General features: G+C 70.4%; 43 protein-coding genes (2 of these 43 running past the window's edge). 9 read left to right on the top strand and 34 right to left on the bottom strand.

What is annotated here, in order from left to right:
* The 3 genes from AB0J93_RS10740 to AB0J93_RS10730 all read left to right on the top strand — a co-directional run.
* Positions 1-762, top strand: the 3' portion of a protein-coding gene (locus AB0J93_RS10740) for an amidohydrolase family protein (protein WP_363920428.1). The gene continues 120 nt to the left of window position 1, outside the view; 762 of the gene's 882 nt are visible here — the last part of the coding sequence; its start codon lies off the left edge, out of view; the stop codon is at positions 760-762.
* Positions 763-778: 16 nt separating this feature from the next.
* The gene (locus tag AB0J93_RS10735; RefSeq protein WP_093402242.1) at positions 779-1,231 is read left to right on the top strand and encodes a MaoC family dehydratase; all 453 of its coding nucleotides are present in this window, start codon (positions 779-781) and stop codon (positions 1,229-1,231) included.
* A 64-nt stretch (positions 1,232-1,295) separates the two neighbouring features.
* Positions 1,296-2,822, top strand: a complete 1,527-nt coding sequence (locus AB0J93_RS10730; protein ID WP_363920426.1) for a long-chain fatty acid--CoA ligase — start codon at positions 1,296-1,298, stop codon at positions 2,820-2,822.
* Here AB0J93_RS10730 and AB0J93_RS10725 read toward each other — a convergent pair.
* From AB0J93_RS10725 to AB0J93_RS10650, 16 genes are all read right to left on the bottom strand, one after another.
* The gene (locus AB0J93_RS10725; protein WP_363920424.1) at positions 2,819-3,706 is read right to left on the bottom strand and encodes a PaaX family transcriptional regulator C-terminal domain-containing protein; all 888 of its coding nucleotides are present in this window, start codon (positions 3,704-3,706) and stop codon (positions 2,819-2,821) included. The two genes, AB0J93_RS10730 and AB0J93_RS10725, sit on opposite strands and share 4 nt — an antisense overlap.
* A 37-nt stretch (positions 3,707-3,743) precedes the next feature.
* Entirely contained in the window at positions 3,744-4,544 is an 801-nt protein-coding gene (locus AB0J93_RS10720) for an ABC transporter ATP-binding protein (protein ID WP_363920422.1), read from the bottom strand.
* Positions 4,537-5,361 (bottom strand): ABC transporter permease, encoded by an 825-nt coding sequence (locus AB0J93_RS10715; protein ID WP_363920419.1) that lies wholly within the window; start codon positions 5,359-5,361, stop codon positions 4,537-4,539. The genes AB0J93_RS10720 and AB0J93_RS10715 overlap by 8 nt, the downstream gene beginning before the upstream one ends.
* Complete coding sequence (locus AB0J93_RS10710; RefSeq protein WP_363920417.1) at positions 5,358-6,158, bottom strand: ABC transporter permease subunit; 801 nt, start codon at positions 6,156-6,158, stop codon at positions 5,358-5,360. The genes AB0J93_RS10715 and AB0J93_RS10710 overlap by 4 nt, the downstream gene beginning before the upstream one ends.
* A 66-nt stretch (positions 6,159-6,224) precedes the next feature.
* Positions 6,225-7,196 (bottom strand): ABC transporter substrate-binding protein, encoded by a 972-nt coding sequence (locus AB0J93_RS10705; protein WP_363920887.1) that lies wholly within the window; start codon positions 7,194-7,196, stop codon positions 6,225-6,227.
* A gap of 166 nt (positions 7,197-7,362) precedes the next feature.
* The gene (locus tag AB0J93_RS10700; protein WP_363920415.1) at positions 7,363-10,152 is read right to left on the bottom strand and encodes a LuxR family transcriptional regulator; all 2,790 of its coding nucleotides are present in this window, start codon (positions 10,150-10,152) and stop codon (positions 7,363-7,365) included.
* 64 nt (positions 10,153-10,216) lie between these two features.
* Positions 10,217-10,828, bottom strand: coding sequence for a TetR/AcrR family transcriptional regulator (locus tag AB0J93_RS10695; RefSeq protein WP_363920413.1), 612 nt, complete (start codon positions 10,826-10,828; stop codon positions 10,217-10,219).
* A gap of 195 nt (positions 10,829-11,023) precedes the next feature.
* Complete coding sequence (locus AB0J93_RS10690; RefSeq protein ID WP_363920411.1) at positions 11,024-12,304, bottom strand: ABC transporter substrate-binding protein; 1,281 nt, start codon at positions 12,302-12,304, stop codon at positions 11,024-11,026.
* 65 nt (positions 12,305-12,369) lie between these two features.
* Positions 12,370-13,473 carry a branched-chain amino acid ABC transporter permease gene (locus AB0J93_RS10685; RefSeq protein WP_363920409.1) on the bottom strand — a complete coding sequence of 368 codons (1,104 nt, stop codon included), beginning with the start codon at positions 13,471-13,473 and terminating at the stop codon, positions 12,370-12,372.
* A complete protein-coding gene (locus AB0J93_RS10680) occupies positions 13,470-14,348 on the bottom strand; it encodes a branched-chain amino acid ABC transporter permease (RefSeq protein WP_363920407.1) in 879 nt (292 codons plus the stop codon). The genes AB0J93_RS10685 and AB0J93_RS10680 overlap by 4 nt, the downstream gene beginning before the upstream one ends.
* Before the next feature lie 15 nt (positions 14,349-14,363).
* A complete protein-coding gene (locus AB0J93_RS10675) occupies positions 14,364-15,083 on the bottom strand; it encodes an ABC transporter ATP-binding protein (RefSeq protein WP_363920405.1) in 720 nt (239 codons plus the stop codon).
* Positions 15,083-15,865 (bottom strand): ATP-binding cassette domain-containing protein, encoded by a 783-nt coding sequence (locus tag AB0J93_RS10670; RefSeq protein WP_363920402.1) that lies wholly within the window; start codon positions 15,863-15,865, stop codon positions 15,083-15,085. Before AB0J93_RS10670 ends, AB0J93_RS10675 begins: the two co-directional genes overlap by 1 nt.
* 87 nt (positions 15,866-15,952) lie before the next feature.
* Positions 15,953-17,074, bottom strand: coding sequence for an acyl-CoA dehydrogenase family protein (locus tag AB0J93_RS10665; protein ID WP_363920400.1), 1,122 nt, complete (start codon positions 17,072-17,074; stop codon positions 15,953-15,955).
* Positions 17,071-18,228: an acyl-CoA dehydrogenase family protein gene (locus AB0J93_RS10660; RefSeq protein WP_363920397.1), complete on the bottom strand. Its 1,158-nt coding sequence runs from the start codon at positions 18,226-18,228 to the stop codon at positions 17,071-17,073. The genes AB0J93_RS10665 and AB0J93_RS10660 overlap by 4 nt, the downstream gene beginning before the upstream one ends.
* A gap of 116 nt (positions 18,229-18,344) precedes the next feature.
* A complete protein-coding gene (locus tag AB0J93_RS10655) occupies positions 18,345-19,175 on the bottom strand; it encodes an alpha/beta hydrolase (protein WP_363920885.1) in 831 nt (276 codons plus the stop codon).
* A gap of 194 nt (positions 19,176-19,369) precedes the next feature.
* Positions 19,370-21,481, bottom strand: a complete 2,112-nt coding sequence (locus AB0J93_RS10650) for a cellulose binding domain-containing protein (protein WP_363920395.1) — start codon at positions 21,479-21,481, stop codon at positions 19,370-19,372.
* A gap of 323 nt (positions 21,482-21,804) precedes the next feature.
* Here AB0J93_RS10650 and AB0J93_RS10645 point away from each other — a divergent pair, with 323 nt between their 5' ends.
* Positions 21,805-22,887 (top strand): glycoside hydrolase family 19 protein, encoded by a 1,083-nt coding sequence (locus AB0J93_RS10645; RefSeq protein WP_363920393.1) that lies wholly within the window; start codon positions 21,805-21,807, stop codon positions 22,885-22,887.
* Between the two features lie 45 nt (positions 22,888-22,932).
* Here the strand turns inward: AB0J93_RS10645 and AB0J93_RS10640 are convergent, their stop codons facing one another.
* From AB0J93_RS10640 to AB0J93_RS10620, 5 genes are all read right to left on the bottom strand, one after another.
* Positions 22,933-24,561: an isovaleryl-CoA dehydrogenase gene (locus tag AB0J93_RS10640; protein WP_363920391.1), complete on the bottom strand. Its 1,629-nt coding sequence runs from the start codon at positions 24,559-24,561 to the stop codon at positions 22,933-22,935.
* The gene (locus AB0J93_RS10635; protein WP_363920389.1) at positions 24,558-25,157 is read right to left on the bottom strand and encodes a TetR/AcrR family transcriptional regulator; all 600 of its coding nucleotides are present in this window, start codon (positions 25,155-25,157) and stop codon (positions 24,558-24,560) included. Before AB0J93_RS10635 ends, AB0J93_RS10640 begins: the two co-directional genes overlap by 4 nt.
* A gap of 123 nt (positions 25,158-25,280) precedes the next feature.
* Positions 25,281-26,585, bottom strand: coding sequence for a M48 family metallopeptidase (locus tag AB0J93_RS10630; protein ID WP_363920387.1), 1,305 nt, complete (start codon positions 26,583-26,585; stop codon positions 25,281-25,283).
* 81 nt (positions 26,586-26,666) lie between these two features.
* Positions 26,667-27,548: a helix-turn-helix domain-containing GNAT family N-acetyltransferase gene (locus AB0J93_RS10625; RefSeq protein ID WP_363920385.1), complete on the bottom strand. Its 882-nt coding sequence runs from the start codon at positions 27,546-27,548 to the stop codon at positions 26,667-26,669.
* A gap of 15 nt (positions 27,549-27,563) precedes the next feature.
* Positions 27,564-28,877 (bottom strand): MFS transporter, encoded by a 1,314-nt coding sequence (locus AB0J93_RS10620; RefSeq protein WP_363920383.1) that lies wholly within the window; start codon positions 28,875-28,877, stop codon positions 27,564-27,566.
* Between the two features lie 339 nt (positions 28,878-29,216).
* On the opposite strand from AB0J93_RS10620, the gene AB0J93_RS10615 reads away from it, so the two are divergent.
* Both AB0J93_RS10615 and AB0J93_RS10610 read left to right on the top strand, forming a co-directional pair.
* Positions 29,217-31,961: a beta-L-arabinofuranosidase domain-containing protein gene (locus tag AB0J93_RS10615; protein WP_363920381.1), complete on the top strand. Its 2,745-nt coding sequence runs from the start codon at positions 29,217-29,219 to the stop codon at positions 31,959-31,961.
* Positions 31,962-32,496: 535 nt separating this feature from the next.
* Positions 32,497-33,813, top strand: coding sequence for an endo-1,4-beta-xylanase (locus AB0J93_RS10610; RefSeq protein WP_363920883.1), 1,317 nt, complete (start codon positions 32,497-32,499; stop codon positions 33,811-33,813).
* A gap of 120 nt (positions 33,814-33,933) precedes the next feature.
* Here AB0J93_RS10610 and AB0J93_RS10605 read toward each other — a convergent pair whose 3' ends face one another.
* Positions 33,934-34,923, bottom strand: coding sequence for a LacI family DNA-binding transcriptional regulator (locus AB0J93_RS10605; RefSeq protein ID WP_363920881.1), 990 nt, complete (start codon positions 34,921-34,923; stop codon positions 33,934-33,936).
* Positions 34,924-35,622: 699 nt separating this feature from the next.
* Between AB0J93_RS10605 and AB0J93_RS10600 the strand changes: the two genes are divergently transcribed.
* Together AB0J93_RS10600 and AB0J93_RS10595 are read left to right on the top strand one after the other, a co-directional pair.
* Positions 35,623-37,140: a ricin-type beta-trefoil lectin domain protein gene (locus AB0J93_RS10600; RefSeq protein ID WP_363920879.1), complete on the top strand. Its 1,518-nt coding sequence runs from the start codon at positions 35,623-35,625 to the stop codon at positions 37,138-37,140.
* Positions 37,137-38,933, top strand: coding sequence for a family 43 glycosylhydrolase (locus tag AB0J93_RS10595; protein ID WP_363920379.1), 1,797 nt, complete (start codon positions 37,137-37,139; stop codon positions 38,931-38,933). The genes AB0J93_RS10600 and AB0J93_RS10595 overlap by 4 nt, the downstream gene beginning before the upstream one ends.
* Positions 38,934-39,341: 408 nt before the next feature.
* On the opposite strand, the gene AB0J93_RS10590 is transcribed toward AB0J93_RS10595, so the two are convergent.
* From AB0J93_RS10590 to chvE, 12 genes are all read right to left on the bottom strand, one after another.
* Positions 39,342-41,438 carry an RICIN domain-containing protein gene (locus tag AB0J93_RS10590; RefSeq protein WP_363920377.1) on the bottom strand — a complete coding sequence of 699 codons (2,097 nt, stop codon included), beginning with the start codon at positions 41,436-41,438 and terminating at the stop codon, positions 39,342-39,344.
* Positions 41,439-41,821: 383 nt separating this feature from the next.
* Positions 41,822-43,324, bottom strand: a complete 1,503-nt coding sequence (araA, locus tag AB0J93_RS10585; RefSeq protein WP_363920375.1) for an L-arabinose isomerase — start codon at positions 43,322-43,324, stop codon at positions 41,822-41,824.
* Positions 43,325-43,351: 27 nt separating this feature from the next.
* On the bottom strand, positions 43,352-44,341 hold the full coding sequence (gene yjfF / locus AB0J93_RS10580; RefSeq protein ID WP_363920373.1) for a galactofuranose ABC transporter, permease protein YjfF: 990 nt from the start codon (positions 44,339-44,341) through the stop codon (positions 43,352-43,354).
* Positions 44,338-45,408 carry an ABC transporter permease gene (locus tag AB0J93_RS10575; RefSeq protein ID WP_363920371.1) on the bottom strand — a complete coding sequence of 357 codons (1,071 nt, stop codon included), beginning with the start codon at positions 45,406-45,408 and terminating at the stop codon, positions 44,338-44,340. The genes yjfF and AB0J93_RS10575 overlap by 4 nt, the downstream gene beginning before the upstream one ends.
* Entirely contained in the window at positions 45,405-46,946 is a 1,542-nt protein-coding gene (locus AB0J93_RS10570; protein WP_363920369.1) for a sugar ABC transporter ATP-binding protein, read from the bottom strand. The genes AB0J93_RS10575 and AB0J93_RS10570 overlap by 4 nt, the downstream gene beginning before the upstream one ends.
* A 176-nt stretch (positions 46,947-47,122) precedes the next feature.
* Positions 47,123-48,121 (bottom strand): ABC transporter substrate-binding protein, encoded by a 999-nt coding sequence (locus AB0J93_RS10565; protein ID WP_363920877.1) that lies wholly within the window; start codon positions 48,119-48,121, stop codon positions 47,123-47,125.
* A gap of 131 nt (positions 48,122-48,252) precedes the next feature.
* On the bottom strand, positions 48,253-48,945 hold the full coding sequence (locus AB0J93_RS10560) for an L-ribulose-5-phosphate 4-epimerase (RefSeq protein WP_363920367.1): 693 nt from the start codon (positions 48,943-48,945) through the stop codon (positions 48,253-48,255).
* On the bottom strand, positions 48,942-50,612 hold the full coding sequence (araB, locus tag AB0J93_RS10555) for a ribulokinase (RefSeq protein WP_363920365.1): 1,671 nt from the start codon (positions 50,610-50,612) through the stop codon (positions 48,942-48,944). The genes AB0J93_RS10560 and araB overlap by 4 nt, the downstream gene beginning before the upstream one ends.
* 167 nt (positions 50,613-50,779) lie before the next feature.
* A complete protein-coding gene (locus tag AB0J93_RS10550) occupies positions 50,780-52,036 on the bottom strand; it encodes an ROK family transcriptional regulator (protein WP_363920363.1) in 1,257 nt (418 codons plus the stop codon).
* Positions 52,037-52,155: 119 nt separating this feature from the next.
* Positions 52,156-53,403 (bottom strand): multiple monosaccharide ABC transporter permease, encoded by a 1,248-nt coding sequence (gene mmsB / locus AB0J93_RS10545; protein ID WP_363920361.1) that lies wholly within the window; start codon positions 53,401-53,403, stop codon positions 52,156-52,158.
* Complete coding sequence (gene mmsA, locus AB0J93_RS10540; protein ID WP_363920359.1) at positions 53,400-54,947, bottom strand: multiple monosaccharide ABC transporter ATP-binding protein; 1,548 nt, start codon at positions 54,945-54,947, stop codon at positions 53,400-53,402. Before mmsA ends, mmsB begins: the two co-directional genes overlap by 4 nt.
* A 79-nt stretch (positions 54,948-55,026) precedes the next feature.
* A complete protein-coding gene (gene chvE / locus AB0J93_RS10535) occupies positions 55,027-56,157 on the bottom strand; it encodes a multiple monosaccharide ABC transporter substrate-binding protein (RefSeq protein ID WP_363920357.1) in 1,131 nt (376 codons plus the stop codon).
* 580 nt (positions 56,158-56,737) lie between these two features.
* Here chvE and AB0J93_RS10530 point away from each other — a divergent pair.
* Positions 56,738-57,671, top strand: the 5' portion of a protein-coding gene (locus AB0J93_RS10530) for a hypothetical protein (protein ID WP_363920355.1). 377 nt of this gene lie beyond the right edge of the window; 934 of the gene's 1,311 nt are visible here — the first part of the coding sequence; its start codon is at positions 56,738-56,740; its stop codon lies off the right edge, out of view.

Below are 57,671 nucleotides of genomic sequence, written 5' to 3'. Positions count from 1 at the left end.
TACTTCAAGGCCGACGGGCCGCGCCCGGCGATCGAGGCGGTGGCGCAGTACTACCGGGAACGCCAGATGGCGGCCGTCGTGTTCACCGTGGACGCCCGTACCCAGTTGGCGCACCAGCCGCTGTCGAGCGTGGAGATCGCCCGCGCCGCGGCCGAGCACGCCGACGTCCTGATCCCGTTCGGCTCCGTCGACCCGCGCACCGGTGCGGCGGCGCTCGACCTCGCCAGCCGGCTGATCGAGGAGGAAGGCGTACGCGGCTTCAAGTTCCATCCCACCGTGCAGGGCTTCGATCCGAGCGACGAGCAGTACGCGCCGATCTGGGGTCTGCTGGAAAAGGCAGGCGTGCCGGCGTTGTTCCACACCGGGCAGACCGGCATCGGTGCCGGGATGCCGGGCGGCTACGGCTTCCGGCTCGGCCTGTCCAACCCGATGCTGCTCGACCCCGTCGCGGCCGAGTTCCCCGACCTCCAGATCATCATGGCCCACCCGTCGGTGCCCTGGCAGGACGAGGCGCTGTCGGTGGCCACCCACAAGCCGAACACCTGGATCGACCTGTCCGGCTGGAGCCCGAAGTACTTCCCGGCCGAGCTGGTGCGGTACGCCAACTCGCTGCTCAAGCGCCGGGTGCTGTTCGGCACCGACTATCCGCTGCTCACCCCGGACCGCTGGCTACGGGACGTGCGCACCACCGACCTCAAGCCCGAGGTGCTCCCCGGCATCCTGAAGGACAACGCCGTCCGGCTGTTGCGCCTGTCCAGCTGACGACGAGAGGAAGCTCATGACGACGACGATCACCTACGAACAGCTCGCCGACCTCGCCGGCACCGACCTCGGCTACACCGACTACCGGACGGTCACCCAGGATCAGGTGAACCTCTTCGCCGACGCCACCGACGACCACCAGTGGATCCACGTCGACCCCGAGCGGGCGAAGAACGGCCCCTTCGGCGCGCCCATCGCCCACGGCTTCCTCACGCTCTCGCTGGCGGTGCCCTTCTGGACCGAACTGCTCGACGTCAAGGGGGTCACCACGAAGGTCAACTACGGCCTCGACAAGGTGCGCTTCCCGGCTCCCGTCAAGGTCGGCTCGCGGGTACGCATGACGGCGACCGTCGCCGAGGTCGTCGAGGTGGCCGGCGGCTACCAGATCGCCGTCGACCAGACGATCGAGATCGACGGCGGCACCAAGCCCGCAGTGGTGGCCCGCGGCCTGTACCGCTTCTACGCCTGACGGCCACCGGCAGGCCGACCGGTCACGCATCGACGCACCATCCTCCACCACCGGGAGACCGCTGATGCACGAACAAGGAATCGGCGCATGGCTGGCCAAGCGCCGGCTCAAATCCCCCGACAAGGTCGCCCTCGTGCACGGCGAGGGCGACCGCGTGACGTACCGCCAGTTCGCCGACGGCACCGACCGGGTCGCCGCGCTGCTGCGGCGTCTCGGCGTCGGCAGGGGCGACGCGGTGGCCTATCTGGGCGAGAACAGCCCGGATTTCCTCCAGGTGATGTTCGGCGCGGCGCGGCTGGGTGCTGTCTTCGTGCCGGTCAACACCCGGCTGGCACCGCCCGAGGTCGCCCACGTTCTCACCGACTGCGGCGCGCGGGTGCTGATCCACGATCCGGAGTTCGACGGGCGGGTGGTCGCCGCCATCGGCACCGGGCCGTCCCCGCGCGTCGTCGTCACCGGCGAGGGTACGGCCGACCGGCCGGGACTGACCAGGCTGCTGAGCACGACCGCGATGTCCGACGCTGCCGCCGCCGAGGTGGGCCTGGACGACCCGGCCGCGATCATCTACACCTCGGGCACGACCGGCCGGGCCAAGGGTGCGGTGCTGACCCACGGCAACCTCACCTGGGTCGCGCTCAACTGCGTGGTCGACTACGACGTCGTGTCGACCGACGTCGCGCTGATGATCTCGCCGCTGTTCCATGTCGCGTCCCTCGGCATGGGGGCTCTGCCGGTCATCCTCAAGGGCGCCACGCTCGTGCTGGAGAAGGGCTTCGAGCCGGGACGCGCGCTCGCCCAGATCGAGCGGCACGGCGTCACCATGCTCAGCGGGGTGCCGACCACCTACCAGTTGATGGCCGACCACCCGAACTGGGCCACCACCGACCTGTCGACGTTGGGCAAGCTCACCTGCGGCGGCTCGGCGGTGCCGACCCGGATCCTCAACGCGTACGAGGAACGTGGCCTGTCGTTCTCGCAGGGCTACGGCATGACCGAGGCGTCGCCGGGCGCGACGTCGCTGCCCCCCACGATGACCCGCGCCAAGCAGGGCAGTGTGGGCCTGCCCCACTTCTTCACAAGCGTGCGGATCGCCGACGAACACGGCGAGCCGATCGCCGACGACGGCATCGGTGAGATCCAGATCTGCGGTCCGAACGTCTTCCCCGGCTATCACCTGCTGCCGGAGGCGACGGCCGAGGCGTTCACCCCGGACGGCTGGTTCCGCTCCGGCGACCTCGGATACCTCGACGCCGACGGCTACCTCTACATCTCGGGCCGGCTCAAGGACATGATCATCTCGGGGGGCGAGAACATCTACCCGGCCGAGATCGAGGTCCTGCTCGGCGAGATCGAGGGGGTGACCGGGGTGGCGGTCATCGGCGTACCGGACGCGCGGTGGGGCGAGGTGCCGTGGGCGATCATGACCGTACGGGAGGACGCCACCGTCGACACGGCCACGGTGCAACAGTTCCTCGACGGCCGGGTCGCCCGCTACAAGGTGCCCAAGAACGTGATCGTCGTCGACGACCTTCCCCGGACCGCGTCGGGGAAGGTGCGCAAGGCCGACCTGCGGGACCGGTTCGCCGGCTAGTGCGGTGTCCGGCTGCGCCGCGCCGGATCGCCGCCTGACCTCGCCGCGACACCGCCCACGTTCCTGGCCACCGCACCGCTGCCACCGGCGACCAGGGCGGCGAACTCCTCGGCGGACGCCGCGGCCAGCCGCTGGTGCATCCGCCGGTAGACCTGCGTCGACCGGCCGGCCGGCCACTGCTCGTCCATGAACTCGCGGGGCAGCCTCGGGTCCGCGCGCAGCAACGCGAGCCAGTCGGCCACCAGCATCGTGCGTACGGTCAGCGCGCTCGCCGCCTGGGTGGCCGCGCCCGGCTCGCCCCACACCTCGATGAACGCCAGGTGTTCCCGCCGGATCGCCTCGATGTCCCACGCCGCGCGGACACTGTCGGCGATCGGAAAGCCGGGGAGTTCCCGGGCGTGGAAGGCGACTACCGTCTTGGGGGGAAGGTCCCGGCACAGCGGCTCCAGCGACCCGGCGAGGTCGACCTCACCGGGTGCGAGCCAGAGCCCGTCGCGCAGCGGCGCGAAACCCTCCCAGGTGAGGGTGGAACGCAACCGGTGGCGCAGGGTCCGCTGCCCCTCGGGGATCGTGAACGTGACGAGGGTCCAGCCGGTGCCCTGCGGGTCGAACGGGCGCGGACCACGGACCCGTTCGGTGGCCTCCCGCAACACCGCCACCCCGTGCTCGGTCAGCGAGAACAGGATCTCCCGACCGCTCTTGCTGCGGTCGAGCATGCCGGTCTGCACCAGCCGGTCGAGGGTCGCCCGCGTCGCCGGTGCGGCGATGCCGGCACCTTCGAGAACCCCGATCAGGACGCTGGCGCGAATCGGGCCCACCGCATCGTCGACGACGTGCTCGCCGAAGAACGCGAGCAGCAGCTGCTTCGGCTGACGACTGCGCACAGCTTTCCCTCTCGAGCGAATCCACCCCGCGGCACGGTCACGGGGCGACGGTCTGCCCGCGCTTCGCACGCTGGATCTGGTCGTAGACATGCGTACGCAGCTCGGTGAAGCGCGGTAGCGCCCGGGTGGTGATCTGGTCGCGCTCCGGCGGGAGGTCGACCGCCAGATCCTCCTGTACCCAGGTCGGCGACGCGGACAACACCAGCACCCGTTCCCCCAGGTAAACCGACTCGTCGATGTCATGGGTGACGAAGAGAACCGAAATCTTGCGGCTCGCGTGCAGCTCGCGGACGAGATCCTCCAGGTCCGCGCGGGTCTGCGCATCGACCGCGGCGAACGGCTCGTCCATGATCAGCACCTCGGGCTGGTACGCGATGGCCCGCGCGATCGCCACCCGCTGCTGCATGCCACCCGAGAGCTGCCACGGGTGACTGCGGGCCGCGTGCGCCAGCCCGACCGCCTCGATGGCGTCGGTGACGAGCTTGTCGCGGGCCGAGCGGGACAGCCGCTTGTGACGCAGCGGCAGCTCGACGTTGCCCCGGACGGTCAACCACGGGTAGAGACTCCGGCCGTACTCCTGGAACACGACGGCCATCGCCGGGCTCGGGCCGGTCACCGGCTGTCCGTCCATCTCGACCAGGCCGCTGGTGGGCCGGAGCAGGCCGGCGAGGCATTTCAACAGGGTCGTCTTGCCGCAGCCCGACGGCCCGACGATGCAGACCAGCTCACCGGAGCGCATGGTGAAGCTGATGTCCCCGATCGCCTCGACATCGCCGTTCGTGGACTCGTACACCTTGCGCAGGTGCTCCACCCGCAGCAGCGTGCTCCGGTCAGGCACGGTTGACCTCCCTGATTCCGTGGTACCAGCGCAGCACCCGTCGCTCGACGACACCGAAGGTCGCGGCGAGGAGCACGCCGACGAGGCCGAGCAGGAGAATGCCGCTCCACATCTCGGCGATGAGGTAGTTGCGTTGGAAGTAGGCGATCCGATAGCCCAGTCCGGCGGACGAGGCGAACATCTCCGAGATGACCATCAGGATCAGCGCGACCGAGAGGCCCTGCCGGACCCCGGTCATGATCCGCGGGCTGGCCGCCGGGAGCACGAGGTACCAGAGCCGCTCCCACCAGGTGATCTGGAACGAGTCGGCGGTCTCGGACATCACGCTGTCGGTGGCCCGGACACCGTCGATCGTGTTCAGCAGAATCGGCCAGATCGCGCCGGAGACGATCACGACCACCTTCATCGTGTCGGTGATGCCGAGCAGCAGCATCACGACCGGGATCAGCACCGGCGGTGGGATGGCCCGGAAGAACTCCAGCAGCGGTTCGAGCAGTTCGCGGAGCCAGGTGAACAGCCCGATGAGCGTACCGGCGGCGATGCCGATCACGATCGAGGCCGCGATGCCGAGGGCGAGCCGGTAGAGGCTCGGCAGCACGTCGTCGACGAACGCCGGCCCGATCCAGGTCTCCCGGAAGGCTTCGAAGATCGTCAGGGGGCCGGGGAAGAACCGGTTGGTCGACGAGGACGACGCCAGTCCCCAGACCACCAGCAGCAGGAAGGGCAGGCCGAGCGGGTAGAGGAAACCCGCGGCGACGCGGCGCCCGAGGCCGCGCCCGCGCGAGCGCTGGGCGATGCGGACGGTGTGCGCGGTCACAGGACCTCCTCACCGCGTACGGACTGATGCCACGACAACGAACGCCGCTCGATGAATCGGAAGACGAGATTGACCAGAAGCCCGAGCAGCCCGGTGACCACCACGAAGGCGTACAGCCCGACGGAGTCACCGGCGGACCGGGACAGCTCGATCATCCGTCCCAGACCGGGATTGCCGATCACCATCTCGGCGGTGATGGCGAGGATGAGGGCGACCGCGGCGGCGAGCCGGACGCCCGTCATGAGGTACGGCAGGGCGGTCGGCAGCACCAGGTACGACAACCGCTCGCGGCGGGTGAGTCCGAAGCTGCGGGCGGTGTCCCGGGCGACCGCGTCGACGTCGGCGACGCCGTAGATCACCTGCACGAAGACCTGCCAGAACGACGCGTAGATGATGATGAGCAGGGCGGCCTGCATCTGGATGCCGAACAGCAGCACGGCGAGCGGAATGAGCGCCACCGACGGGATCGGCCGCAGGAACTCCACCACCGTGTGGGTGGCGCGGCGCAGGAAGGGCACCAGGCCGACGACCGTACCGAGGACGACCGCGGCGGCGGTGGCCACGGCCAGCCCGATCGCCCAGGAGGTCATGGTGTACCCGAGCCGGCGCCAGAAGGCGAGGTCGCGGGACTCCTCGGCGAGCCGGGCGAACACGTCGGTGACGTACGGCAGGTACTGCGAGTTGATCAGGCCCAGGGTCGGGACCAGTTGCCAGATGACGAGGAACCCGGTCAGCCCGACAACGCCCAGCATCACCTTGCGCAACGAGCGGGGACGCCGGAGGGACAAGACGTGCATGTTGCTCCCGTGGTCGGCGGCGACGCCCTTCCCGGCCGGTCACCGGGAAGGGCGGGACCGCGCCGGCTACTGCTGTTGGATGAGGCGATCGAAGTTGGGCTGCTGATCGAGCACCTTGTACTTGCCCGCGAGCGTGGCCAGCGATTCCAGGCTCGCCCGGTCAAGCTCCCAACCGAACTCCGGCAGCTTCACCGAGTCCGCTACCGGCTCCGGGAGCTCCAGGTTGTCCTTGATCGCCTGGCGGACGGCGGCCTCGTTGGCGGAGTCCTGCGCCCACGCGAGGGTCTCCTTCATCGCCGCGGTGAAGTCGGCGACCAACTCGGCCTCGGAGTCCATCTGCTTCTTCGTCGTGATGGCGGTGAGCGTCGCGAGCCCGGGGGCGACCGCCTGGTAGGGCGCGACGACGAAGGTGTCGCCACGGTTACGCAGCTGGGTGACGAAGGGTTCCGGCACCCAGGCGGCGTCGATGTTGTCGGCTTCGAGCTGCGCCGGGACGTCGGGGAAGGCGACCTCGACGAACTTGATGGTGGACGGGTCACCGCCGTCCTTCTCCACCGCGGCCATGATCGTCACATCGCCGGCCGCACCCAGGCTGTTGACCGACACTCGCTTGCCCGCGAGCTCCGCCGGCCGGGTGATGCCCGACTTGGCCGAGGCCACCACGGCGTTGATGTCGTCGCCCTCGGCGTAGGACGACGCGTAGTTGCCGATGATCACGACGCCGAGATCCTGCAGGTCGGCCCGGAACGGGCCGAACGGCTGACCGATGGCGAAGTCGATGTCGCCGTTGATCAGCGCGGGGATGGCCTGGGCGCCGCCCTGTGCGGGCAGCACCTCGACCGAGAGTCCGTGCTTTTCGAAGATGCCGGCCTTCATGCCGCCCCACAACGCGGCGGTCTCGGTGATCGGCAGGGCCGCGACCCGTACCTGGCGGAGTTCGCCGCTATTCTCTCCCGAGGGGGTGGCATCCGAGTCCGTACATCCAGCGAGCGCGATCGCTACGCTGGCGATCAGCCCGAGCGTGAATACCTTCTTCATCGACAAGGCCCTTCCTGGGGCGGGGGGTGGTGGGCGCGTCAACACCGACGGCGGGTCGATGTGAGTGAGATCACCCGGCCGTGTTGGCCATCGTCAGCCAACCACCCTCAAATGTCAAGAAATTCTGACGCCCGTCATGGATCAGTTGAATATCGGTTTGGACACGTCAGCTCAACGCGCGGACCAGCTCGGTGCGGGAGCGGATGCCGAGCCGGTGGTAGATGTTGCGCAGGTGATGGTCGACGGTCCGGGTGGACAGGAACATCTGGCTGGCCACCTCCCGGTTGGTGGCACCGGCAGCGACCAGGTGGGCGATGCGCAGTTGCTGACCGGTGAGCAGCCGTACCGCGTGCGGGTCCGGCGCACCGACGGACTCCCCCGCCGCGCGCAGCTCCACGGTGCTCTGCCGGGCCCACACCTCGGCACCGAGCAGGATGAAGGTCTGCCGGGCCCGGTGCAGGTGACCGCGAGCCTCGCGGGGGCGGCGGGCGCGGCGGAGTTCCCGACCGAAGAGCAGCTCGGTGCGCGCCCGTTCGAAGGTGGCGGCGTCGGACGGGTGCAGGGACAGCGCGGCCCGGAACTGCTGCTCGGCCTCGGCGCTACCGCGCGGGGCCAGCAACGCGTGGCAGCGGGCCGACAGCGCCCGGCGCAGCGGACTGGCGGTGCTGCCGGCCCAGCGGTCGAAGACGGCGAGCGCGGCGCGGGCCCGGGCGTGCCGACCGGCTTGCGCGGCGGCCTCCACCAGGTGGGGCGTGGCCATCACCTGGACGAGGACCTGACCGCGCCCGGTACCGGGCCGAGCCAGCGCGGTCAGGCGGTCCGCGGCGTCGGCGTACCTGGCGTCGGCCAGGTCCAGCAACGCGAGGGCCCACTCGGCGAGGGCGTGCGGGCGACTGCCCGGTACGGCGGCGTCGCCCAGCTCGGCGACGTGGCCGAGACTGGCGTCGCGGTCGGACCGCACGGCCGCGAGCACGGCGAGCAGGCCGAGATGTACGCCGGCGCTGGTGTGCTGGCCGGCGGCCCGCGCCACCCGCAGCCCCTCCCGGCAGCTCCTCGTCGCGGCCTCGTGGCGGCCCAGCCAGTACTCGCTCATCGCCCGTAGTTCGAGTGCTCTGGGCAGCAGGGACACCTCGCCCCGGTCGGTCGCCAGGTCGACGGCCCGGTCGGCGAGCCGGTACGCCCCGGCGTCCACCGCGACCAGCAGGCCGGCCACGGCAGCACCGGTCAACGCGGTCGGGGTTGCCGCGGCACCGGTCAACCGGTCGCCGAGCACCACCGCCCGACGCAGCAGCGGACCGCCGTGGGCGTGGTCGCCGCGCAGCGTGGCGGCGACCCCGGCGACCAGGGTGGTCAGCAGGTCCGCCCACGGTGGATCTCCGTCGCGGCGAAGTGCCGCCATCCGGCGGGCCACCTCGGCGTAGCGGTACTGGTCACCGCAGAAGCAGACGGCCTCGCCGGCTCGGACCAGCGCGACCAGTGCCGACTCGCGGTCGACCTCGGCCAGTGCGTTGGCGGCGGCCAGCAGGATCGGCAACGCCGCCGGTGCCGAGCCGCAGCGCAGTCGCATCTCGCCCCGCAGCAGGTCGGCGAGCCCTCCGGTGGGAGAGGCGACCGGCACGTCCGCGACGCGGTGCAGCAACGCGCGGGCCCGGTCGGGTTCGCCCGCCTGCCAGGCGTAGCGGGCGGCGGTGACCTGCCGGCTGGCGGCGAGCACCGGATCGTCGCTGAGTTCGGCGGCCCGGGCCAGCGCCGTCGCCGCGGCGGACCGGTCCGCGTGGTCGCCGACCGCGTCCGCCAACTCCGTGGCCAGCGCCGGTGCCGGTCCGTCGGTTGCCGCTGCCAGGTGCAGGGCCCGACGCAACCGGGCTCCGGTGCCGTCGAGCGCGGCGGCGAGCAGCAGGTGGGCGTCACGGCGCGCGGTCAGCGAGGCGGTGGCCTCGACCATGGCGCGGGCCAGCGGCCGGGGAAAGGTGACGCCACCCGGTGCGGTGAGCCGGATCAGACCGGCGGCCTCGGCCGGCGCGAGCGCCGCGACGCTGCCGCCGGCCGCTCGCAGCGCCCGGCCCAGCGTGACCGGATCCACGGCGCGACCGTGGTCGGCCGGATCTCGCTCGGCGGGGGCGGTCGCGGCGAGCGCGGCCAGCAGCAGCGCGCGTCGAGTGTCACCGGGCAGGCGGGACAGCAGGCCGCGGTACGCCCGACCGAGGCCGCCGTCGGCCGGCGGTGCCGTGGGCAGGGGTTCCACCCCGTGCCACTGGCCGGGGGTCAGCGAGTCCGCCAGGTCGACCAGGGCCTGCGGGTTTCCGCCGGCGAGAGCGCTCAGCCCGGCCAGCACCCGGCCGGGGGGTGGCGGCCCCGGGCGGCGAGCCGCCAGCAGGGCGTGACTGTCCGGTTCGTCGAGCGGCAGCAGCCGGCGGCCGGGTATCAGGTCCGCTCCGCTGTCGCTGCCGGCGGTGAGCAGCAGGACGACGGGCAGGTGCGGCAGTCGCCGGGCCACCAGGGTCAGCAACCTCGCCGTCGGGGCGTCGCCCACGTCGAGATCGTCCATGGTGCACAGCAGTGGGCCGTCGTGGGCGGCCTCGGCGAGCAGGCCGAGTACGGCCTGGGAGAGCACGAGCTGGTCCTGGTCGCGACAGCCTTCACCGGCCACCGCCCGGCGCAGCACCTGCCGTTGCCGCTCGGGCAGCGCATGGATGCCGTCGAGCACCGGATCGAGCAGCCGCTGCAACCCGGCGTAGGGCAGCATCGCCTCGTCGGGCAGACCGGTGGCGGCGAGCAGCCGGCGGCCCCGACCGTACCGGTGGGCGTACGCCAGCAGCGTGCTACGCCCGCAGCCGGGCTCGCCGTGCAGCAGCAGCGCCGTCCCGGCCGGTGCGGCGAGCAGGCTGCGGATCTCCCGGCACTCCGCCTGCCGGCCCCGTAGCACATCTATTTGCACCGTCGATGCATGAACCATGCATCGAGTCTCGCCTACCTGTCGGCGCTTGAGAAGAGGGAAATGTCGGGCGGCAGCGGCCCGGTCAGCGCTCGGCCGGCTCGGCGAGCAGCGCGCCGACAGTGCGGGCCATCACCGCCCGGGCGGCGTCCACGCCCAGCCCGAGGCCGTCGCGCAGGGTCGACCACGCCGGCCAGGTGCTCGCCGCCACCACGGCATTGACCACCTGGTCCCGGGCCGACCCGGCGCGGTCCAGTTCGTCGGCGAACAGCTGCTCGACCTCGTCGCGTACCCGGGCGATGTGCTTGAGCCGGTTGCGGCGCAACTGTGCGGAGACCGGTTCGCGCATCTGTGCCGCCCGAGCCGACGGCGCGATCAGTTGCAGCAGTTTCGCCCGCTGCCGGCAGAACGCGTCGACCCGCTTGGCCAGCGGCAAGGTGGGCGAGATCGGCCGCCACGCGGCGTCCTGCTGCCGCAGCAGCTCCGCCCCGCTGGCCTCGAACAGGGTCTCCATGTCCTTGAAGTTGGTCCAGAGCGTACGCAGCGAGATGCCGGCCCGCTCGGCGATGCGCTCACCGGTCGGACGCAGGTCACCCTCGGAGATGAGCGCGAGATGCGCCTCGACGATCGCCGCCCGGGTGCGCTCGGCCCGGGCGGTGCGCCCGTCGACCCGACCGGCCGTCTCGGCACTGACCATCCCCGCCGTCCCCCTCACCCCTGGCGTAGCGTTCGTGCGAGCCGAGTCTAGGCGTTTGCTGAGACCCTGCCCGGACGAGCCTCGTCGAGCGCGCCCCGGGGCCGCTGCGGTCGCGGCGGGCCGGCGAGGGTCGCGCACCTCGCCGGTGTGCACCGCCCGGGGCCCGGGCCGGACGGTGCACACCGGGCGGGCGGATCAGGCGCTCGGCACGCCGTTGGCCGGTGGCGCCACCGGCGGTGCGGTGTACTCGTTGACGGGCCCGTCGGACTCGTCGGTCTCGTACGTCGGGCCGAAGTAGCGCTGCTCGCCCCCCTCGACCCGGCTCAGCCGGCCGCCACCGTACCCGGAGTGGTCGGTGGCGGAGAACCGCAACGGCGCCACGCCGGGCCCCTGGTAACCACCCCTGCCGACGGCCTCGACCAACGACTCCCGGGTGAGGTCCTTGCCGGCGGCCTGGAGCACCTGGACGAACAGGTAGCCCACCGCCATCCCGTAGACGGTGTTGCCGTCGAACTCCGCACCGCCGTTGTGCTCCGCGTTCACCTTGGTGAACAGCTGGATCCACGGATCGTCGCTGTCGCCCTGCATCGGCAGGTAGTTCAGGCCGATCAGGCCCTCCAGCAGTGCGGCGGCCTCGCCGAGCTGCCGGGACAGCGTCGGCAGGTCGGCGCCCACGTTCGACACCACCCACTGCGGGCGGAAGTCCAGCCGGGCGGCGGTGCCGACGGACAGGGCGGTGAAGCCGGGCACGGTGGCGAGGATGACCACCTCGCAGCCGGCGGCCTTGAACGCACCGATCTGCGGCGCGACGTTTGTGTTGCTGGTGACGTAGGTCTGGCGGGCCGCCACGCCGTCGGCACCGAGCACCGTCTCCACGCCGGCCAACGCGTCACGGCCGAAGTCGTCGTCCTGCCCGAGGAAGCACACCGTGCGGCCGGGCATGGTGGTCTTCACATGGTTCGCCAGGATCTTGCCCTCGACCGTGTAGTCGGGGTTGAAGCCGAAGGTGTTCGGGTAGCGGTCGGGCTGGTCCCAGCTGCGGCTGCCGGAGGCGACGAAGAGGTCCGGTACCCGGTTGGTGTGCAGGAAGTCCAGCACGCCGGTGTGGGTCGGCGTGCCGAGGCCGTTGAGGATGGCGAAGACCTTGTCCTGCAACACGAGTTGCCGGACGACCTGCTGGGTGGTGGCGGGGTTGTAGCCGTCATCCATGACCTTGTAGGTGATCTTGCGGCCGTGCACGCCGCCGTTGGCGTTGACGTAGTCGAAGTACGCCTTCGTCGCCGGAGCGATCTTCGAGTAGCCGGCGGACGCCGGACCGGTAAGTGGCATGTGGGTGCCGACGACGATCTCCGTGTCGGTGACGCCGGGCACCGGCGCGCCCGAACCGGGACCGTCGTCGGAGCCGCAGGCGGTGGAGGTGAGCAGCAGGGTGAGGGTGGTGGCGATCACGAGACCGCGCCGTGTCGTGCTTCGCATGGGACACCGACCTTTCATCGGACCGGTTGTGCGAAATGGATGGTTGGGGTGAGCAGGTGTGACGGTTACGAACGCCCGGCCGGCCAGCGGGCGCGCAACGCCCGGACCAGCCGGGACAACAGCCCCTGTACGCCGCCGGGCGCGGCGATCATGACTGCGATCAACGTGCTGCCGAAGATCGCCAGCGGCAGGTTGCCCTCCAGCCGCTGCGCCGCGGCCGGCGAGAGGGTGAACAGGTTGGTCAGCGAGTGCGTCAGATCGGGCAGGGCCACCAGCAGGAAGGCACCCCAGGCCGCCCCGGCGAGTCGGCCGAGACCGCCGATCACCACGGCCATCAGCAGGAACAGCGACAAGGTCAGGCCGAACGCGCCGGGTGACACGCTCTGCGCGAGCACCGCCAGCAGGGCGCCACCGAGGCCGGCGCTGCCCGCGCTGATCACGAACGCGACGACCTGGGTACGCGCCACGTGGATCCCGGCCAGCCGGGCGGCGACCTCGTCGTCGCGTACCGCCCGGAAGGAGCGGCCGTAACGGCTGCGCACCAGGTTCGCCAGCAGCACCAGGCAGAGCAGGGTCGCCACGGTGGCCACCCAGAGCTGCCAGCGCTCATGCGGGAAGTAGCTGCCGAGCCCGGCCGGGGCGGGCGCCACCGGCACCGCCAGGCCCTGCTCGCCGTTGAAGACGCCGTCGAAAGTGACCGTCAACGCGGGCACCACCACCGCCACGGCCAGGGTGAGCCCGGCCAGGTAAGGCCCACGCAGCCGGGCGGCGGCGACCCCGACGACAGCGCCGACGACGACGGTGGCCAGCGCCGCCACCACCAGGGACACGACAAGCAATCCACCGGCGGTGAGACCCCGCTCGGCGAAGGCGTTCTGCACCAGGGCGAGGGTGTACGCGCCGGTGGCCATCAGCGCACCGTGTCCCAGCGAGAGCTGCCCGCAGAGCCCGGTCAGGACGGTCAGGCCGGCGGTGGCGCAGAGGTAGGCCGCCACGGTGGCCAGTTGGAAGTTGCGGAACGAGTCGAGTTGGTAGCTGACCATCAGCACCAGCAGGGCGACGCCGGCCGCGACGACGAGGTGACGCACCACGGTCGGCAGCGACCGGCCGCGGCGGGCGGGATCGACGGCGGCGGCTCGGACGGACGCCGCCGCCCGGGTGGCGCTCACACCCGCCTCGCGGTGACCGGGGCGAACAGCCCGCCGGGGCGTAACAGCAGCACCGTCAGCAGCAACGCGAGCACCGCGAGCGGAATGAGGTCGCCGCCGGCGTACCCGCTGACGTAGGACAGCAGCAGGCCGACACCGAGACCGCCGACGACCGCGCCCGGTGGGCTGTCCAGCCCGCCGAGCACCGCGGCGGTGAACGCGGAGACGAATACCAGGTCCATCGCGTACGGATGCAGCCCCAGTCCGGTGGGAATGACAAGCATCGCGGCCAGCGCGCCGACACCCGAGGCCAGCGCCCAGCCGAGGGTGAGCATGCCGCCCACGTTCACGCCGAGCAGCCGGGACACCTCGGGTGCGAACGCCGCGGCGCGCATCCGCAGCCCGATCGCGGTCCGGGTGAAGATCCAGACGAGGGCCGCGCCGACCACCCCGACGGTGGCGAAGACGAACAGGTCGTACGGGGACAGCACGGCGGTGCCGCCGACCGTCAGCGCGGTCCGGCTGAACGGCGCCCGGGCCGGCAGGTACTCGTTGCCGTACACCATGCCGAGGACCGCCTGGATCAGCAGGACCAGCCCGAGCGCGACGATCACCGGGTTGAGCGGTGACCGGTGGTCCACCAGCCGCATCACCGCGACGTCGACGACCGCGCCGAGCAGCAGCCCGGCGAGCAGCGCCGCGCCGAAGCCCAGCCAGTACGAGCCGGTGGCGGCGGTGACGCTGTACGCGACGTACGCGGCGGCCACCGCCATCGCGCCCTGGGCGAAGTTGACGATCCGACCGGCCCGCCAGATGAGCACCAGGGCGAGCGCGAACGCGGCGTAGACCGCGCCCCTCGACAGGCCGTCGAGGGTGAGGAAGAGGAAGCGGTCCACGGTCCTCCTTGCGTTTCAGAATCCGAGGTAGGCGTGGCGCAGGTCGGCGTCGTCGCGCAGTCGGGCGGCCGGGGCGGCCAGGGCGACCCGGCCGAGCGACATCACGATGCCCTGGTCGGCGACGGCCAGGGCGCTGCGCACGTTCTGCTCGACCAGCAGCACGGTCAGCCCGGTGTCGTCGCGCAGCTGGCGCAGCAACGCCATGGTCTGGGCCACCACCCGTGGTGCCAGGCCGAGCGACGGTTCGTCCAGCAGCAGCAGGCGGGGTCGGCCGGCGAGGGCCCGGCCGAGGGCCAGCATCTGCCGCTCGCCGCCGGAAAGCTGATGGCCGAGGTGACGCCGACGCCGGGCCAGCGGCTCGAACAGCTGGTAGACCTCGTCGAGGGCGCGGGCGGCGGCGGTGCGGTCCCGCCGCCACAATGCGCCGAGGCGCAGGTTCTCCTCCACCGTGAGTTCGCCGATCACGCCGCGCCCCTCCGGCACGTGCGCCACGCCGCGCCGGACGAGCTGCTCGACCGGGGTGCCGCGCAGGTCGCGGCCGTCGAGGAGGATCCGGCCGGCGGTCGGGCGCAGCATGCCGGACAGGGTGCGCAACAGGGTGGTCTTGCCGGCACCGTTGGCACCGATGACGGCGGCGATGGTGCCGCTGGGCACTCGCAGGTCGACGTCGCGCAGCACCGGCACCGGCCCGTAGCCGGCGGCCAGGGCTTCGGCGGTGAGCAGGTCGCCGCCCACTACGCGGCCTCGTCCACGGCCGCACCGAGGTAGGCGTCCACCACGGCCGGGTCCTCGCGGATCGCCTCGGGTGGCCCGGTGGCGACGACCCGCCCGAAGTCGAGCACCACGATCCGGTCACAGACCGCCATGACCAGGTCCATGTGGTGTTCCACAAGCAGCACCGCGCAGGGGTCGGTGGCCCGGTGCGGCAGTTGCCGGATCAGCTCCGCGAGCGTGTCCACGTCGTCCGCGCCGAGGCCGCCGGCCGGCTCGTCGAGCAGCAGCAGCCGAGGGCGGGCGGCCAGGGCGCGGGCGAGTGCGACCCGCTGGCGTAGCGCGAACGGAAGGGTGTCCGGCGCGGCGTCGGCGTACGCCGTGATGCCCAGGTCGGCCAGGACGGCGTGGGCGTGCTCGCGCAGCCGGCGTTCGTCGCGGTCGCTGCTCGGCAGCCCGAGCAGGGCCGACATCAGCCCGGTGCGGGCGGTGTGGCTGGCCCCGGCCATCACGTTCTCCAGCACGGTGAGCCCGGCGAACAGGCCGGTGCCCTGCAACGTCCGGGCGATGCCCAGCCGGGTCAGCCGGTGCGGTCGTGGTCGAAGGGGCCGGCCGTCGAGGGTGAGCGTGCCGGTGTGCGCGGTGACGAAGCCGCACACGACGTTGAACAGCGTGGTCTTGCCGGCCCCGTTGGGGCCGATCACCCCGACCACCTCGCCCGGCCCGACCTCCAGCGAGACGTCGTCGAGGGCGGTGAGGCCGCCGAAGCGGACGCCGACCTGGTGCAGTGCGAGACCGTCCGCCATCAGCCCGCCCCTCGCGTCGCCGCCACATTATTACACTCGGAGTGTACATTTCTCGCGTGTTTCGTCAACACCTTCGATGGCCGATCGTCACCGGTCGGCACCGCCGCGCGGGACGGGCCGGACGAGGGGTGGCGCGGGCAGGTCGACCAGCCGGGCCAGGGCGGCCCGGTGCCGGTCGGCGGTGCCGAAGGCGATCGCGGTGCTCTTGGCCCGCTTGAGGTAGAGATGGGCCGGATGCTCCCAGGTGAAGCCCAGCCCACCGTGCAACTGGACGCAGACCTCCGCCGCCCGGACCGCCATCGGGCCGCAGTACGCCTGGGCCAGTGCGGCTGCCAGCGGCGCCTCGGAGCCGGCTGCGCTGGCCGCCGCGTACCGGGCCACCGCCCGGGCCTCGGTCAGCTCCACCCAGAGGTCGGCCAGCCGGTGCTTGACCGCCTGGAACGAACCGACCGGCCGGCCGAACTGCCGGCGCTGCCGCACGTAGTCCACCGTCGTGTCCAGACACCACTGCGCCACCCCGACCTGCTCGGAGGCGAGCAGCGCCGCGCCCGCGGTCAACGCCGACGTCACCGCCGCGGCGGCCACCGCGCCCACGGCGACCGGGCGGGCGGGTACGGCGCTGAAGTCGAGGTCGACGAGGGGTCGCGTGGCGTCCAGGGACACCACCGGGGTCCTGCGTACCGCCGGTTCGGCGGCGTCGACGGCGTACAACCCGTCGCCGGCCGGGACCAGCAGCAGGCAGTGCGGCGCGGTGTCGGCCACCCCGACCACCCGGCCGGAGAGTGTCGGTCCGGGGCCGACCGTGACCGTCCCGGTGACCGCCTCGGGCGTGGTGGCGAAACCGACCGCCAACGCCACGTCGCGGTCGGCCGCGGCTACCTGGCGCAGCAGGGTGGACTCGCCGCAGGCGAGCAGCGCCCGGGTGGCCACGACGGTGCCCAGGAAGGGCACCGGTGCGACCGCCCGGCCCAGTTCCTCCAGCACCACCGCGACCTCGCGGAAACCGGCTCCGGCGCCACCGAGCTCGGTGGGCACGGCCAGGCCGGTCACCCCGGTCTGGTCGACCAGTCGGCGCCACAGCGCCGCGTCGTACGGTTCCTCGGTGTCGACGGCGGCGAGGGTTCGCTGCCACGGTGCGTGCGCGGCCAGCAGCGCCCGGACGCTGCCGCGCAGCGCCTCCTCGTCGGCGTCGTAGAGCAGGTCGGTCATCGGTCCACCCGGGGCTCGGCGGGCAGCCCGAGCACCCGCTCGGCGATGATGGTGCGCAGGATCTCCGACGTGCCGCCCTCGATGGAGTTGCCCCGAGCGCGGAGGTAACGGTAGGTGGCAGTGCGGCCGAGCAGGTCGGGCGCCTCCGGTCGACGCATCGTCCAGTCGTCGTGCCGCAGCCCCTCGGCGCCGCGCAACTCCACCTCCAGGCCGCTGATCCGCTGGCTCAGCTCGGCGAAGGACAGCTTCACCGCCGAGCCCTCCGGGCCGGGTTGGCCGGCGGCGATCAACTGGCGCAGGCGCAGCGCGGCCAGCCGGGCGGCCTCGGCGCGTACCCACGCGTGCAGGACCTCCTCGTGCAGGCCACCGGTGCGCAGATCCGGTCGTTCCCGCCACAGCCGGGCCAGCACACCGACCATCCCGCCCTCCCGGGGCAGCGGCCGGCCGCCGATGGCGACGCGTTCGTTCATCAGGGTGGTGCGGGCGATCCGCCAACCGTGTCCGACCTCGCCGATGCGGTGGGCGTCGGGTATCCGGACCCCGGTCAGGAAGACCTCGTTGAACTCCGCCTCGCCGGTGGCCTGTCGCAGTGGCCGCACCTGCACCCCCGGCGCCGCCATGTCGCAGACGAAGTAGGTGAGGCCGTGATGCTTCGGTGCGGCCGGGTCGGTGCGGGCCAGCAGGATCGCCCAGCGCGCCTCGTGGGCCAGGGACGTCCACACCTTCTGGCCGTCGACCACCCAGTCGTCACCGTCGGGCACCGCCCGGGTGCGCAGGCTGGCCAGGTCGGAGCCGGCGTCGGGCTCGCTGAACAGCTGGCACCACACCTCCTCGCCCGTCCACAGCGGTCGCAGCCAGCGCCGGCACTGGGCCTCGCTGGCGTGCCGCAGCAGGGTGGGTGCGGCCATGCCGAGCCCGATGCTGTTGCGCCGGGGCTGGTTGTCGGGCGCGCCGGCCTCGGCGAAGGCGTCGTCCACCACCGCCTGAAGGTGCGGCGGTGCGCCCAGGCCACCCCGACCGGGCGGGTGGTGCACCCAGGCCAGGCCGGCGTCGAAGCGGGCGCGCAGGAAACGGGTGCGGTCACCGCTCGGGTCGTGCGTCCGCAGGAACGCGGCGACCAGCCCGCGCAGCCCGTCGGCCGTGTGGTCGGACACTCGCCACCTCCAAGGTTATTGCACTCCCGATGCAATATACGGCCGCCGGTCCACAGGACGGAAGACCGGCGGCCGGACGACCCGGGGCGGACGCGTCGCGTCCGCCCCGGTCGACCTCAGTGCGGGCAGGTGTCGCGGTACTCCTCGATCGCAAGGCCACTCGGCCCCGGGCAGAGGAACTGCTCGTACCGGGTGTCGTCGTCGACGAACCGCTTCAGCCAAGCCACCATCTGCTTGGCCGTCGGGGTGTTGACCGAGTTGGGGAAGAAGTGGCCCTCGCCGTTGAGTTCGAGGTACGCCTTCTCCGCCGACGCCGGAATGCTGTTGTAGAACGGCTCGGAGTGCGACGAGACCGAGGCGACGGTGTCGTACTCGCCGCCGACGATAAGCGTCGGCACCCGCAGGCTCGACCAGTTCTTGGTCAGGTTCCACGGCGCCAGCGGCACCGCGGCCTGCAACGACGGTCGGCTCGCCGCGGCCTCCAGACTGCCGCCACCACCCATCGAGTGCCCGGCCACGGCCAGCCGACTCGCGTCGATCCGCCCGCGCACCGAACTGCGCTCGGTCAGGTAGTCCAGTGCGGCGAGCAGTTGCCGACCCCGGCTGCTCGGCTGGTCGAACCGGGTGATGGTGTCGATGCCGATGACCACGAAGCCGTGCGAGGCGATCCGCGGGCCCAGCCAGTCCAGGCTCGACCAGGAGGCGGTGTAGCCGGGCGAGATGGCCACCGCGCCGAAGGTGCCGGCCGTGGTGGTCGTCGGGTAGTAAATGACGCCGCCGCCGAAGCCGCTGACCAGCGAGGAGACGCTCGTCGACGAGGTCGCGAAGGGGCCGCGGCTGGCCTCCAGGACCGCGTTTGTCGGTGCCGGTCCCCGCTCGTACGGGTTGGCGGCCTGGACCGGGGACGAGGTGGCTACGACGCCACCGGCGGCCACGACGGCGGCCATCGCCAGCCGGGCCAGGAGGGAGACGGAACGGGGACGGGTGGTGGTGGTAGATCGCACGTCGGATACTCCCTTGGGTTGGAGTTGTATCGACTGCGATCAGTGTTTGGGGCGCCCCGCCGGCACCGCATCGGCAAAATCACCAGTCCCGGCGTCGTCGGTGGAGCACAGCGGCCCCACCGACGCCGCCGGTGGCCTCACAGGATCGTGCAGAGGGTGCCGTTGAGCCGGAATGCGGTCGGTGTGACGTTCGGCCCGCTGTACTCCCCGACGAAGCCGGCGCTCGTGCCACCCTCGGCTGGTATCCGACGGTTGTCGTCGGTGCCGGTGACCCGGACGGTGGCGCCGACCTGCTCCCAGTTCGCGCTCCAGCCGCTGCCGACCCGCTGCCAGGTCGTCGGCCAGGTCCAGGTCAGCGTCCAGCCGTCGATCGCGGTGTCGGCGTCGTTGACGATGTCGACGTTCGCCACGTAGCCGTTGCCCCAGTCCGTGGTGAGGGTGAAGCGGACGCCGCAGGTGCTGGTGGCCGGGCTGCCGGTGGTGAAGGTCAACGGCGGTGAGGCCCACGAGATCCGGCCCGCGGTGTCGCGGGTCAGCACGTTGACCGTGTACCTGCCGCCCGGGAGAAGGTTGCCGACGGTCAGCGAGGTGCCCGAGGTCTCGCCGAGCTGCTCACTGACCGCCCCGTACTGCCGGTACACCTCGTACTTGGCGATCGGGCTCGCGCCCCGGGTCGCCGCCGGCCAGGAGATCGTCGCGGTTCGGTCGGTGACCTCGGCGGCCGTGGGGTGCCCTGGTGCACCGGGCCGCCCGGTGCCCGGGTCAGCCGACTCCACCACGAGCGTGGTCAGGGAGTACGGCGGCAGGGTCCGACTGGTCGCGCTGCCCGACCGGCTGGTGGTGATGGCGGTGGCACCGTTGGTGTGGGTGTGCACCGTCGGCTCCCCGCCCGACGGGGCGAAGCCGGCATAGTCGATGACGACCTCCCGGGCGTTGTCCGGATCCCGGTTCACCAACAGCACCGCGACCTCGCCGTTGGCCCGGCGTACCGCGTGCGCGGCGACCAGCGCGTCGTCGCTGGCCGCCCGGATGAACTGGTCACCGGTGCGGGCGAAGCGGCTCATCATGGACAGTCCGTGGTACGCGGCGAAGGGTGTGTTCAACGGCGGCTCGCAGACCGATCCGTCCGAGGTGCAGGTGCCGCTGGAGAGCATGCCGAAGTCGCCGTAGTCGGTCTGCCCGGCCACTGTCGACACCTGCCCGATGCCGTTGCGCACGTTCCACCAGTGGACGGTGAACACCCCGTTGGCCAACAGCCCGCTGTACGCGTCGGCGAGGAACAGCGCCGCCGGCTGGCTGGTCATCCCCTGGGAGGTGACGTTCACCTCGGTGAGGCTGATGCCGATGCGACCGGCGTTCGGGCCGGCGTACCTGGTGATCTGCTCCCGCAGCAGGTGGACCGCGTCGGTGATGTGGCTGGTCCGGGGCAGCGATTCGGCGGCGCTGCCGCCCGGGTACCAGTGCACGTCGACGAAGTCGATCTTCTGGCCGGCGATGGACAGCACGGTCTGGTTCCACGGGCCCGGGTCCTCACCCGCGGTCAGCCCGTCGGGCCAGTTCGCCGGCATGGTGAGCACCGCACCGACCTTGATGCTCGGGTCGACGGCCTTCATCGCGTCCGCGTACGCGACCACCAGGTTCGCGTAGTAGGTGGCGCTCTTGTCGGGGTGATGGTCGGCCTCCCACGCCGACCCGTAGTGCCCGTTGCCGTAGTTCTCGTTGCCGATCGTCCAGTACCGGGCGTCGTAGCCCTTGGTCACGTTGGCGTACCGGACCCACTCGGCCGCTTCCTCCGGGGTGCCGGTGCCGTAGTTCGCGATGATCATCGGCTGGGCGCCGGCCCGCCGCACGCCGGCCATGAAGGTGTCGAAGTCGGTGCCGGGGGCGACGTAGCCGCCGGGCGCGGTGTGGTCCCGCCAGTGGTAGATGTCGGCGTAGGAGCCGCCGGGATAGCGCATCATCTGCACGCCGGCCGCCCGCAGCAGGTCCGACGTGTCGGTGGTGCCGAGTTGCGAGTCCCAGATGGCGTGGTTGACGCCGAGGGCGGTGTCCGGCACGGTGGCCAGCCCGGCCCGCGCGTTCACTGTCACTTCCACCGGCGTGGTCGCCGCGACCGCGCTGGGCTGGTCGATGCCGACCAGTACGGCCGAGCCGAGCAGCAGGCCCGCCACGACAAGGGCCGGCGCGCGTCGGGATGATCGCCGGGGTGGGGCCAGGGGTCGAACGCCGTGCCTGTCCGAGATCTGCATGATCTTCCTTCGTTGGTCACGCGGAGATCCACCGGCCCCGAGCCCTACGTACCGGGCTCGGGGCCGGTGGATCGGAGACGAATCCGTCTTCGGCCGTCGTCCCCCGGAACCGTGGCGGCCCCGGTTGCCCATCGGGCGACGGTCACTCACACGCGCGACAACGCATCGGCGTCCAAGAATCCCACAGCAACCGGCCCGGCTCAACGCCCGGTTCACTGCTCGGAACTAATAGTAAGGTTTACAAACAGTAGGTGTTACTATCACGGATGTCGATGGGCGTTCCGGCTTTCGACGTCCCGCTCCCCCTGGAAAGGAGTGATCCCATGTCGAGATTGCGCGCCCTGGCCGCGCTCGCGGCACTGACACTCACCGGCGCGCTGCTGGCGGTCATCCCGTCGACCGCCGCCTCCGCCGCAGCCTGTGCCACCCCGTGGCAGTCCGCCGCGGTCTACACCTCAGGCATGCAGGTCTCCCACAACGGCCGCAACTACCAGGCGAAATGGTGGACCCAGAGCGAGGCTCCACCCGGCAACACCGGCGTCTGGCAGGACCTCGGTGCCTGCGGCGGTAGCACCCCGCCGCCCTCGGGCGGATCCTGCGACCATCCGAACTGGATCGCCGGCACCTGGTACCCGGCCGGCAGCATCGTGCGGTACACAAACGGCCAGTACTACATCGCCGAACACGACAATCCCGGCTACGACCCGATCATCAGCACCTGGTACTGGGACCCGTACACCTGCTCGGGCACGCCGCCCACCAGCAGCCCGCCACCGACCAACCCGGGTGCCTTCGTGGTCAGCGAGGCCCAGTTCAACCAGATGTTCCCGGGCCGAAACAGCTTCTACACCTACTCCGGACTGATCAACGCGCTGAGCGCCTACCCGGCGTTCGCGCGCACCGGCGGGGCCACCGTGCAGCGTCAGGAGGCGGCGGCCTTCCTGGCGAACGTCTACCACGAGACCGGCGGCCTGGTGCACATCGTCGAGCAGAACACCGCGAACTACCCGCACTACTGCGACAGCGGCCAGTCGTACGGCTGCCCGGCCGGGCAGGCCGCGTACTACGGGCGTGGGCCGATCCAGCTGAGCTGGAACTTCAACTACAACGCGGCGGGCAACGCCCTCGGGTTGCCCCTGCTGACCAACCCGTGGCTGGTGCAGAACGACGCCGCCGTGGCCTGGAAGACCGCCATCTGGTACTGGATGACGCAGAACGGGCCCGGCACGATGACCGCGCACCACGCGATGGTCACCGGGGCCGGTTTCGGGCAGACCATCCGCAGCATCAACGGCTCGATCGAGTGCAACGGCGGCAACCCCGCCCAGGTGCAGAGTCGGGTCACCCGGTACCAGCAGTTCGTGGGCATCCTCGGGGTGCCCGCCGGAGCGAACCTCTACTGCTGATCCCCGGCTCCGGCGCCGCCGCCCACCGTGGCGGCGCCGGACCGGTCAGCCCACCTTCGGGGTGGCCCGGTCGATGATCGCGGCGAAGTCGACGCCCGCGGGCAACGTGCCGTAGGCATGCCCCCGATCGCCGCCGAGCCGGGACGCACAGAAGGCGTCGGCGACCGCCGGGTGACCGTGGCGCACCAACAGCGCGCCCTGCAACACCAGCGCCAACTGCTCGACCACCCGACGGGCCCGTACCTCCAGATCGGCCGGATCGGCCAGGGCCGCCCGCACCTCGCGGACCGCGGCGTCGAGCCGGGCGTCGGCACCCGCGGCGGCGTCCACCTCCGACTGGAACGCCGCCATCACCTCGGGCTGGCCGGCCAGCGCCCGCAGCACGTCCAACGCGGCGACGTTCCCGGAGCCCTCCCAGATGGAGTTCAGCGGCGACTCGCGGAACAGTCGCGGCATCCCGGACTCCTCCACGTAGCCGTTGCCACCCAGGCACTCCAGGGCCTCCGCGGCGTGACCGGGCCACCGCTTGCAGACCCAGTACTTGCCCACGGCGAGGGCGATCCGCTTGAACGCCGTTTCGGCCGCGTCGCCGCGTACCGACCGGTCGGTCGCACCGGCCAGGCGCATCATCAGCACCGTGGCGGCCTCGGACTCCACCGCCAGGTCGGCCAGGACGTTGCGCATCAGCGGCTGGTCGACGAGGTACCGGCCGAAGGCCCGCCGATGCGCGGCGTGATGCACGGCCGTGACGACGCCGTGCCGCATCCCGGAGGCCGCACCGATCACACAGTCCAGGCGGGTCAGGTTCACCATGTCGATGATGGTGCGGACGCCCCGGCCCTCGTCGCCGACCCGCCAGGCCACCGCGTCGTCGTACTCCACCTCGCTGGAGGCGTTGGAACGGTTGCCGAGCTTGTCCTTGAGTCGCATCAAGCGCATCGGGTTGCGGGTGCCGTCGGGAAGCACCCGCGGGACCAGGAAGCAGGTGAGCCCGCCCGGCGCCTGGGCGAGGGTGAGGAAGAGGTCGCACATCGGGGCCGAGGTGAACCACTTGTGCCCGACCAGCCGGTAGCTGCCGTCGGGCGTCGGGCGGGCCGTGGTGGTGTTGGCCCGCACGTCCGACCCGCCCTGCTTCTCGGTCATCGACATGCCCGCCAGCAGCCCCTGCTTGTGCTGTGGTTCCCGCAGCCCGAAGTCGTAGCTGCGGGCGGTGAGCAGCGGCTCGTAGCGAGCGGCCAGGTCGGGGGCGTGCCGCAGCGCGGGCACCGCCGCGTACGTCATCGAGATCGGGCAACCGTGACCGGCGTCGGGTCGCCAGACGTGGAACTTCGCGGCCCGGGCGACGTGCGCGCCGGGCCGCTCGTCGCCCCAGGGAACGGCGTGCAGGCCGTGCGCCACGGCGGTACGCATCAACTCGTGCCAGGAGGGGTGGAACTCCACCTCGTCGACCCGGTGTCCGTAGCGGTCGTGGGTACGCAGCACCGGCGGATGTTCGTTGGCCAGCCGGCCGTGCTCGATTGCCTGTTCGGTGCCGGCCAGCCGGCCGAGTTCGTGCAGTTCGGCCGTGGCCCAGCCGGCCCCCTCCCGGGCCAGCGCGTCGAGCAGAGCGGGCTCGTCCGCCGTGTCGTGGCCGACCAGCGGCGGAACCTGGTTGAACACCTCGTGCCTGCTCACGACGGAACTCCCAACGCGCGGTGGATGAAGGTGATCAGGCCGCCGATGGTGTCCGGAACGGCGACACCGGCGGCCAGCGGGCCGACCATTGCCTCGGCCAGCGCACCGACCACGGCGGTGGAGGTCAGCTCGGGATTCTGCGCCGGCAGTTCGCCGCCGGCCACGCCGTCGGCGATGTAGCCGGCCAGCAGCGCCGCGTGGGCACGCCGGAAGACCAGCCGCTGCGCCTCCACCGCCGGATCGACCGGCTCAGCGAGCAGGGCGTACGCCAGCCGTGGTGACCGTAGGGCGCGGCCGGCGAAGGTCTCGATGACCGCCCGGACCCGAGCGGCGGCCGTGCTCTCGACCGCGGCGGCCCGGGTGACGGCGTCGATCTCGCGCTGGCTGGCCGTGCGGAACACCTCGGCAAAGAGGTCGGCCTTGGCCGGGAAGTGCCGGTAGACGCTCCCGGTGGCCAGCCCGGCCCGCTCGGCGACGGCCGCGACCGAGCAGCCGGCGTAGCCGTGCTCGGCCAGGATGCCGAGGGCGGCGTCGACGATCCGCTCGCGCGAGGCGGTCAGCCGCGCCCGCACCCGCTCCGTGCTCCGGTACGCCACACCAAGGATTGAATCACCATTCATTTCTTGCCGGCAAGCACCTGCCCGGCGACGACAACGCCGCCAGCCAAAGTGCCAGGGCGTGCCGCAGCCCCGCCAGTCCTATTGCCGGTCGCTCTGAGGTCACAGGTCGTACGCCTGCGCGAGTTGCTTGCGCAGCGCCTCGACGAATGGCCGCAGCTCGGCATCGAGGGTGGCCGCTTCGGCCGGGGTCACCACGACCGCGGCGTTCTGGTGGGGCATTCCCGAGATCACCTGGTGCCGCCGTCCCGGCGCCGGATGGCTGGCGAGCAGTGACGCGTGCTCGCGGATGGTGAGCTGACGCAGCATCGGCAGCCGGACCGCCTGCTCCGCACGGGTCGTGGCGATGGCCCGCCGCCAGATGTCCATCGCGACTCCCGGCGTTCCATGCGCGGTGACGAGCGGCGCCAGCAGAGGCGACAACGCCAAGACGTCGACCATGCCGAGAGCCGCGGTGCTGCCCGCCGCCCTCGCCGCCATCGCGTCGGCTCGCACCTCCGCTCGACGCCCCTCCCGGGCATCGAGCGTGTTCATCAAGAGGTGTACGACGAACAGCAGCCAGCTGACGGCACCTCCAACCAACTGCCAGAGTGTGTAGAAGAGGGCGTAGATGCCCGCCACGTCCCTGTCGTGCGCGTCTCCGTGTGGCGGCCGGGTCGCGGTCGCGAGCATGCCGAAGAAGGTCCGGGCCGGCTGCGTCAGGAGACGCCGGCGCGAGTCCGCCCAGCGGAAGTGCCCGAGTTCGTGACCGATCAGCGCCACCATCTCCTGCGGCGACAGGCCCATGAGCAGCGGGACACCGAGCAGCAGGACTCGGGTCCTGCGCACCCCGACGACTGCCGCCGCCGCGTTCCAGTCGTCGTTGAGCACTATGAGGTCGGGCTTTGGTGCGCCGACAGAGTCGCCGACCCGCTCGACCAGACGGTGCAGCGCCGCCTGTCGCTGCGGAGTCAACCGGTAAGCGCCTTTGACCACCTGTCGGACGCTGCCCAGGCGGGGACGCAACACGTAGGCCACGGCGGCGAGCAGCAGCGGCAGAATCAACGGCCCCACGCCGTTGATCAGCAGCCACACGGCGGCAGCCAACGCACCTAACGGAAGAAGCACCAACGCGAAAGAGACCAGCCCGAGCAGCAGGAAGGCAGGCGTCAGCCAGGAGGGGGAAGTTCCCAACTGCGTTGTCAGGTGGGCAAGGCGGCGGTCCGCCCGGAACCCGGCGCGACGATCGAGCCGTTCGAGAGACCGACCCAGACGGCCGGCGGCACCTGAAGCGGCGACGTCGAGGTTCCACTCACAACGCCCGCACCAGGGTGGCTGGTCGACGACGGTCCACACCTCGGTGCTGGCGCAGTTCGGGCAGGAGTCGACGCGAGGCTCGGACAGGATGCGGTCACGCGCGATTGGCACCGCGACAGTGTGATCAAGTGCGATGTCCCAGTCAACGGCGCGCCATCGCCGGGCTTCGGCGGGTACGTGCCAGCGCGCGTCTCAGGGCAGCGGCTTGGCGAACCAGTGGTGGGCGTACGCATTGTCGTTGTAGCGCGGGATCTCCTGGTAACCCTCGGCGCGGTAGAGCCGCATCGCCTCGGTGAGAGTGCGGTTGGTGTCGAGTCGGATGCTGGCCGCGCCGGCCGCCACGGCGTGCCGCTCCAACTCGCCCAGCAGGCGACGCCCGACGCCGAGCCCGCGCACCGAGGCCGACACCCAGAGCCGCTTTATCTCGGCGGGCTCGCCCGGGGACAGCCGCAGTCCACCGCAGCCCACCGCCTCGGTCGAGAGGGTGGCGACCAGGAAGAGGCCGGCCGGAGGCACGTATTCCTGCTCGTCGGCGCCGCCCTGACCCAGCTCGAAGCCGGAGTCGAACCGGGCGGCGAGTTCCCGCGCGTACGTCCGCAGGCAGGCGCGGGCACGCGGCTCACCGGGATGGCAGGGTTCGATGGTGATCAGCGACGCCATCAACAGGCGCTCGACCTCGGCCATGGCGGTGGTGAGCCGGGCGCGTTGGCCGTCGGTCAGGGGTGACAGCACCGACCAGGCCAGTTCGTCGGACCTGCCGTCGAGCAAATCCCACTCGGCGCGACCGGCCTCGGTGAGACGCGCGGTGCGTACCCGGCCGTCGCCCTCACCGGGACCGACGAGCACGAGGCCCGCCCCCTCCAAAATGCGCAGCAGCCGGCTGAGGTAGCCGGCGTCGAGATCCAGCCGGGTCCGCAGGGCCGCGACCTCGGCGCCGTCGGGACCGATCTCCCAGAGCAGCCGCGACTGCGCCAGGGGACGGTCACGGGCGAGATAGCTGTCGTCCAGCGCGCCGACGCGCTGAGTCACCGTGCGGTTGAAGCGCCGCACCACGTCCACAAGTGCACGATCCACGATTGCTGACTTTAGTCAGATATTCGAGTGGCCGACAGCCGCCGGGGTGGATCTGTGGGACGAGCGGCGCAGCGCCGGCCCGGCCAGAGCCATCAACCCGGTCACGGCGAGGAACCCCGCGCAGCCGTACAGCACCGCCGCAACGTGCGCGACCTCGACGACGAGGCCGAACGCGTTGGCCGTCACCAGCAACGGCAGGCTCTGGACCAGCACCAGCACGGACTGCACCCGGGCCAGGTGGGTGAGCGGTGTGGCGGCCAGGACCAGTGGGCCGATGTGCGTGGCGAAGCAGCCGGCGCCGACACCGACGAGCACACCGGCCAGGACGGCCGGCAGCGGAGCGCGGGCGACCGCGAGCACGACCACGCCGGCGGCGGCCACCAGCAGGCCGACGGCGGCCACCGCTGTGGGACGGGAGGACGCGCCGCGCAGCAGGACCCCCACCGCCACGATGGCGGTGCCCAGCGCCATGGCCGCGACGACCGCGCCGGTGGCCGACGGTGACCAGTCCCGCTCCCGGGCCAGCAGGGGCACCAGTAGCGGGCCGACCGGCAGAAGGAATCCGGCGACGACGCCGGTCACCAGCAGCGCCGCCCGCAACACCGGCACCGACCAGGCGAGGCGCAGGCCGTCCAACGCGGCCGACACCGGCGACCGCCCGTGAGCCACCCCGGCGTCTGGCGACGGCCCATGGCCTGGCCCATTGTTCGGCGACCGCCCGCAGTCCGGCCCGGCGTCCGGCGATTGCTCGGCGGCAGGCCGGATGACAAGCAGGACCACCAGCATCGCCAGGAAGGTGGCGGTGTTGGTCAGGGCCGCCCCGGCGAGCCCGACCACGCCGAGCAGCACGCCACCCAGTGGTGGACCGGCGAACAGCGCGAGTTGCCCGGCGAGTTGCCGGGCCGACATCGCGCGGGCCAGCACCTCCGGCGGTACCAGCCGCCGCGGCATCGAGCCCGAACTCGGCAGCTGGAAGGCGTCCACGGACCCGATCGCCAGCGCGGCGAGCAGCAGCGGCAGCCGCAGGTCGAGCGGTGACCACGCGGCTCCTGCCAGCGCCACGGTGACCACGATCATCGCCGCGGTCGAGGCGAGCAGGACGCGCCAGGCGCCGACCCGGTCGGCCACCGCACCGCCCACCAACAGCAGCAGTACCCGGGGCAGCACGATCGCGGTCGGCACCAGGGCGGCGAACCGAGCCCCCTGCCCGGCCGCCGCCCAGGCCATCGCGAAGGCCATCGCCTGCACGCCGACCAGACTCAGCGCGGTACCGCCCAGCCACATCCAGTACGCGCCCGGCACCGTCGCCCGGTCACCGCTCGTCGCCACCACCACGAACCCCCGCCATCGCCGACCCTCCGACCGGGTCTCGGTGAGGAGCCCGGCCGGCTACCTTCGGCACCCTCCGGCCTCGATCGGGTCGAGGGTCAATCCGCGTCGCCAGGCCGGCCCGTTCCCAACGTCTTGCGGAGCACATAGCGAGCCACGTATGTTAGCGATAACATTGATGGGCTTGGCATGAGCCGCCACCGCAGCGAAACGCGCCGGGTCCGGTCGACGCACGCTGCGCGCCGCGCGTCGACGTCATCGCACCGCTCCTCGCCGCCCGGTCGGCCACCACCCCCGCCGGGTCGGGCGGCGCTCCCCCATGCCACCACGGAGGTCGTGATGCCCTACCCGTCCCTCAACCGTCGCCACGTGCTCCGGGCCGCCGGCGCGGCGGCCGTCGCCGCCGCCGTCGGCCCCACGCTGGCCAACGGCACCGCCAGTGCGGCGCTGCCCCCGGTGCGACCCGACCTCGGCGTCTCCGCGTACGCCTTCGAGCCGGGCCAGGTGCGGTTGACCGCCAGCCGCTGGCTGGACAACCAGAACCGCACGGTCAACTACCTGCGCTTCGTCGACGTCAACCGGCTGCTCTACAACTTCCGCGCCAACCACCGGCTCTCCACCGCCGGTGCCGCGGCCCTCGGCGGCTGGGAGGCACCCAACTTCCCGTTCCGCACCCACTCCCAGGGGCACTTCCTGACCGCCTGGTCGTACCTGTGGGCCGTACTCGGCGACACCACCTGCCGGGACAAGGCCAACCACATGGTGGCCGAGCTGGCCAAGTGCCAGGCCAACAACGGTGCCGCCGGCTTCAACGCCGGATACCTCAGCGGCTTCCCCGAGTCCGACTTCACCGCCGTGGAGAACCGCACGCTCAACAACGGCAACGTGCCGTACTACGCCATCCACAAGACCCTCGCCGGATTGCTCGACGTGTGGCGGTACATCGGCAACAACCAGGCCCGCGACGTCCTGCTGGCGTTCGCCGGCTGGGTGGACTGGCGCACCAGCCGACTGAGTTCCGCGCAGATGCAGGCGATGCTGGGCACCGAGTTCGGTGGGATGAACGCCGTGCTGACCGACCTGTACCAGCAGACCGGCGACACCCGCTGGCTCACCACCGCCCAACGGTTCGACCACAACGCCGTGTTCAACCCGCTCGCGGCCAACTCCGACCAGCTCAACGGGCTGCACGCCAACACCCAGGTACCGAAGTGGATCGGCGCGGCCCGCGAGTTCAAGGCCACCGGCACCACCCGGTACCGGGACATCGCCAGCAACGCGTGGAACATGACGGTCAACGCGCACACCTATGTCATCGGCGGCAACAGCCAGGCCGAACACTTCCGGGCACCCAACGCCATCGCCGGCTACCTGCGCAACGACACCTGCGAGGCGTGCAACACGTACAACATGCTCAAGCTGACCCGGGAGCTGTGGCTGCTGGACCCGAACCGGGTGGCGTACTTCGACTTCTACGAGCGGGCACTGCTCAACCACCTGGTCGGGGCGCAGAACCCGGCCGACAACCACGGCCACATCACGTACTTCACGCCGTTGAATCCCGGCGGGCGGCGCGGCGTGGGACCGGCGTGGGGCGGCGGCACCTGGAGTACCGACTACAACTCCTTCTGGTGCTGCCAGGGCTCGCAACTGGAAACCAACACCACCCTGATGGACTCGATCTACTTCCACAACGACACCACGCTCACGGTGAACCTGTTCCTGCCCTCGGTGCTGACCTGGTCGCAGCGCGGCATCACGGTCACCCAGAGCACCACCTACCCGGTCAGCGACACCACGACCCTCACCGTGACCGGCGACGTCAGCGGATCGTGGACGATGCGGATCCGCATCCCGGCCTGGACGCAGGGAGCGACGATCAGCGTCAACGGCGCCGCGCAGAACATCAGCACCACCCCGGGCACGTACGCCACCCTCACCCGATCCTGGACCTCAGGCGACACGGTGACCGTACGGCTACCGATGCGCGTGATCGTGCAGCCGGCCAACGACGACCCGAACGTGGTGGCACTGACCTACGGCCCCGCGGTGCTCTCCGGCAACTACGGCAACACCGCGCTGGCCGCCCTGCCCGCCCTGGCCACCACCTCGGTCAACCGGACCAGCACCTCGGCGTTGACCTTCACCGCCACCGCCAACGGCTCCACGGTCAACCTGGGCCCGTTCTACGACGCGCACGGGCACAACTACACCGTCTACTGGAACGCCAACGGCCAGTCCCCGGGCACCGGGACGGCGACGTTCCGGCTCGCCAACGTCGCAAGTGGCCTGGTGCTCGGCATCGAGAACATGTCCACCGCCGACGGGGCACCGGCCTTGCAGTGGGGCGACAACGGCACCGCCGACCACGACTGGCAGCTGGTCGTCGACGGCAACGCTGTGAAGTTCCGCAACGCCAACAGTGCCAAGGTGCTCGGCGTGCAGAACATGTCGACCGCCGACAACGCACAGGTCCTGCAATGGTCCGACACCGGCACGGCCGACCACCGGTGGACGATCGTGGACGTCGGCGACGGGTCACACAAGATCCGTAACGGGCACACCGGCAAGCTCCTGGCCACCCTCAACGGTTCCACCGCGCAGGGCGCCCGGGTCGTCCAGGATCCGGACAACGGCACGCCGGACAACCAGTGGCGGTTCGTGCCCAACGGTGCCCGCCGGATCCAGAACCTGGCCACCGGTCTCGTGCTGGGCGTGCAGAACATGTCCACCGCCGACGGCGGCCTGGTGATCCAGTGGGGCGACACCGGCACCGCCGACCACCTCTGGACCGCGATCGTGGACAGCGGCGGCTACCTGCGGCTGCGCAACTCCCACAGCGGCAAGGTGCTGGGCGTGGAGAACGGCAGCAGCGGCAACGGCGCCCGCGTGGTGCAGTGGGCGGACAACGGGGCGGCCAGCAACCGGTGGCGGTTGCGGTACGCCGCGAACGGCTACTTCCGGATCCAGTCCGCCAACGGTGGGCGGGTCCTCGGCGTCACCGGCGCCTCGTCCAGCCAGGGTACTCAGATCGTGATCTGGGACGACAACGGCGCGGGCGACCACCGCTGGCGTTTCATCTGAGCCTGACCCAACATCGCCGAGGCCGCCGGGCGGGACCCACCACGGGTCGTTTCCGGCGGCCTCGGCCGTCGCCCCGGACCGCCATTACATCCACCGTCATCGCTTGAGCATGTTATCGATAACATGCTAGCTTCGGCGAGGAGCACGGGCACGCTCCTGTTTCACGTCACCGGCCACCGGGCCGAGGCGGCCATTCCCGCCGACCCGCCCGGCGGCCTGTCCGGGCCGGCATCCGCGAGACGCCGCGCGCTGTCCATCCGCGCGGAAGGGCACGCCTCGACGGCACCGATCGCCGCGTCACCCAGAAACGGCCGCTGTCATCGGCGACCGCTACATCTCGACCAACCGCGCAACCCGCGCGATCCGCGTTCGGGTCTACCTCGCCGTGCCCGGATCCGGCCATCCGGGCCGGGACGACGACCGTCGAAAGCTGATCCGCGGCGGCACCCCGAACCACCACCATCGAAAGGGCACGTCGATGAAACCCAGAACCACCGGAGGCAGGGTCGTGGGCATCCGACCGCGTACCGTGCTGATGTCCGTCGCGGCCGGTGCCGCGCTACTCGTCTCCACCGCCCTGGTCGCGCCCTCCGCGCACGCCGCCGCCAGCACCCTCGGTGCGGCGGCGGCGCAGAGCGGTCGCTACTTCGGCGCCGCCACCAACTCGTTCCAGCTCTCCAACTCCGCCTACGCCACGATCCTCAATCGTGAGTTCAACTCGATCGTGGCCGAGAACGAGATGAAGTGGTACGCCAACGAGCCCCAGCAGAACTCCTTCAGCTTCAGCGCGGGTGACCGGCTGGTCGCGCACGCCCGGGCCAACGGGATGTCCGTCCGTGGCCACACCCTGCTCTGGCACGCGCAACAGCCCGGCTGGGCACAGAACCTGTCCGGTACCGCGCTGCGTAACGCGGCGATCAACCACGTCACGCGGGTAGCCACCCACTACCGGGGGCAGATCCATTCGTGGGACGTGGTGAACGAGGCGTTCGCGGACGGTGGCAGTGGCGCGCGGCGGGACTCGAACCTGCAACGCACCGGCAACGACTGGATCGAGGCCGCGTTCCGCGCCGCCCGCGCGGCCGACCCGGGCGCCAAGCTCTGCTACAACGACTACAACACCGACGGCATCAACGCGAAGTCGACAGGCATCTACAACATGGTGCGCGACTTCAAGCAACGCGGCGTCCCGATCGACTGCGTCGGCTTCCAGTCCCACCTCGGCACCACCCTCGCCAGCGACTACCAGGCCAACCTGCAACGCTTCGCCGACCTCGGCGTGGACGTGCAGATCACCGAGCTGGACGTCGCCCAGGGTGCCAACCAGGCGAGCATCTACGAGCGGGTGACCCGGGCCTGCCTGGCCGTGACGCGCTGCACCGGGATCACGGTCTGGGGTGTCTGGGACGCCGCCTCCTGGCGAGATGACAACCCGCTGCTGTTCGACGGCAACGGCAACAAGAAGCCCGCGTACACCTCGGTGCTCAACGCGCTGAACAGCGTCAGCGGGCCGAACCCGACCACCGCGCCGCCGACCACCACCGCACCTCCGCCGGGCGGCGGTGCCTGCTCGGCCTCGGTGTCGCTGAACTCCTGGAACGGCGGCTTCGTGGCCACCGTCCGGGTCACCGCCGGCAGCGCCGCGATCCGCGGCTGGACCGTGCGGATCACGCTGCCTGGCGGCGCGGCGGTCACCGGCACCTGGAACGCGCAGGCCAGCGGCAGCACCGGGACGGTGAACTTCGGAAACGTGAGCTACAACGGCCAGGTCGGCGCGGGCGGCAGCACCGAGTTCGGCTTCCAGGGCACCGGCGTCGGCCCCTCCGGCACCCCCACCTGCACCGCAACCTGACCCCACCCCCTACCCCTACCCCGGGCCCGGCCCGGGGTAGGGGTGCTCGTTGATCAAGAAGTTTTGGTCGGGCGTCGAGCTGGACGCGACCAAACTTCTTGATCAACTCGTCGGAGGAGGTCAGCGGCGGGGAGGTGGGGCGACGCTTCGGCGCGCCACCAGGGTCGGGGCGATGGTCTGGCGCAGGGCACCGCCGCTTACCGACTCGATCTGGGTGAGCAGCATCTCCAGGCTCGCCTGGGCCACCGCGCCGAAGTCCGGCCGCACGGTGGTCAGCGGCGGAATGAAGTAGGCGGCCTCCGGCACGTCGTCGAAGCCGACCACGCTGATGTCGTCCGGCACCCGGCGGCCGTGCTCGTGCAGGGCCCGCAGCACCCCGAGGGCCAGGTGGTCGTTGGCGGTGAAGACCGCGGTGACGTCGGGCATCCGGGCCAGCATCTGCCCGCACCGGTAGCCGGCCGCCGCGGACCAGTCCGCCGGCACCAGCGGCGGGATCTCCGCGCCGGCCGAGGTCAGCGCCTCCCGCCAACCCTCGATGCGGCCGGCACTGTCGAACCAGTCCGACGGACCGGAAACGTGCCAGACCGTACGATGGCCGGCGTCGAGCAGGTGCTGGGTGGCGGCCCGGGCACCGGCCGCCTGGTCCACCGTCACCAGCGGCATCGGTCGGTGCGGGTCCCCGTCCACCGTCACCAGCGGCACGTCCTTGGGCAGGCGCTCCAGCGCCTCGCCGGCCGACTCCACCGGCGCGATCACGACGATGCCGGCGACCCGGTGGGCCAGGTGCCGCTCGACCACCGCGGAGATCGACCGATGGTCGAGGTCACGCACACTGCCCACGCTGACCGCGAAACCGGACTCGGCAGCCGTCTGCTCCAGTGCGGCCAACAGCGAGGCCGGACCGTAGAGGGTGGTGTTCTGCGCGACCACCCCGATCACCTGCGACCGGCCGGTGACCAGTGCGCGGGCCGCCCGGTTCGGCCGGTAGCCGAGTTCGGCGATGGCCGCCTGGACACGCAGGCGGGTCTGCTCGCGTACGTTCGGGTGCCCGTTCAGCACTCGCGAGACCGTCTGATGGGAAACACCGGCGAGGCGGGCCACGTCCGTCATGGCAGGATCGCGTACGGCCATCTCAACTCCCCGCAATCCAGTCACTCGCCGCAGCCCGTCGGCGATGACTGGCACGGCTCAGGTACAAAAATCCCCTCGCGCGGTGCCCACGCCGGCCCGTGCCGTCCGGGTGGAGAGCGCTAGATCACGCACAGTCTAGCGCCAGCAGCCGCCCCGGTGACCGCCGGCCCGTCCGCGTCCGCCGCACAGCTTCTTCCGTTGCTTTCTGTTAGCGGTCACACCCTCCCTCCGCCCCGTTCGGCCCGACGCAGATGTGTCGCTCCGAGGGGCTGCTGGGCGAGCAACAGACAATTTACAGGCATTGATGATAGCGATAACATTCCTGTCATCGGAACGGCACCTGCCGACACGTCACGGCGGGAGCCGTGCAGGCCCGAAACAGCGTGACGACCGGCGCCATCCGGGCCCTGCACACCGGCGTCCCGAACGACGACGCGCGTGCCCGGCACGCCAGCAGAGTTCCACGGCCGCACCGCGCCGACCGCCGCGATACCGGCTACCGGTGGCCGAACCGATCACCGCACCGACAAGGAGGAATTCAACGTGCGTAGCGCAAGAAGGTGGCTGACCGCCGCCCTCGGCATCCTGGCGGTGACGCTCACCGCGAGCTTCGCCGACGGGGTCATCTCCCCCAGGCCGGCACAGGCGCTGAACAACGGCGTCGCCCGTACCCCGCCGATGGGCTGGAACACCTGGAACACGTTCGGCTGCAACATCAACGAGACCCTCATCCGGCAGATGGCCGACTCGATCGTCAACCAGGGTCTGCGCGACCTCGGATACAAGTACGTCGTCGTCGACGACTGCTGGTTCGATCCGAACCGGGACGCGCAGGGCAACCTCCAGGCCCACCCGCAGCGGTTCCCGAGCGGCATGAAGGCCCTCGGCGACTACCTGCACTCCCGGGGCCTGCTGTTCGGCATCTACCAGGTTCCGCTGGATCGGACCTGCGCCCAGTACTTCAACTCATTCCCGGGCGCGACCGGCAGCCTCGGACACGAGTACCAGGACGCCCGGCAGTTCGCCGCCTGGGGCGTGGACTACCTCAAGTACGACTGGTGCTCCCCCACCGGCACGATCAACGACCAGGTGGCGCGGTTCAGCATCATGCGCGACGCACTGGCGGCCACCGGTCGGCCGATCGTCTACAGCATCAACTCGAACAGCATCCACGAGAAGACCGGGCCGCAACGCAACTGGAGCGACGTGGCGAACCTCTGGCGGACCACGGAGGACATCACCAACACCTGGGACAGTGGCCAGACCAACGGCTACCCGATGGGCATCCAGAACATCGTCAACGTGAACGTGCCGCTGGCCGGCTACGCCGGACCGGGCGGATTCAACGACCCGGACATGTTGGAAGTCGGCAACGGCGGGATGAACGACACCGAGATGCGCAGCCACTTCGCGCTGTGGGCGATAATGGCGGCGCCGCTGATGATGGGCAACGACCTGCGCTCGGCCAGCACCGCGACGCTTGACATCCTGCGCAACCAGAACCTGGTCGCGATCAACCAGGACACGTTGGGGCTCCAGGCCGTCCAGGTCTCCCACGACGGCACCCGGCGGGTCCTGGCCAAGCGCCTGGCCAACGGTGACGTCGCGGTCGCCCTGTTCAACCAGGGCAGCTCCACCACGACGATCTCCACCACGGCGGCGGCGATCGGCAAGACCGGCAGCTCGTTCACGTTGCTCAACGCGTGGACCAACGGCACCTCCACGAGCACCGGGACCATCTCCGCGAGCGTTCCGGCACACGGCACGGTGGTGTACCGGGTCAGCGGCGGCGGCACCACCAATCCGCCGGTGCCGAACACCTTCCGGCTGCGCAGCGAATCGGCCGGGCGCTGCCTCGACCTCGACAACTCCAACACCGCAAACGGCACCGGGACCCTGATCTGGGACTGCCACAGCAACCCCAACCAGCAGATCACCCAGGACGGCCAGACGCTGCGGATCCTCGGCAAGTGCCTGGACGTACCGACGAACGCGACCAACGGCACCCGGGTGCAGGTCTGGGACTGCCACGGCGGCACCAACCAGCAGTGGACGCTCAACGGCAACGGGACGGTGAGCAACGGCCGCTTCCCGTCGCTGTGTCTGGACGTGAACAACGCCGGTACGGCCAACGGGACCGCGGTGATCCTCTGGTCCTGCCACGGCAACGCCAACCAGCGGTGGAGCCGGGCATGAGCACGGCGGCGCTCCGCCGCGTCGTCGCCGTGCTCGCGAGCGTGGCCTGCACGATCGCCCTGCTACCCGGCGTCGCGCGGGCCGACAACCCGATCGTCCAGCACATCTACACCGCCGACCCGGCGCCGATGCTGCACAACGGCCGGGTGTACCTCTACACCGGCCACGACGAGGACGGCTCCACCTACTTCACCATGCGGGACTGGCGGGTCTTCTCCTCGGCCGACATGGTGAACTGGACCGACCACGGCACCCCGATGAGCCTGGCCACGTTCGCCTGGGCGGACGCCAACGCGTGGGCCGGGCACGTAATCGCCCGGAACGGGAAGTTCTACTGGTACGTACCCGTCCGGCAGCGCTCGAACGGCCAGATGGTCATCGGGGTAGGGGTCGCGGACAGCCCGACCGGGCCGTTCCGCGACGCACTCGGCCGTCCGCTCGTCGGCAACGGCGAGATCGATCCGCACGCGTTCATCGACGACGACGGGCAGGCGTACCTGTACTGGGGCAACCCGAACCTCTGGTATGTCCGGCTCAACTCCGACATGATCTCGTTTTCCGGCGGCCCCACCCAGATCCCGCTGACCACCGCGGGCTTCGGTACCCGCACCGGCAACGCCAGCCGGCCCACCCTCTACGAGGAAGGGCCGTGGGTCTACAAGCGCAACGGGCTCTACTACAACGTGTTCGCGGCGGAGTGCTGCTCGGAGTTCATCGGCTACTCGACGGCACCCGGACCGACCGGCCCGTGGACGTACCGGGGAACGGTCATGCCCCGGCAGGGCTCCAGCTTCACCAACCACCCCGGCGTGATCGACTTCGCCGGTGGGTCGTACTTCTTCTACCACAACGGTGCGCTGCCCGGCGGTGGCGGCTACACCCGGTCGGTCGCCGTGGAGAAGTTCACCTACAACTCCAACGGAACCATCCCCACCATGAACATGACCACCGCCGGGGCTCCACAGGTCGGCACGTTGAACCCGTACGTGCGCCAGGAGGCCGAGACGATCGCCTGGGGGTCCGGCATCGAGACCGAGCCGTCCAGCGAGGGTGGCATGAACGTCGGCTGGATCGAGAACGGCGACCACATCAAGGTCAAGGGGGTCGCCTTCGGCACCGGAGCGACCACCTTCTCCGCGCGGGTCGCCTCGGCAACAAGCGGCGGCCGCATCGAGGTACGGCTGGACAGCGCCAGCGGCCCGCTCGTGGGCACCTGCACGGTGGCCGGCACCGGCGGCTGGCAGAACTGGACGACCACCAGTTGCGGGGTGAGTGGAGCCACCGGTACGCGCGATCTCTACCTGCGTTTCGCCGGCGGCAGCGGCAACCTGTTCAACGTCAACTGGTGGCAGTTCGCCGGTGGCGGTAGCGCCCCCACGGCCTACCGGATCATCAATCGCAACAGCGGACAGGTCGTCGACGTCCAGCAGCCGAACCTCGACAACCTCGCGGTGATCGGCCAGTGGAGCAGCAACGGCAACGCCTGGCAGCAGTGGCGTTTCCTCGACGCCGGCAACGGCAACGTACGGCTCCAGAGCGTGCACAGCGGCAAGTGCGTCGACGTGCGCGACGTCTCCACCGCCGACGGGGCGCAGATCATCCAGTACACCTGCCACGACGGACTGAACCAGGTGTTCAGCTGGCGGTCGACCGGTGACGGCTACCACCAGCTGGTCAACGTCAACAGCAACAAGTGCCTGAACGTGGCCGGCGGCTCCACCGCTCAGGGCGCGGCCCTGGAGCAGCGGACGTGCAGCTCCGCGTCAAGCATGCAGTGGTCCCGCGCCGCCTGATCCTAGGCGCGCGGACGGATGCCGGGTGGGTCCTCCCACCCGGCATCCGCGTCTCCGGTCCTCGCCGGTGGCCGGATTGCCCTACCCCGGAATCTGGTCGGAGGTGGGTTGCGCACGTCCTGTAGGTCACGTCGCCACGCGGTGGCGGAGGGTCCGTAGGGCGCGAGGTGGGTTGCGCGCGTCAGCAACAGCCGTTGCCGGACAGCGGTGCCGGCACGTCCTGCCGGCACCGATCAGGGAACGCCCGCACCCCCGGCTCCGGTAGCGGTCCAGTGGCGAGCTGAACGAGGCGGTGTGGAGGCCGGACGAGAAGGGGCCTGTCGTCCGCTCGGCGGGCAGACGACAGGCCCCAGCCTGTGGGTGACCAACCGGCCCCGACAAGTACAGGTCGGGCCGGTCACCGCTATCTCACGGCGTGGCCAACTCGAACCGGCGCACCGTCACCGCTCCGCCCAGCGCCTGGGTGGCGTAGTTGAAGACGGCGAACCGGTAACCCATGAAGAACGTCCAGTTGTTGTTGAGCGTCAGGGCGTTGCCCAGCGGGACGAAGGTGACCCCGTCGGTGCTGTACGAGAAACGCGCCTGCCGGCCGGTGCCGGGTCGGATGTCGGCGTTGGCCCGCAGCCAGATCCGTCCGCCGGAGACCGCGGCGCTGGCGATCTCGCTGCCGGTGCTGCTGGTGTCCCAGTTGCTGTTCATGTTCAGCCCGTTTGTCATGACCACCCTGGTGGCACCGTTGTCCCGCCGTACGCCGATCCACGCCGAGACGTCCCGCAGCATGGCCAGGCCGGCGCGGTCGCCATCGCGCATCGTCGAGTAGTCGATCTCGACCGTGCCGGTCGAGGTCGGCCCCTGGATGCGGTGGGTGATCGTGTTGCGTGCCCGGTAGAGGTCGTTGGTCACGGTGGCGGTCTGTAGACGAAGCCCGTTGTTCACCGACCACCGACTGTTGTCCGGGTTGTGGTTCCACTCGTACTGCGGGCCGAGGGTGGTGCCGGCGAACGTGTCGACGCCGGTGAGCGGCTTGACCGGACGCAGCGGCAGCGGGTTCGGGTAGTTGACCCCCCAGGCCCCGTTGACCGTCTGCACCTGCGGCCAACCGTCCGCGGTCCAGGTGATCGGCGCGAGGGTCGGCATCCGGCCGCCCGGGTACGCGTCGGTGAACGCCATGTAGTACCAGGAACCGTTCGGAAGCTGCACCAGCCCGCCCTGGTGGGGCACCCCGCCGCCGGAGATCGGGCCCTGCATGTTGAGCAGCACCTGGCGCTGCTCGTACGGCCCGAAGGGGCCGTTTGTGGACTTGAGCACGTACTGGCCGTTGGCCGGGCGGGTCAGCCAGATGTAGTAGGCACCGTTGCGCTTGTAGAAGCGCGCACCCTCCAGGGTGCCGATGCTCGACGGGGTCTGGTAGACCTGCTGGGCCCGGACCTGACTGCGCCCGTCGGCGGAGAGCTGAGCCACGCTGATGGTGCCGTTGCCGTACGCGACGTACATGGTGTCGTTGTCGTCGATCAGCATCCCGGCGTCGTAGTAACACTGCGGCAGGGTCGCGTGCCGGCTCCAGGTACCGTCGACGGCCGTCGCGGTGTAGATGTGGGTCTGGGCGAAGTTGATGCACCCGGCCCAGTAGTAGGTCTGGTTGCTCGGCCGGTAGTTCAGCGTGGAGGCCCAGATGCCCTCCACGTACGCCTGTTGCCCGGCGGGCAGGTCGTACTTGGTGCCGAAGTCCAGACGGGGTACCGAGTGCCCGGCGAACTCCCAGTTCACCAGGTCGTACGAGCGCAGGATCGGGGCACCGGGCGAGTAGTGCATGGTGGAGGCGGTCATGTAGTACACCTCGCCGACCCGGATGACCTCGACGTCGGCGAAGTCCTGCCAGACGACGGGGTTGGTGAAGCTGCCGCCGGGGGGCGGGTCGGTGGGGTTACCGCCGCCATCGACACGGACGAGTTGCCACTGCTGGTTGGCTCCGCCCCAGTCGTCGTACTGCACGATGTTGCCGCCGTCGGCGGTCGAGGCGTTCTGCACCTCCAACACCTTGTTGGAGTTGCGGTTGATCAGTCGGACGTAGCCACCGGCCGAGTCGGCCAGCCGGAACTGCTGGTTGGTCCCGTTGTGGTCGCTCCACTGCACGATCGACGCACCGTTGGCCGTGGAGAAGTTGTACACGTCGAGCACCTTGCCGGAGTGCCGCGAGCGCAGCCGGTAGTAGCCGCCGCCGGAGTCGACGAACTGCCACTGCTGCCAGTTCCCGTCGTTGCGGGACCACTGGGTGATCCGCGCCCCGTCGTTCGTGGCCTGGTTGTAGACGTCGAGCGCCTTGCCGCTGTTGCGGTTGACCAGCACGTACCAGGCGTTGGTGTCGACCGTGGCCGCGGCGGCGGGCGATGGCGCCACCGCGGCGAGGGAACCGCCCACCACCATCGCCGCCAGGATGGCCGCCGCGCGCGACAGCCAGCCGCGCCGGCCCGGCGCGGTCCGTGGGACCTCACCATTGGCAATCATGATTCTCCTTCAGGATGCGAGCAGAACGAACAGGACGGTCCCTCTGCGGCCTACGCCGTCGCTGTTCCGGTACGGCGTGTGATCGCTAACATGACCGCTCTGCCCAAGGGAGAGATCAGGTGACCACCAGCTTCACAGCAACGTGGCGCGTCCCGGACGGCCACAGATATCGTCCGTCTTCACTACGACTGTGAGCGATAACACGGGCTTCGTCAAGACGTAACACCGACGACTCACGTACGGCTCGCAGGAGTCTGCTCGCGGTCCCCGGCCGACGGGGTGGCGCACCGGCCGGGGACCCTGCCACGCGCAGGCGCGGGCAGTCGCTGGCGTGGCCTACGGGGCCGCTGCGGCCGGTCCGCCACGCCAGCGTCGGATGGTGGTCAGAACCCCCGGGCCAGCCGGTAGTACGCCTGGTTCCAGCGCAGTTCGTCGGCGAACCGCCGGGGATCGGTGTCGGCGTCGATGACGACGAGTTCGGTACGGCTCATCTCAGCGAGGTCGTGCAACTCCTCCACCCCCACCGCCTGGGACAGCACGGTGTGGTGCGGAGCGCCAGCGGTGATCCACGCCTCGGCGGAACCGGGCAGGTGCGGTCGTGGCCGCCAGACCGCCCGGGCAACCGGCAACCGGCGCAGTGGATGCGGCGGAGAGACCACGTCGACCTCGTTGGCCACCAGCCGGAAACGCTCGCCCATGTCCGCCAGGCCGAGCACCACCGCCGGCCCCGGCGCGGCGTCGAAGACCAACCGGACCGGATCCTCCCGACCACCGATGCTCAGCGGATGGATCTCCACGTTCGGCACGTCACCGGCGATCGACGGGCAGACCTCGAGCATGTGGGCACCGAGCACCAACTCCTCGCCCGGGGTGAGGTCGTAGGTGTAGTCCTCCATGAACGAGGTGCCGCCCTCGGTGCCGGCGGCCATCGCCTTGAGGGTGTGCACCAGCACCGAGGTCTTCCAGTCCCCCTCACCGCCGAAGCCGTAGCCGTCGGCCATGAGTCGCTGCACCGCGATGCCGGGCAGTTGACGCAGCCCGCCCAAGTCCTCGAAGTTGGTGGTGAAGGCGCGGAAGCCACCGGCGTCCAGGAAGGTACGCAGACCCAGTTCCAGCCGGGCGGCGTACCGCAGCGAATCGTGCCGCTCACCGCCGGGTCGCAGTTCGGCGGCGACCCGGAAGGTGTCGTCGTACTCCTTGACCAGATCGTCGATCTGCGCCTCGGCCACCTCGTCGACCACCCGCACCAGGTCGTTGACCCCGTACGTGTTGACCGAGACCCCGAAGCGCAGCTCCGCCTCGACCTTGTCCCCCTCGGTGACGGCCACGTCGCGCATGTTGTCGCCGAAGCGCGCCAGCCGCAGCGAACGCATCGCCGACCAACCGATCGCCGCCCGGGTCCAGGCCCCGACGCGGGAGACCACGCGGGGGTCCGAGACGTGCCCGGCGACCGTCTTGCGGGCCACCCCGAGCCGGGTCTGGATGTACCCGAACTCCCGGTCGCCGTGCGCGGCCTGGTTGAGGTTCATGAAGTCCATGTCGATCTCGTCCCACGGCAGCAGGACGTTGGCCTGGGTGTGCAGGTGCAGCAGCGGCGTCTGCAACGCGTCCAGGCCCGAGATCCACATCTTCGCCGGTGAGAAGGTGTGCATCCAGGCGATCACCCCGACCGCCCCCTGCGTCGCGGCATCCCGGCAGGTCCGCAGGATGTCGGCGCTTGTGGTCAGGACCGGCTTCCAGACCACCCGGGCGGGGATGTGCGGCGATTCGTCGAGCAGCGCGGCGATCTGACGGGACTGGTCGGCCACCTGCCGGAGCGTGTCCTCGCCGTACATTGCCTGGCTTCCGGTGAGGAACCAGACCTCGGGTTCAGGGTGTGTTGCCATGGGAGTTGCCTTCCGCGAGAGGGGCGGTCACTTGTAGCGGATGCCGATGAGGCGCTGGAGCAGGATGAACGCGAAGAGCAGGCCTCCGATCACGATCTTGGTCCACCAGGAGTTGAGGCTGCCGTCGAAGGTGATCAAGGTCTGGATCACGCCGAGTACCAGCACACCGAGCACCGTGCCGAAGATGTACCCCGAGCCACCGGTGAGCACCGTGCCACCGATGACCACGGCCGCGATCACGTCGAGTTCCATCCCGATCGCGATCAGCGGGGCGCCGGACAACGTGTAGAAGGACAGCAGGATCCCGCCGATCGCCGCGCACAGGCCACTGATGGTGTAGACCGCGATCCGGGTCCGACCCAACGGCAGCCCCATCAGCAGTGCCGACTGCGGGTTGCCGCCGATCGCGTACACGTTGCGCCCCAGTCGCGTGTACGCCAGCACGTACGCGGCGATCAGGACCACGGCGAACGCCACCAGCACGCTGATCGAGACGAAGTTGCCCCGAGGGGCGCCGATCCGGTACTGCGACATCGTGGTCCAGAACCCGTCGGTGATCGGAATCGACGCGTTGCTGATGAACGTGCACATGCCACGGGCGAAGAACATCCCGGCCAGGGTGACGATGAAGGGCTGGATGTCGAAGAAGTGGATCGCGCAGCCCATCAGGAACCCGAGCGTCGGCCCGATCAGCAGGGCGATCACCAGCACCAGCAACGCGGGCAGCCCGGACTGCAGCAACCAGGCCGAGACCATCGCGGTCATCGCCGCCACCGAGCCGACCGACAGGTCGATGCCACCGGTGAGGATCACGAAGGTCATCCCGACGGCGATGACGAGTAGGAAACCGTTATCGATGAAGACGTTGAAAACTACCTGGATGTTGGAGAACGCCCGGTACTGGGACACACCGATGCCGTACATCACCAGCAGCAGCGCCAACGTCGCCAGCACCGGCATGTGCCGCCGAGGCAGCTTGGCCCAACTCGGGCCGGTGGTTAGTGACGTCGTGCTCATGCCGGCACCTGCTCCTTCTGCCGCTGCGGCGACGACTGCGGCGGCGGTGCCCCGGGCCGTCGACGGCCGAACTTCGCCCGGAAGGCCGGGGCCTGGATCAGGCAGACGGCGATGACGACGACCGCTTTGAACAGCAGCGCCGTCTGGGGTGAGATGTTCATGGCGTACACCGTGGTGGTGAGGGTCTGGATGATCAGGGCGCCGAGGATGGTGCCGCCGAGGTAGAACCGGCCACCGGCGAGCGAGGTGCCGCCGATGACGACCGCGAGGATCGCGTCCAGTTCCACCCACAGGCCGGTGTTGTTGCCGTCGGCGCTGGAGACGTTGGCGGTCATCATGAACCCGGCGATCGCGGCGCAGGCGGCGCTCACGACGTAGACGAGGAAGACGACCCGACCGGACCGGATGCCCGCCAGCCGGCTGGCCTCCCGGTTGCCGCCCACCGACTCGACGATCATGCCGAGCGCGGTACGACGGGTGAATGCCGCGACGAGAAGGGCCGCGGCCAGGGCGATGAAGATCGCCAAGGGCAGGGTCAACAGGTGCCCCAGCCCGATCGCCCGGTACGGACCGGAGTTGATGGTGATGATCTGACCCTCGGCGATCAGCTGCGCGAGGCCCCGGCCGGCCACCATCAGGATGAGCGTGGCGATGATCGGTTGGATGCCGATGACGGAGACCAGGACTCCGTTCCAGGCGCCGAGCGCCAGCGCGACCCCGAGCGCCATCGCGAGCGCGGTCAGCACGGTGACCAGGTTGTTCTGGTCGGGCGCCCGGCTGATGTAGAGACAGGCGATGGCGCCGCTGATCGCGCAGAGCGAGCCGACCGACAGGTCGATGCCACCGGTGGAGATGACCAGGGTCATGCCGAGCGCGACCAGGATCAGCGGGGCGCTCAACCGCAGGATGTCGATCGGGGTCCCGTACAGGTGCCCGTTGTTGACCTCGACGGCCAGGAACCCCGGACGGTAGATGGTGTTGGCCGCCAACATGACCACGAGCACGGCGACCGGCCAGAACAGCCGGTGGCCGAGCATGGTACGGAAGCGGTTCCCGGCGTCGCTCATCGGCTCGCCTCCTCACGCTCGGTTCCGCTGGCGATGGTCTGCATGACGCGGTCGGCGTCCACAGTGTCGTCGTTGTCGAGCTGGGCGACCAGTTCCCGGTCGCGCATCACCGCGATCTTGTGGCTCAGGCGCAGTACCTCCTCCAGTTCGGCGGAGATGAACAGCACCGCCATGCCACCGTCGGAGAGCTGCACCACCAGCTTCTGGATCTCGGCCTTCGCGCCGATGTCGATGCCCCGGGTCGGCTCGTCGAGGATGAGCAGTCGCGGCTCGGTGATCAGCCAGCGGGCCAGCAGGACCTTCTGCTGGTTGCCGCCGGAGAGGTTGCGCACCGGCATCTCCGGGTTGGCCGGACGGATGCTCAACGCCTTGATGTACCGGTCGACCAGCTCGTCCTGGCGGCGACGTGGGATCGGGCGCAGCCAGCCGCGGGCGGCCTGCATGGCCAGGATCATGTTCTCCCGGACCGACAGGTCGCCGATGATCCCCTCCGCCCGACGGTTCTCCGAGCAGAAGCCGATGCCCTGCTCGATCGCCTGCACCGGGTTGCGCAGGCCCGTTCGGGCGCCGTCCACCTGGACCTCGCCACGGTCGGCCCGATCCGCACCGAACAACAGCCGCGCCACCTCGGTACGCCCCGAGCCGAGCAACCCGGCCAGGCCGACCACCTCACCGGCGTGGATGGTCAGGCTGAACGGGGCGACCGCACCCCTGCGGCCGAGCTGCGACACCTGGACGAACGGGGCACCGCTCTCGATCGCCGCCGTCGCCGGCCGGGGCTGCTCCTCGATCCGTTCGAGGACGTCGAGCTCCTTGCCGATCATCTTCTCCACCAGCGCCAGCTGCGGCAGCTCGTCGATCGGGTACTCCCCCACCAACGTGCCGTTGCGCAACACGGTGATCCGGTCGGCGATGCCGTAGACCTGATCGAGGAAGTGGGTCACGAAGAGGATGGCGATGCCCTCGTCACGCAACTGCCGCATGATCCGGAACAGTTGGGCGACCTCGCCAGCGTCCAGACTGGACGTCGGTTCGTCCAGGATCAACACCCGGGCCTGCACGTCGATCGCCCGGGCGATCGCGACCATCTGCTGCACGGCCAGCGAGTAACTCGCCACCGGCGCGGTGACGTCGATGTCGAGGTCCAGGCGGGTCAGCAGCTGTCGGGCCCGCCGCCGCACCTCGCCCCAGCGGACGGCACCGAAGCGGCGCGGCTCCCGGCCGATGAAGATGTTCTCCGCCACGGACAGGTTCGGGCAGAGATTGACCTCCTGGTAGACCGTGCTGACGCCGGCCGCGGCGGCCTGCATCGGTCCGTTGAAGGCCACCTGCTCGCCGTCGAGGGTGACGCTGCCCTCGTCGATGCCGTAGACGCCTGTCAACACCTTGATCAGGGTCGACTTGCCGGCGCCGTTCTCGCCCATCAGGGCGTGCACCTCGCCAGGAAGGAGCCGGAAGTCGACATTGTGGAGTGCGCGCACCCCGGGAAAGGACTTGCTGATCCCGGTCATCGTCAGGACCGGACGACTATCCGTCATCCCATCGATCCTCTTCTAATTTTCATCGATGCGGAAGGGCCAGTTGCCCCGGCACGCCGCCCGCCGGCCAGCGGGCCGGGCGGGCGGCGTGACACGGGACGTCGGGCCGGACGCCCAGTCCGTCGGGAATGGGCGACGCGGCGGGGCCGCCACCGGTGCGGCGGCCCCGTGCGTCATCAGTACTTGCGGTTGGGCAGGGCCTCCTTGGCCTGCTCCTGCGTGAAGGTGGTCTCCTCGGTCTCGATCCGCGGCGGCACCTCCTCGCCGGCCTTCACCTTCTTGGCCAGGTCCATCAGCTGTGGGCCGAGCAGCGGGCTGCACTCCGCGATGAAGTTGAACTTGCCGTCGGCCAGGGCCTGCATGCCGTCCTTGACCGCGTCGATGGTGATGATGGTGATGTCCTTACCCGGCTCCTTGCCCGCCGCGGTGATCGCCTCCAGCGCACCCAGACCCATGTCGTCGTTGTGCGCGAAGAGCACATCGATCTTCGGGTGAGCCTTCAGGAACTGCTCCATCACCTGCTTGCCGCCCGCCCGGGTGAAGTCACCCGACTGGGAAGCGATGACCTTCAGCTTGGGGTCGGCCGCGATCGCCTCGGCGAAGCCCTTCTTCCGGTCGTTGGCCGGGGCCGAGCCGGTGGTGCCCTGCAACTCGACGATGTTCACGTCGCCGGTGGCGTCCTTCTTGTTCTCCACCAGCCACTCACCGGAGAGCCGGCCCTCCTTGACGAAGTCCGAGCCGAGGAAGGTCTTGTAGAGCGACTTGTCGGCGGAGTCCACCGCGCGGTCGGTCAGGATGACCGGGATACCGGCATCCTTGGCCTCCTTGAGCACCGTGTCCCAGCCCGACTCCACCACCGGCGAGAAGGCGATCACGTCGACCTTCTGCTGGATGTAGTTGCGGATGGCCTTGATCTGGTTTTCCTGCTTCTGCTGCGCGTCGTCGAACTTCAGCTCGATGCCGGCCTCGGCCGCCGCCTCCTTGATGGAGTTGGTGTTGGCCGTACGCCAGCCGCTCTCCGCGCCGACCTGGGAGAAGCCCAGGACGAGCTTGCCGTCGTCGCCGCCGTCGCCGCCGCTGCCGGTGTCGCTGTTGCCGCAGGCCGCCACGCCGCCGGCGAGCAGCACGGCGGCGACGACCGCGATGGCGCGCCGACGCGCCATGGGCATTCGCATGTTCCTCATCGGATCTCCTCGGGTGGGGGTGCGGTTGTCCACGCCGGCCGCAGAAGTACACGAGCAGCCGGCGCTGGTGGTGCGGATCCTGTGCGTCAGTTGGTGCCAGGCGACCCGGATCACCGGGTCGGTCAGGAGTTCGCCGGAGGCGAAGAACGTTGGCCGTAGACGTTCTGGTAGCGGTCGTAGAGGGCGTCGATGTCGGCCTGCGCCATCGGCACCGGTTGCCCGAGCGCGCGCGCCAGGTGCGCGGTTCGGGCGACGTCCTCACACATCACCGCGGCCTTGACCGCGGCCCGGGCGTTGCGCCCGATGGTGAAGACGCCGTGGTTGCGCATCAGCACCGCGGGCGAACGGTGCCCGGTGAGGGTGCTGACGATCCCCTTGCCGATGTCGTCGCCGCCGATCAGGGCGAACGGGCCCACCGGGATCTCCCCGCCGAACTCGTCGGCCTGCGCGGTGAGGTGGCACGGGATCGACTCGCCCCGCGCCGCCCAGGCGGTGGCGTACGTGCTGTGGGTGTGCACGACGCCGCCCACCTCGGGCATGGCGCGGTAGACGTAGGCGTGCGCCGCAGTGTCGCTCGACGGCGACAGTTCCCCCTCGACGGGCACGCCGTCGAGGTCGCAGAGCACCATGTTGTCGGCCGACAGGTCGTCGTAGTCGACGCCACTCGGCTTGATCACCATCAGGTCGTGACCGGGCACCCGGGCGGAGACGTTGCCGGCCGTCCAGGCGACCAGACCGTACCGGGTCAGCTCGCCGTGCAGCCGGGCCACGCTCTCGCGCAGCTCGCTGATCTGTCGGCTCACTTCGACGTTCACGCGAACACCTCCTGCGGCGAGGTCGTCGACTCCACGGCCGCGTTGCGGATCGCCCGCAGGCGCAGCATCACGTCGTTGGCGCCGCGACCGAAGTGGTCGTGCAACGCCCGGTACTCGGCGTAGAGGGCGTCGTACGCGCGTACCCGGTCCGGGTCCGGCTGGTAGACCGCCGCCGCTATCCGACCCATCGCCCGCGACGCTTCCTGGATCGAGGGGTGGGCGCCCGCGGCCACGGCGGCGTGGATCGCCGAGCCGAGCGCCGGCCCCTGCGCGGAACCGATGATGCCCAACGGCCGGTTGGTGACGTCGGCGTAGATCTGCATCAGCAGTTCGTTCGAGGTGAGGCCACCGGCGATCACCAGGTCGTCGACCGGCACACCGGCCTCGACGAACGCCTCGATGATCATCCTGGTGCCGTACGCGGTCGACTCCAGCAGGGCCCGGTAGATGTCCTCCGGACGGGTGGCCAGGGTCAGCCCGACGATCAGCCCGCTGAGGTCGTGGTTGACAAGCAGCGACCGGTTGCCGTTCCACCAGTCCAGGGCGACCAGGCCGTGCGCGCCGACGGGCTGCGCGGCGGCCAGCTCGGTGAGCCGCTCGTGCGAGTCGACGCCCGCCGGGGCCGCGTGCTTGACGAACCAGCCGAAGATGTCGCCGACGCCGCTCTGCCCCGCCTCGTAGCCCCACGCACCGGAGCTGATGCCGCCGTCGACCACCCCGCACATCCCGGCAACCTCCGCGGGATGGGTGCCGTTGACCACATGGCAGGTCGACGTACCCATGATCGCCACCAGTCGGCCCGGGTCGAGCGCCTGGGCGGCGGCCGCGGTCACGTGCGCGTCGACGTTGCCGACCGCGACGGCGATCCCCTCCGGCAGCCCGGTCCAGGCCGCGGCGCGGGCGGTGAGTCCGCCGGCCCGCTCGGCCAGGGGCATCAGCGGGCCGTCCAGTTTGGCCACGAAGTCACCGAAACCGGGGTTGAGCGCGGTGAGGTAGTCCGCCGACGGATAGCTGCCGTCCTGGCGGATGCCCTTGTAACCGGCGGTGCAGACGTTGCGGGTCTCGACGCCGCACAACTGCCAGACAATCCAGTCGGCCGCCTCGATGAACCGCTCGGCCCGGTGGTAGACCTCCGGGTCCTCCTCCAGGATCTGCAGGCCCTTGGCGAACTGCCACTCGGCGGAGATCTTGCCGCCGTAGCGACCGATCCAGGGCTCGCCACGTTCGTGGGCCAACGCGTTGATCCGGTCGGCGTGCGGCTGGGCGGCGTGGTGCTTCCAGAGCTTCACCCAGGCGTGCGGCCGCTGACGCAGCTCCGGCACCTCACACAACGGCGTACCGTCGGTCAGCGTCGGCAGCACGGTGCAGGCGGTGAAGTCGATGCCGATGCCGACGACGTCGCCCGGATCGACTCCGGCGGCGGCCACTGCCGCCGGCACCGCGTGGCGCAGCACCTCGCGGTAGTCCTCCGGGTCCTGCAACGCCCAGTCCGGCGGCAGCGGCGTACCCCCGTCCGGCAGCGCTGAGCTGATCACCGCGTTGCGGTACTCGTGCACCGCGGTCCCCAGCTCGGCACCGTCGCGGACCCGGACCACCAGGGCCCGCCCCGACAGGGTGCCGTAGTCGACGCCGACGACGTACTTGTCGCCCGCTGCCACACCGCTCATCTTCACCTCCGGCCGATGACGGACCTCAGTGTTAACGCTCACATCCGATGTCGTCAAGACACCTCCCGGCAACAGCTCCGTAACGGACTGCATGGTCGCAGGCCCACCCGCCGATCGGCTACCCCGTCCCACCGCCTCGACCGCAGTTGCGGCACCGACCGCCCTGCTCAGACCTCCTGTCGCCGCCGGAAACCCGGCACCGGCGGCGCGGACGACGGCACGCCGGCGCCCGGCGGCACCGGTGCCGTCAGCACCGCCAGCGGGTCGTCGAGCAGTCGGGCGAAACCGAGTTCCGCCGCGCCGACCAGGGTGGCGTCGTCGCCGAGGGCCGCGGTGCGTAGCCGTACCGTCTCCCGGGCCACCGGCAGCACGTGACGGGCGATGCGACCGCGAACCTGCGCGGCGGCGCCCGGGTACAGGTCGCACAGCATCCCGCCGAAGACCACCAGACCCGGGTTGAACAGGTTGATCAGATTCGCCACCCCGATGCCGAGCCAGTCGCCGATCCGGCGCAGCGCCTCCCGCGCCAGCGGATCCCCACGGTCGGCGTCGTCGGCCACCGACCGGACGGCGTCGCGCCCGAACAGCTCGGCGGGCCGACCGGCGGCGTCGAGCAGGGCCCGCTCCCCGACCTCCGCCTCCAGACAGCCGTACGAGCCGCAACCACAGGGCCGGCCGTCGTACGGATTGACCACCATATGCCCCAACTCGCAGCCGTAGCCGCTGTCGCCACCCAGCAGCCGCCCGCCGACGATGATTCCGCCGCCGACTCCGACGTCACCGTGCAGGTACACGAGGTCGTCGAGGCCGACTCCCGCGCCGCGCTGCTGTTCCGCCTGCGCGCCGAGGTGGGCCTCGTTGCCCACCGCCACCGGCAGGCCGAGGCCGAGACGGCGGCCGAGTTCGTCGCCGAACGCCTGGTCGACCCAGCCCAGGTCGGGCCCGTACCGCACCATCCCGTCGCCCGGCCGGATCATGCCGCAGTACGACGCACCCACGCCCACGCAGTTGGCGCCCGCCGGTGCCGCCCGGTGCAGCTGACGACCGAAACGGGCGAGGACCGCGACCACGTCGTGCAGGTCCGGCCCGGCGCGTGGACGCACCGCCTCCCGTCGGTCCAGGATCCGCCCGCCGAGCCCGATCCGGGCGGCGACCAACCGGTCCACGGCGACGTCGAAGGCCAGGACGTAGCAGCGGTCGGACGCCGGTCGCACCACAAGTGACGGACGGCCGGCGCGGCCGGTGTCCACCGGCGACTCCTCACCGACGAGGCCGAGCCGGCTCAGCTCGGTGGTCAACGCCATGATGGTGCTGCGGTTCAGGCCCATCCGTTCGCCCAGCTCGGCCCGGGACAGCGGGCCACGGAGATGCACCTGGCGCAGCAGCGCGCCGGCGTTGCGCCGGCGAATCTCCTCCTGGACCACTCCGACCTCCGGGGTCAGCTCCGAGCGACGCGGAGCTGACCCGAGGAAGTGTTTCCACACCCTGACCCGACGTCAAGCGCCGACCCGGCCCCGGCCCGCGCCCGGAGCTGACGCCTCGCTCAGCGGCTCGTTCCGGCCCGGCGCTTGTTGTAGACGTCGAAGGCCACGGCGACCAGCAGTACCAGGCCCTTGACCACCGACTGCAACGACTGGTCCACACCCATCAGCTGCATCCCGTTGCTCATCACCGCCATGATGAGCCCGCCCACCATGGCACCGACGACGGTACCGACGCCGCCGGTGACCGCCGCGCCGCCGATGAACGCCGCGGCGATCGCGTCGAGTTCGAACATGTTGCCCGCCGCGGGCTGCGCACCGTTGGAGCGGGAGGAGAAGATGATGCCGGCCACCGCGGACAGGAAGCCCATGTTCACGAAGATCCAGAAGTTCACGGTACGGACCTTCACGCCCGACAGCATCGCCGCGGACAGATTGCCACCGATCGCGTAGACCTGCCGACCGAAGACCGTGCGCCGGGTGAGCAGCCCGTAGACGAGCACCAGGGCGGCCAGGATGATCAGCACGATCGGCAGACCACGCGCGTGGGCCAGTTGCCAGGCGAACCACATGACCACGGCACCGACAAGCGCCATCCGTGCGACGAACAACGCGAAGGACTCGACGGGCTGCTGGTAACGGACGCGGGCCGCCCGGGTACGGAAGCCACTCACCACGTACCCGGCCACCGCGATGCCGCCGATGAGCAGGGTGAAGGCGTCGTAACCGTCGCCACCGATGAGTCCGTTGAGGAATCCGGCCGCGATCCGGTTGTACTCGGCGGGGAACGGCGACAGCGAGATGTTGTCCAGCACCCGTAGCGTGAGGCCACGGAACAGCAGCATGCCGGCGAGGGTCACGATGAAGGCCGGAATGCCGACGTACGCCACCCAGAAGCCGTGCCAGGCGCCGACCGCGAGCCCCACCGCCAGGGCGGCCAGCACACCGACCCACCATGGTTGTCCCTGCCGGATCACCACCACGGCAGAGACCGCGCCGGTCAGCGCCACCACCGAACCGACCGAAAGATCGATGTGCCCGCCGATGATCACGATGACCATGCCGATGGCGAGCACCAGGATGTAGGAGTACTGAAGGACGATGTTGGTGATGTTGCCCGGACTCAGCGAGAGACCGTCGGTCAGGAACGCGAACAGGGCGACGATGACGACGAGGGCGACGAAGATGCCGCTCTGTCGCAGATTGTTCATGATCAGCGCACGGGGGTCGCTGGTGCCGACGTGCAGTGCGGCGGCCGGAGCGCTCTCGGCCGACTGCTTCTCCGCCGAGGAGGGCCTGGTGCTGGTCATCCGACGCTTTCCTTGTCCTTCGCCATGAGTTCCATGAGCTTTTCCTGGGTCGCCTCGGCGACCGGCACCTGGCCGGTGATGCGCCCGGCCGACAACGTGTAGATGCGGTCACACATGCCGAGCAGCTCCGGCAGTTCGGAGGAGATCATGATGACGGCCTTGCCGTCGGCCACCAACCGGTTGATGATCGTGTAGATCTCGAACTTCGCCCCGACGTCGATACCCCGGGTCGGCTCGTCCAGGATCAGCACCTCCGGGTCGGTGAACAGCCACTTCGACAGCACGACCTTCTGCTGGTTGCCGCCGGAGAGCTTGCCCACGACCGACATCACGCTCGGCGCCTTGATGTTCATGTCGCGCCGACTGGTCTCGGCGACCTTGATCTCCTCGTTGTCGTGCACCCAGCCCAGGCGGGCGAGCCGGCGCAATCCGGCGGCCGAGATGTTGCGCCGGATGTCCTCGATGAGGTTCAAGCCGAAGCGCTTGCGGTCCTCCGTCGCGTACGCGATGCCGTTGCGGATGGCCTCCGCGACGCTGCGCGCCCTGACCTCCCGGCCGTGCACGAACAACCGGCCGGTGATGTCCCGACCGTACGAGCGCCCGAAGACGCTCATCGCCAGCTCGGTGCGCCCGGCGCCCATCAGTCCGGCGATGCCGACCACCTCGCCGGCGCGAACGTCCAGGTTCGCGCCGTCGACGACCAGGCGGTCCTGGGTCGGGTGCCGCACCGACCAGTTCTCGATGCGCAGCACCTCCTCCCCCGGCGTGGAGACCCGGTCGGGGTAGAAGCTGTCGATGTCGCGGCCGACCATGCCCCGGATGATCCGCTCCTGGGTCATCTCACCGGCGGCCATCTCGAGCCGTTCCACCGTCCGCCCGTCCCGCAGCACGGTGGTGGAGTCGGCGATCGAGGTGATCTCGTTGAGCTTGTGCGAGATCATGATGCAGGTGATGCCCTCGTCGCGCAGGCGGCGCATCAGGTTGAGCAGGTGGGCCGAGTCGACGTCGTTGAGCGCGGCGGTCGGCTCGTCGAGGATGAGTAGCCGGACCTTCTTGGAGATGGCCTTGGCGATCTCCACCAGCTGCTGCTTGCCGACGCCGAGCTGCACCACCGGCGTGACCGGGTTCTCCGCCAGCCCCACCGAGGCGAGCAGTTTCGCCGCCTCGGCGTTGGTGCGGTTCCAGTCGATCAGCCCGCCGAGCCCGCGCTGCTCGTTGCCGAGGAAGATGTTCTCGGCGATCGACAGGTACGGCACCAGGGCGAGTTCCTGGTGGATGATGACGATGCCCCGGCTCTCGCTGTCCCGGATGCCCTTGAAGTGCACCGGTTTGCCGTCGAGGAGGATCTCGCCGTCGTAGCTGCCGGACGGATAGACGCCCGAGAGCACCTTCATCAGGGTGGACTTTCCGGCGCCGTTCTCACCGCAGATGGCGTGGATCTCCCCACGGCGTACGGCGAGTGTCACGTCCTGGAGCGCGGCCACGCCCGGGAAGGTCTTGGTGATGCGACGCATCTCGAGGATGTTGTCGTCCGTGTTCACCATCCTGAGCCTCCAGGTCGTCGTGGGTGTCCGGTGGTGCCGGGCTCGGCCGCGGATCGCGCCGCCGAGCCCGGCGGAGCCGTCAGCCGGCCTGGCCGGCAGCGACCTCCTCAGCGGTGAAGTAGCCCGAGTCGATCAGGACCGGCTTGATGTCGTCCTTGAACACGGTCTGCACCGGCAGCAGGTACGACGGGACGACCTTGACACCGTTGTTGTACGTCTCGGTGTCGTTGGCCTCCGGCGTCTTGTCGGTCAGGAAGGCCTCGCCGGCGATGACGGCCTGCTCGGCCAGCAGGCGGGTGTCCTTGAAGATGGTGGAGCTCTGCACCCCGTCGTCGATCAGCTTGACCGAGGCGATCTCGGCGTCCTGGCCGGTCACCACCGGGAAGTCCGCCCCCTTGTAGCCGGCGTTCTGCAGGGCGGTGATGATGCCCCGCGACAGCCCGTCGTACGGCGACAGCACGCCGTCGACCTTGGTGCCGCTGTTGTAGCTCGCGGTCAGCAGGTCCTCCATCCGCTTCTGCGCGGCCTCCTGCTGCCAGCGCAGGATCGCCACCTGCTCGATGTTGGTCTGCCCGGAGGTCACCTTCAGGGTGCCGTCGTCGATGAACGGCTTGAGGGTGTCCATCGCGCCGTCGAAGAAGAAGTGGGCGTTGTTGTCGTCAAGCGATCCGGCGAACAGCTCGATGTTGAACGGGCCCTTCGCCTCGCCCTTCGCGCCGTCCTTGGTCTGCACGCCGAGGCCGACCAGCAGCGCGGTCGCCTGGGCGACACCGACCTTGTAGTTGTCGAAGCTGACGTAGAAGTCGACGTTCGGGCTGTCCCGGATGAGCCGGTCGTAGGCGATGACCGGGATGTCCGCGTCGGCCGCCGCCTGCAACTGCCCGCTCAGCGCCGTGCCGTCGATCGCCGCGATGATGAGCACGTCGGCGCCCCGAGTGATCATCTGGTCGACCTGCTGGGACTGGGTGGGGATGTCGTCGCCGGCGTACTGGAGGTCGACCTGGTAGCCCTTGGCTTCGAGCTTCTCCTTGACCGAGTTGCCGTCCGCGATCCACCGCTCGGAGGTCTGCGTCGGCATCGACACGCCGATGGTCAGGTCGGCGGGCTTGTCACTGTCGTTTCCGCCGCTGCCGGCGCCCTCACCGCTGCAGGCCGCCATGCTCAGCGCCAGGGCGGCGCTACCGAGAGCGGCCAGGACTCTTCTGTTCACTGGCTTCCCCAATCTGGAACTCGCGCCGTCGGACCGGCTGCGCGGGTCGCACTTGGGGCCCAAGTGTTAGCGCTCACAATGCCTAGGTCAACACCTGGTCGGAAATACCGCGGTCACGGTCTCGTAACGAACGCCCCACTCCTCCATCTGCCCGAGTCGTAGCAGGTCAGGGTGGCGATCACGCGATGCGACCGTGGGGTCGCGCAGGCCTACCGGACGGCGGTCATAGACGTCAGAGAATACGGCAAGCCAGGGTCAGCGAACAGCCCGCGCCGTCCGCCGTCCACACCCGACCCCACCCCAGCCGTTGATCATGAGGTTAGCGGCAGAACTGGAGATCAAACACGCCGTCAACCTCATGATCAACGAGGTTCACGGGGCGCCGAGGTCGACCATCGGCGAGCTGCACCGTCGCGCGATGTGAACACTCGGTTTCGGCACCGTTACGAGGGTGGCCTTGACATCCATCGGGTCGGCACCGATGCTCTGCTAAATCAGTTTAGCGCCCGCTGTTTCGCAGCTCGGCAGAGCCGCTCCGGCGCGAGCCGGACCAGACGGACGCGTCCAACGAGGAGGGCCGATGAGAATGCGCAGGACGCTCGTCTCCGTCGCTGCGGTGCTGCTGCTGGCCACGTCGGGCACCGCCGCCTATGCCGCGACCAGGGATCACGGCGGCGGCACCGGTGGCATCCGCAGCGTCACCCCCATCACCACGGTCTACAGCTACGGCCAGAAGGTCTCGGCCGTCGCCGTCGAGTACGGCGCGACGGTCAACCCCCGCAAGCTCGACAACTCGACCTTCGCGGTCTCCGACACCAGCTACAACTTCCGCTTCAACCCCATCGAGGATCTGCCCAAGCTGACCGAGCGGAAGATCACCCACACCTACACCAACAGCAGCGCCACCGTCCGCGCCGACCGCCGGTCCGTGCCCGGCCGGTACGTCATCGTCGAGTTGGACCCCGACCAGAACGCCGGCTGGACGGTCATCGTCTCCAAGTGCCCGACCTTCCTCTGCACGGTCAAGGTGAACCCGGACCTGCCGACCCGGGTGACCCAACGCAAGGACGTGCACGCCCAGCCGGGCAAGGGCAAGGGTGCCGGGCCGGTGCTGGCCAAGGGCGCGCCCCGTACCTCGCACGGTGTCACGGAGGCACCGGTGAACCTGCTGGTCGACGAGTTCCGCTACGGCTCGTACCTCAGTGGCGGCATGGTGCTGCCGTACCACTACCACCTGCCGAAGAACTACCAGCCCGGCAGGAAGTACCCGCTGATGGTCGTCCTGCCCGGGCACGGCATGGGCTGGGACGGCGACAACACGGGCGTGCAGATCGCCGCCGACATCCCGGCGACCGCCTGGCTCCAGCCGGACGTCACCGGCAGCCGGGAGGACGTCATCGTGCTCGCCCCGCAGAACCAGCGGGTGGGTGACGTGGCCGAGGCGGAGCTGCTGGTCAAGTTGGTCGAGCAGTTCAGCAAGGACCACGCGGTGGACACCGAGCGGGTGTACGCCA

Source organism: Micromonospora sp. NPDC049374, from assembly GCF_040677165.1.
In the GTDB taxonomy this organism is placed as follows: domain Bacteria; phylum Actinomycetota; class Actinomycetes; order Mycobacteriales; family Micromonosporaceae; genus Micromonospora.
The sequence above is the reverse complement of the archived record's forward strand: the minus strand, read 5'-3'. Positions and strand labels throughout refer to the sequence as shown.

What these genes read in the sequence shown, in the direction of transcription:
- AB0J93_RS10735 (WP_093402242.1), top strand. Translation starts at nt 779, where the DNA reads ATGACGACGACGATCACCTACGAACAGCTCGCCGACCTCGCCGGCACC.
- AB0J93_RS10730 (WP_363920426.1), top strand. Translation starts at nt 1,296, where the DNA reads ATGCACGAACAAGGAATCGGCGCATGGCTGGCCAAGCGCCGGCTCAAA.
- AB0J93_RS10710 (WP_363920417.1), bottom strand. Translation starts at nt 6,158, where the DNA reads ATGCACGTCTTGTCCCTCCGGCGTCCCCGCTCGTTGCGCAAGGTGATG.
- AB0J93_RS10705 (WP_363920887.1), bottom strand. Translation starts at nt 7,196, where the DNA reads ATGAAGAAGGTATTCACGCTCGGGCTGATCGCCAGCGTAGCGATCGCG.
- AB0J93_RS10700 (WP_363920415.1), bottom strand. Translation starts at nt 10,152, where the DNA reads ATGGTTCATGCATCGACGGTGCAAATAGATGTGCTACGGGGCCGGCAG.
- AB0J93_RS10695 (WP_363920413.1), bottom strand. Translation starts at nt 10,828, where the DNA reads ATGGTCAGTGCCGAGACGGCCGGTCGGGTCGACGGGCGCACCGCCCGG.
- AB0J93_RS10690 (WP_363920411.1), bottom strand. Translation starts at nt 12,304, where the DNA reads ATGCGAAGCACGACACGGCGCGGTCTCGTGATCGCCACCACCCTCACC.
- AB0J93_RS10670 (WP_363920402.1), bottom strand. Translation starts at nt 15,865, where the DNA reads ATGGCGGACGGTCTCGCACTGCACCAGGTCGGCGTCCGCTTCGGCGGC.
- AB0J93_RS10665 (WP_363920400.1), bottom strand. Translation starts at nt 17,074, where the DNA reads ATGACCGACCTGCTCTACGACGCCGACGAGGAGGCGCTGCGCGGCAGC.
- AB0J93_RS10655 (WP_363920885.1), bottom strand. Translation starts at nt 19,175, where the DNA reads ATGGCCGCCGTCGTGGCCGCCGGTGGCGTCGTAGCCACCTCGTCCCCG.
- AB0J93_RS10650 (WP_363920395.1), bottom strand. Translation starts at nt 21,481, where the DNA reads ATGCAGATCTCGGACAGGCACGGCGTTCGACCCCTGGCCCCACCCCGG.
- AB0J93_RS10645 (WP_363920393.1), top strand. Translation starts at nt 21,805, where the DNA reads ATGTCGAGATTGCGCGCCCTGGCCGCGCTCGCGGCACTGACACTCACC.
- AB0J93_RS10615 (WP_363920381.1), top strand. Translation starts at nt 29,217, where the DNA reads ATGCCCTACCCGTCCCTCAACCGTCGCCACGTGCTCCGGGCCGCCGGC.
- AB0J93_RS10610 (WP_363920883.1), top strand. Translation starts at nt 32,497, where the DNA reads ATGTCCGTCGCGGCCGGTGCCGCGCTACTCGTCTCCACCGCCCTGGTC.
- AB0J93_RS10605 (WP_363920881.1), bottom strand. Translation starts at nt 34,923, where the DNA reads ATGACGGACGTGGCCCGCCTCGCCGGTGTTTCCCATCAGACGGTCTCG.
- AB0J93_RS10600 (WP_363920879.1), top strand. Translation starts at nt 35,623, where the DNA reads ATGGGCTGGAACACCTGGAACACGTTCGGCTGCAACATCAACGAGACC.
- AB0J93_RS10595 (WP_363920379.1), top strand. Translation starts at nt 37,137, where the DNA reads ATGAGCACGGCGGCGCTCCGCCGCGTCGTCGCCGTGCTCGCGAGCGTG.
- AB0J93_RS10590 (WP_363920377.1), bottom strand. Translation starts at nt 41,438, where the DNA reads ATGATTGCCAATGGTGAGGTCCCACGGACCGCGCCGGGCCGGCGCGGC.
- araA (WP_363920375.1), bottom strand. Translation starts at nt 43,324, where the DNA reads ATGGCAACACACCCTGAACCCGAGGTCTGGTTCCTCACCGGAAGCCAG.
- yjfF (WP_363920373.1), bottom strand. Translation starts at nt 44,341, where the DNA reads ATGAGCACGACGTCACTAACCACCGGCCCGAGTTGGGCCAAGCTGCCT.
- AB0J93_RS10575 (WP_363920371.1), bottom strand. Translation starts at nt 45,408, where the DNA reads ATGAGCGACGCCGGGAACCGCTTCCGTACCATGCTCGGCCACCGGCTG.
- AB0J93_RS10570 (WP_363920369.1), bottom strand. Translation starts at nt 46,946, where the DNA reads ATGACGGATAGTCGTCCGGTCCTGACGATGACCGGGATCAGCAAGTCC.
- AB0J93_RS10565 (WP_363920877.1), bottom strand. Translation starts at nt 48,121, where the DNA reads ATGCGAATGCCCATGGCGCGTCGGCGCGCCATCGCGGTCGTCGCCGCC.
- araB (WP_363920365.1), bottom strand. Translation starts at nt 50,612, where the DNA reads ATGAGCGGTGTGGCAGCGGGCGACAAGTACGTCGTCGGCGTCGACTAC.
- mmsB (WP_363920361.1), bottom strand. Translation starts at nt 53,403, where the DNA reads ATGACCAGCACCAGGCCCTCCTCGGCGGAGAAGCAGTCGGCCGAGAGC.
- mmsA (WP_363920359.1), bottom strand. Translation starts at nt 54,947, where the DNA reads ATGGTGAACACGGACGACAACATCCTCGAGATGCGTCGCATCACCAAG.